This is a genomic window from Crenobacter sp. CS_VA4 (genome assembly GCF_055597485.1).
On the sequence record NZ_JBVMAE010000006.1, the window covers coordinates 1 to 55683 of the forward strand.

A 55683-nucleotide genomic window follows, 5' to 3' on the forward strand; every position below is an offset into this window, starting at 1 on the left:
TGGTTGCGGGGGCAGGATTTGAACCTACGACCTTCGGGTTATGAGCCCGACGAGCTACCAGACTGCTCCACCCCGCGACTGTTCTGGTTGGACAACTTTGCTGCTGAAACGTGCCGCTGTCGCAAGCAGCACGCTGTAAAACTTGGTTGCGGGGGCAGGATTTGAACCTACGACCTTCGGGTTATGAGCCCGACGAGCTACCAGACTGCTCCACCCCGCGTCTGAGGAAACGAACTATAACCGGGTGTGTATCATTCGTCAAGGCTTAATGAAAATTAGTGATAAATCGCCCGGCGGCTCGGATAGCGGTCAGGCCGCCCAGTCGACCCAGCCCATCTTCCACGTCAGCAGGATGAACAGGCCGAAGCCGATCCGGTACCAGGCAAACGGCACGTAGTTGTGGCCGGACACGAAGCGCAACAGGCTGCGTACCGCGACCAGGCCGCTGAAGAAGGCCGCGACGAAACCGATTGCGATCACCGGGATGTCGGCGGCGCTGAATAGCGCGTAGTGCTTGTAGATGTCGTAGAAGGTCGCGGCGAACATCACCGGCACCGCCAGGAAGAACGAGAACTCGGTCGCCACCTGGCGGCTCAGGCCGAAGGCCATGCCGCCCATGATCGTCGAGCCGGAACGCGAAGTGCCCGGCATCAGCGCCAACACCTGCGCCAGGCCGACCGCCAGCGCGTCGCGCCAGCTCATCGCGTCGACCGAGGTGACGCGTGGCGTCACCCGCTTCTGGTGACGCTCGATCAGCAGGATCACCAGCCCGCCGATCACCAACGCCGCCGCCACGCTGACCGCGTTGAAGAAGTGCGCCTTGATCGCCTTGATGAACAGCATGCCGACGATCGCCGCCGGCAGGAAGGCGATCGCCAGGTTGGCCACGAAGCGGTTGGCCGCAGCGTCGCGGCCCAGCCCACGCGCCACCCGCAGGAAGCGGACCCGGTACTCGAACAGCACCGCCAGCACCGCGCCGAGCTGGATCACCACCTCGAACACCTTGCCGTTGCTGTGGAAGTTGAGCAGGTCTCCGACCACGATCAGGTGACCGGTGCTGGAAATCGGCAGGAATTCGGTAATGCCTTCAACGATGCCGAGCAGCAGCGCCTTGGCGTACAACAATATGTCCACGGATAGACCCCCGGAAGTTCTAGTGACGGCAAAAAATAACGGCAGCATCGCATGCCGCCGTTATTTCATGACACCAATCTTACACGAGTCTTATTTCTTGAGCTCCGTGCGCGCCTTGGCGACCAGCTCGTTGATCACCTCGACCAAGCGCTGCGGCTCGGCCGGCAGCGTCGCGTACTTGCCGGCCACCACAATGGTCGGCGTGCCTTCGATCGCGTAGTCGCGGGTCATCTTGGCCTGACGTGCCACCTGCGAGTTCACCCCGAACGACTGGTAGGTCTGCAGGAACTTGGCCGCGTCGACACCCGGCTGCTTCTTCAGCCAGTCGGTCAGCACGTCCTGCTTGGACAGATCGATGCGCTGCTTCATCACCGCGTCGAAGATCGGGCGATGCAGCTTGGCGGCGGTGCCGGTGGCGGCTTCGGTCGCAACCAGCCGGGCGAAACCCTCCATCGGCTTGTTCCACACCACCTGGACGCGGCTGAACGCCACGTCGGCCGGCAGTTTGTCGAGGAACGGCGTCAGTACCGGTTCGAGGTTGTAGCAGTGGATACAGGTGTATGAGAAGAACTCGAGCACTTCGACCTTCTTCGCATCCGCCACCGGCTGTGACTTGGCCAGCAGCACGTAGTCCTTGCCCTGCACGATCGCCGCATTCGCCACGCCGGCGACCAGCATCAGTCCAATCAACAGCCACTTCTTCATTCTTGTCGTTCCTCGAGGGGGGTAAGTATCAGTTGTCGGACCTGACCGGTGCCGCGTCGATGCCGCTTTGCTTGAGTTGGCTGCGCATCCGGTCCGCCTCGGCGGCGCTGCCGAACGGGCCGACCCGCACGCGATGCACCAACCCCTTGTCGGGCACGTTGACCGACTGGATCTTGGCCTCGATGCCGAGCAGCGCGAGCTTGGCCTTCAGATTGTCCGCTTCGTTCTCGTGCTGGAACGCGCCCAGCTGGAGATAGGTCTTTTTGGCTGGTGCCGACGCGGAAGGTTCCGAGGACTTGTTCTGTTTGCCGTTGCCCGGCACCGCGTCGACCTGGCCCGGCAGGATCTTGTAGAAGTCGAAATCGGGGCTGCTGTCATCGGTCTTCGCCTGCGGCTGGGCGGGTTGGGCAGGCTTGGCGCGTTCGTGCTGCGGCTTCGCGGCAGGAGCCGGGGTCGGCGCAGGCGTGGCCGGCGGCGGGCTGAGCTCTTCGGCCGGCGGCAACGCCGCCGGGGCCGGGGTCTGCTCCTGCTTGGCCTGGACCGGCGGCTGGTCGGTGATGCGGGTGCCCGGTTCGAGCACTTCCGGCTTGACGACCGGCGTGCTGGCGTCGGCCTTGCGGTCGAACTTCTCCATATTGGCGAACGGCGTGGACGACTTGTTCAGGTACATCGCCAGCCCCACGGCGGCGCCGATCCCCACGATCAGGCCGATCAGCACACCGGCCATCATCCCGCCGCCACCGCCGCTTTTGCTGGAGGCCCCTCGGGAACGGCTGGAACGGGTGTTCTTGTAATCGCGATTGCTCATCAGAAATAACGCTTTAACGCCCTCGGCAGACCGGCTGGCCCGCCCTCAAGTCAACAGAATCTTATTATCAGGAAATACCGTCCTGCATGGCGCGCCGGAACGGCACCGCCTGCAGCACATGCTCGCGCTTTACGCACGGGCTGTCTTCCATATCGGCCACCGTGCGGGAAACCCGCAATAAACGATGGTAACTGCGCGCCGACAGGCCAAGCTTCTCGGCGATCTGCACCAGTACCTCGCGCGCCTGGGCTTCGATTGCCGCCACCTCGTCGAGTTCGCGGCCGGACAACAGATAATTGGCCTTGCCCTGCCGGGCCAGCTGCCGTTCGCGCGCCGCCAGCACCCGCGCCTTCACCGCCGCGCTGCTCTCGCCGGCGCTGCTGGTGTCCAACTCACCCGGGCTCAGGCTAGGGACCTCGATGGTCAGGTCGATACGGTCGAGCAAGGGGCCAGAGATTTTACCGCGATAGCGCTGAATCTGCTCATTGCTGCAGCGGCAGCGCTTGGCCGGATGGCCGAGGTAACCGCATGGGCAGGGGTTCATCGCCGCGACCAGCTGGAAACGGGCCGGGAACACCGCCTGGCGACTGGCGCGCGAGATGTGGATCTCGCCGCTCTCGAGCGGCTCGCGCAGCACCTCCAGCACCTTGCGGTCGAATTCGGGCAGTTCGTCGAGAAACAGCACGCCGTGGTGCGCCAAGCTGATCTCGCCGGGACGCGGGTCGGAGCCGCCGCCGACCAGCGCCACCGCCGACGCCGAATGATGCGGCGAGCGAAACGGCCGCACCGCCAGCGTGTCCGCGGCGACGCCGCCGTGCGACAGCGAACGGATCGCCGCGCTCTCCAGCGCCTCGTGTTCGGCCAACGGCGGCAGGATGCCGGGCAGCCGGGCCGCCAGCATCGATTTGCCGGTGCCGGGCGGACCGACCAGCAGCAGGCTGTGGCCGCCGGCCGCAGCCAGCTCCAGCGCGCGCCGCGCGGTGCCTTGGCCCTTCACGTCGGCGAGATCCGGGTAAAACAGTTCGGCGCTGCTCTCGCCACGCTGCTGCACCGGCAAGGCCGTTAAACCGTTCAGGTGTGCGCAGACCGCCGCCAGGCTGTCGGCCGGATGGACGGTGGCCTCGCTGACCCAGGCCGCCTCGGCGGCGCTGTCGGGCGGCAGGATAAACGCCCGGCCGGCCTGCTTCGCCTGCCAGACCATCGCCAGCGCACCGCGCACCGGGCGCAGTGCACCGGTCAGCCCCAGTTCACCGGCCAATTCAAACTTCTCCAGCCGGCTGGCGTCGATCTGGCCCGACGCGGCCAGCACGCCGATCGCGATCGGCAGGTCGAAGCGGCCCGACTCCTTCGGCAGGTCGGCCGGCGCCAGGTTGACCGTGACCTTCTTGGCCGGGAATTCGAAGCCGGAGGTCAGGATCGCCGCCCGCACCCGGTCGCGGCTCTCCTTCACCTCGGTATCAGGCAGGCCGACGATATTGAACGCCGGCAGGCCATTGGCGAGGTGGACTTCCACCAGCACCGGCGGGGCATCGAGGCCGGCGAGCGCGCGGCTGTAAACGACCGAGAGCGACATGCGCTCAGGAATGACCCTGGGCGGCCTGGACGGCCTCGAGTTCGGCGGCCTTGTCCGGGAACACCTGCGCTTCCAGCTCGGCCAGACGCGTTTCCAGCGCCTCGAGCTTTTCACGGGTACGCACCAGGACTTCCTGCTGCACGTCGAATTCCTCGCGGGTGACCAGATCCATCCGGTTGAAGGTGGAGGCCATCATCGCCTTGACGTTCTTTTCCAGGTCCTTGGCCGGGCTGGCCGCGAGCGTCTCGCTGATCTTGGCGCTGATTTCATCGAACAGTTTCTGGCTGAGCATCGGCTCTCTCCTTGCCTATGTCATTGAATGACTCATTGAGTGTAGCAAAAAAGCCGTCCGCATCGTGCGTTCGGCCGTGCTCTATTTTGACACGTGACGCCTACGTGCGGTTGCAACATAGCTTGCACCAGTCTGGTGCCATGACGAAGCCATCATGCCTGCATTCAGGGCACACCCCGGCCGAACGCTCCGCTTGCGCCCCGCTTGGGCGCATTTTTTGCACTGCACAGCGGCTGGCACAGTTATCGCTTAGAGATCATCGGGAACACCGAATTCTTCGCTCGAAAGGAGCCGTCATGAAACTGGTTACCTCCATTATCAAGCCGTTCAAACTGGACGAAGTGCGCGAGGCCCTGTCGGCCATCGGCATCCAGGGCATCACTGTCACCGAGGTCAAGGGCTTCGGCCGGCAGAAGGGCCACACCGAGCTGTACCGCGGCGCGGAGTACGTGGTCGACTTCCTGCCCAAGATCAAGCTCGACATCGCGATCGAGGACAGCCTGCTCGACCAGGTGCTGGAGACCATCGAGAACGCCGCCCGTACCGGCAAGATCGGCGACGGCAAGATCTTCGTGGTCGATCTGGAACAAGTGATCCGCATCCGCACCGGCGAGACCGGCGCTAGCGCTGTGTAACGACAAGAACAGACGGGGAACCCATCATGAAAAAATCTCTCGCCTTGCTCCCGCTGCTGCTCGCAGCCATCCCGGCCCTGGCCGACACCCCGACCATGCCTATGCTGGTCGACGCCAAGACCATCAGCGCCGGCGACACCGCCTGGATGCTGACCTCGACCGCGCTGGTGCTGTTCATGACCATCCCGGGCCTGGCGCTGTTCTACGGCGGCATGGTGCGCAAGAAGAACGTGCTCGCCACGCTGATGCAGAGCTTCGCGATCTGCGCGCTGGTCACCGTGCTGTGGACCGTGATCGGCTACAGCCTGGCGTTCACCGACGGCTCGCCGTATCTCGGCGGCGTCAGCCGGGCACTGATGAACGGCATGGCCTACCTGAAGGACGCCGGCAAGCTGACCGTGCACCCGCTGGCGACGACCATCCCCGAGTCGGTGTTCATGATGTTCCAGATGACCTTCGCGATCATCACCCCGGCGCTGATCGCCGGCGCGTTTGCCGAGCGGATGAAGTTCTCGGCGATGCTGGTGTTCATGGCGCTGTGGTCGCTGGCGGTGTACGTGCCGGTGGCGCACTGGGTGTGGGCGCCGAACGGCTGGATGGCCGGCAAGGGCGTGCTCGACTTCGCCGGCGGCACCGTGGTGCACATCAACGCCGGCGTCGCCGGCCTGGTCTGCGCGCTGATGCTCGGCAAGCGCACCGGCTACGGCCGTGAGGTGATGGCGCCGCACAACCTGGTGCTGACCATCATTGGCGCGTCGATGCTGTGGGTGGGCTGGTTCGGTTTCAACGCCGGCTCCGCCGCCGCCGCCGACGGCCGTGCCGGCATGGCGATGCTCGCCACCCAGGTCGCCACCGGCATCGCCGCGCTGGGCTGGATGTTTGCCGAATGGCTGAGCAAGGGCAAACCGTCGGTGCTGGGCATCGCCTCCGGCGCGGTCGCCGGTCTGGTCGCGATCACCCCGGCCGCCGGCTTCGTCGACATCAAGGGCGCACTCGCGATCGGCCTGATCGCCGGCGTGGTGTGCTTCTGGAGCGCCACCAGCCTGAAACACGCGCTGAAGTACGACGACTCGCTGGACGCGTTCGGCGTGCATGGCGTGGGCGGGATCATCGGCGCGCTGTTGACCGGCGTGTTCGCGGTGAAGGAGATCGGCGGCGCCGACGGCAGCCTGGCGATTCAGGCGCTGGGCGTGGTGGTCACCCTGGTGTACTGCGGCATCGTCACCGCGGTCCTGCTGAAACTGATCGACCTGGTGATCGGCCTGCGCGTCAACGAAGAACAAGAGCGCGAAGGGCTGGACGTGGTACTGCACGGCGAGCGGGTGGAATAAGCGCGCTGCGCACAAAGGAGTTGTGGGGCTGTCTTCTCGGGGCACTTCGGTGCCCCGCTTTTTCTTTGGCGGCTTCGGCCAATGCTTGCCACCTCGTTCGGTGTGCGACACCCCGCGGAGGCAGACCCGGACCACGGCGAGCAATAAGAACAAAAACGCGCCAAGACGGCGCGTTTTGTGAGTTTCGGCCAAGCGGCAAGGTTGGCCGAACAGGCGATCGGGCGGGTACGCCTCAGTGCCAGATCACCAGGCAATGGTTCTTCTTGCCGCGGCGCAGCAGCGTGTAGCGGCCGAAACGTCGATCGGCGTCGCCCATCGCGTAGGCAAGCTCGGTGACCTTGGCGCCGTTCACCACCGCCGCGCCGCTTTCGATGAAACCGCGCGCCTGGCTCTTCGAGGTCGCCAACTCGCCGGCCACCAACGCATCGATCAGGCTGCCGTGCTCGCGCGACAGCGTCACGGTCGGCAGACCGTCGAGCGCCAGCTGCTCGAAGTCGCCTTCGGTCAGCGAGCCCTGGTCTTCCGAGAACAGGCTCTGGCTGATGCGCTGTGCCGCCACCACCGCATCGCGGCCATGCACCAGCTCGGTGGCCTTCTCGGCGAGGATGCGCTGCGCTTCCGGCTTGGCTCCGCTGGCCTTATCGGCCGCCTCGATCGCGTTGATTTCGGTCAGCGGCATGAAGGTGAAGAACTTCATGAAGCGGTACACGTCGGCGTCGGAGGTGCCGAGCCAGAACTGGTAGAACTTGTACGGCGAGGTCTTCTTCGGGTCGAGCCACACCGCGCCACTCTCGGTCTTGCCGAATTTGGTGCCGTCCGACTTGGTCACCAGCGGCAGAGTCAAACCGAACACCTGTTGCTGGTTCTGGCGGCGGGTCAGGTCGATGCCGGCGGTGATATTGCCCCACTGGTCGGAACCGCCGATCTGCAACTGGCAACCGTAACGGCGGTTCAGCTCGGCGAAATCGTAGCCCTGCAGCAGGCTGTACGAGAACTCGGTAAACGAGATACCGGAATCGTCGCGGCTGATGCGCTGCTTGACCGCTTCCTTGTTGATCATCGCGTTGACCGAGAAATGCTTACCGACGTCGCGCAGGAAGTCGAGCACATTGATCTGGCCGAACCAAGCGTAGTTGTTATCGACGATCGCGGCATTGTCGCCCTCGAACGACAGGAACGGCTCGACCTGGCCGCGGATCTTGTCGACCCAGCCGGCGATCACGTCCGGGGTGTTGAGCTTGCGCTCGGCGGCCTTGAAGCTCGGGTCGCCGATCATGCCGGTGGCGCCGCCGACCAGCGCGATCGGGCGGTGCCCGGCCAGCTGGAAGCGCTTGAGCGTCAGCAACGGTACCAAATGGCCCAGGTGCAGGCTGTCGGCGGTCGGATCGAAGCCGCAATACAGCGTCACCGACTTTTCGGCCAACAGCGCGTCGAGCGCTTCGGCGTCGGTGGTCTGCGCGACCAGGCCGCGCTCCTGCAGCGACTGGATCAACTGGGTTTCGTTCATAACACTCTCCATCAAGATTGCCGTCCCGAGCGGCTCAGACGATCGGAACGTCGATAACTGTGTTCATGGCATCGATCCCGGACTGACGGGTTCGACGCGCCGGCCGGCCAGTATGAAAAACCCGCCGATGGCGGGTTAGCGGTTTGGCCGAATGGGCGATCTACTTGACGATGCGCAGCGACGGGCGGCCACTCGGACGCGGCGGCGGGTCGCCGTCCGGCGTAGGCGCATGCGGCACCGACACGACCGGTTTCAGCGCCACCGGCTCGTGCGCCGGCGCCGGCTCGGTCTTCTCGACCTCGAAGCCCATCCCCTCGCCGGTTTCGCGAGCGAACACCGACATCACGTTGCCGATCGGCACCCAGATCTCGCGTGCCACGCCGCCGAAGCGCGCCGAGAACGACAGCCACTGGTTGTCGATGTGCAGGTTCTTGGTGGCGCCCGGGCCGATATTCAGCACGATCTCGTTGTTCTTCACGAACTCGCGCGGCACGTCGGTGTGCTCGTCGACCCACACCACCGCGTACGGGGTGTGGCCGTTGTCGCAGCACCATTCGTACAGCGCGCGAACCAGATACGGTTTGGTACTGCTGGACATGACCGCTCCTTACTTGCGCATCGCCTTTTCGGCCGGGGTCAGCGAGTCGATGAACGCCTGGCGCTGGAAGATCCGTTCCGCGTACTTCAGGATCGGCGCCGACGCCTTGCCCAGGTCGATGCCGTAGTGCTCGAGGCGCCACATCAGCGGTGCGATCGCCACGTCGATCATCGAGAAGTCGTCGCCGAGCATGAACTTCTGCTTGGTGAAGATCGGCGCGATCATGGTCAGGCCTTCGCGGATCGCTTCGCGCGCCTTGTTGGCTTCCTTGCCGGTGGCGCCGCCTTCCAGCGTCTTGACGTGCACGAACAGCTCCTGCTCGAAGCGGAACAGGAACAGCCGGGCACGGGCGCGCATCACCGGGTCGGCCGGCATCAGCTGCGGGTGCGGGAAACGCTCGTCGATGTACTCGTTGATGATGTTGGATTCGTGCAGGATCAGATCGCGTTCGACCAGCACCGGTACCTCGTTGTACGGGTTCATCACCGCGAGATCTTCCGGCTTGTTGTGGATGTCGACGTCGATGATCTCGAAATCCATGCCCTTTTCAAACAGGACGATACGGCAGCGCTGGCTGAACGGGCAGGTAATCCCGGAGTACAAAGTCATCATGGCGGTATTTTATCCCTGGAAATGGCAATCGTTAAACCGTGCGATTGTAGCATCTGCGCACCCTGCATTGCCAGTTTTGGCGGGCAAACCCTTGACGAACAAGGAAAAACGGCGCTAGCGCGGTGCGACAAAAACCGGCGAACCCAGACGTACGGCAACCGGCTCCGCCTCAGTCCTCCCCACCGCACAGTGGCCAGGACCGCCGAGCGCCGCGCCAGAATGCAAAAAAGGCGGGAAAATTTCCCCGCCTTTCGGTGCGACCGCTTCGGCCAAGCTTAGTGAATGTCTTTCCAGTATTCCTTCTTCAGGAAGTAGGTCAGCGGCAACAGCAGCAGGCCGAGGAACATCAGCACCACGTAGCCGATCTGGTGACGGGTAACCTGGGCCGGCTCGCTCATGAACACCAGGTAGTTGGTCAGGTCGGCGACGCGACGATCGTAGTCGAGCGTGTTGGCCTTGCCGTCGACGATCTTGGTCAGCGTCCCCTGCTTCACCAGTTCCAGCTTCTTGATCTCGTGGCCGTCGGCGCCCTTCTCGGTCTTCAGCACCTGTTCGCCCTGCAGCTCCCACAGCACGTGCGGCATCGCGACCTTGTCGAACACCAGGTTGTTCCAGCCGGTCGGACGGCTCGGATCGCGGTAGAAGCCGCGCAGGTAGGTGTACAGCCAGTCGGCGCCACGCGAGCGCGCGGTCAGCGACAGATCCGGCGGGGTGTTATCCAGCCAGGTCTTGGCGTCCTTCTTGGTCATCGACACGGTCATCTGGTCGCCGATCTTGGCGCCGTCCGGCAGCAGGTTGTCCTTGACCTGCTGTTCGGTCAGGCCGATGTCCATCAGGCGGTTGTAGCGCATCATGCTGGCCGAGTGGCAGGACAGGCAGTAGTTGAGGAATGTCTGCGCGCCGCGCTGCAGGCTCTCGGTGTCCTGGATATTGATCGGGGCCTTCTCCAGTGCCGGGCCTTCCTCGGCGGCGTGCACCGCCACCGGCAGGATCAGCGCGGCGACCGCGAGCAGATGACGAATCTTGGTTTTCATATCGGTCATCCCTTCGTTTACACAAGCTTGGCGAACAGCGTCGCGCCAATCACGGCCACTGCCACCAGGATCACGAAGGTGAGCTGGCGACGGGCATTGGTGTCGGTGACACGGTCCGGCACCGGGGTGCTGCCGACGTCGTTCTTGGTGTAGAACGGCATGCCGAAGAAGAACGCGAAGTAGACGAACGAGAAGACCTGTGAGATCAGCGTCCGGCTGGCGGTCGGCGGCAGCGCGCCGAGGATGCCCAGGCCGATGAAGCTGATGATGAACAGCGTCAACATGATCTTGAACTTCGAACTGCGGTAGCGCACCGACTTGACCGGCGACTTGTCGAGCCACGGCAACAGTGCGATCACCACCACGGAGGCACCCATGCCGAGCACGCCCCATACCTGGGTACCGAGGAACGACGGGATCGCGCGCAGGATCGCGTAGAACGGCGTGAAGTACCAGACCGGCGCAATATGCGGCGGGGTCTTCAGCGGATCGGCCGGGTCGAAGTTGGGATGCTCGAGGAAGAAGCCGCCCATTTCCGGCGCGAAGAACACGATCGCAGAGAACACCACCAGGAATACCGCGACACCGACGATGTCCTTCACGGTGTAGTACGGGTGGAACGGGATGCCATCGAGCGGGATGCCGGTTGCCGGGTCCTTGTGCTTCTTGATCTCGACGCCGTCCGGGTTGTTCGAGCCGACTTCGTGCAGCGCCACTAGGTGGGCCACCACCAGCGCCAACAGCACCAGCGGCACCGCGATCACGTGCAGTGCGAAGAAGCGGTTCAGGGTGGCGTCGGATACGACGAAGTCGCCACGGATCCAGATCGACAGGTCCGGGCCGATCACAGGGATCGAGCCGAACAGGTTCACGATCACCTGCGCGCCCCAGAACGACATCTGGCCCCACGGCAGTAAATAGCCCATGAACGCTTCGGCCATCAGGCACAGGAAGATCAGCGAGCCGAACACCCAGATCAGCTCGCGCGGCTGCTTGTACGAGCCGTAGATCAGGCCGCGGAACATGTGCAGGTAGACCACGACAAAGAACATCGAGGCACCGGTCGAGTGCATGTAGCGGATGATCCAGCCACCGGCCACGTCGCGCATGATGTACTCGATCGACGCGAACGCCACCGGCAGGCCGGCGCCGTTGAGCGTGCCGTCCGGCTTGTAGTTCATCGTCAGGAAGATGCCGGTGACGATCTGGAGCACCAGCACCAGCATCGCCAACGAACCGAAGAAGTACCAGAAGTTGAAGTTCTTCGGTGCGTAGTACTCGGTCACGTGGGCCTTCAACGTGGACGTCAGCGGGAAGCGCTCGTCGATCCAGTTGAGAATGGTTTGTCCTTTGCTGCTCATTGAGTTCGCCCTCAGCCTTTATTTGTCTTCGCCGATCAGCAGACGCGAGTCCGACAGATACTTGTGCGGCGGGATTTCAAGGTTCTTCGGAGCCGGCACGCCCTGGAACACGCGGGCGGCCAGGTCGAACTTGGAGCCGTGGCACGGGCAGTAGAAGCCGCCGAGCCAGAGCGGGCCCAGATCCGCCGGCGCGAGGTCGGGACGGAAGGTCGGCGAACAGCCCAGGTGGGTACAGATGCCCACGGCGACCAGCAGCCCAGGCTTGATCGAACGGGTCTCGTTCTGGCAGTACTTCGGCTGTTGATCGACCTCGGACTTCGGGTCGACCAGACGATCGTCGTTCTTCGGCAGGTTCTTCACCTGTTCCGGGGTACGGTTGAGCAGCCACACCGGCTTGCCGCGCCATTCCACGTTGATCTTCTGGCCCGGCTCGATCTTGCTGATGTCCACTTCCACCGGGGCGCCGGCCGCTTTGGCCCGTTCCGACGGGAAGAAGCTCATCAGAAACGGCGTCGCCACCCCCGCGACGGCCACACCCCCGACCGCGCTGGTTGCCACCGTTAGAAACCGGCGGCGTCCCGTATCCACTTGCTTTTCACTCATTTTCAGCCATCCCCAAACTTGGAAACCGAGCATATAAACCTGCCAATTTTACCCGATTACCAGTATGGACTTGAAGATGTTGTCTAAATAAAGTGCCGAACCGGCCAAAAAACTACGCCATTACACCGGATTGGCCAATTCGGCATGCACCACCGCGAGCCCCGTCTCTGCCGCCAACCAGTCGCCGAGCGCCCGCACGCCGTAACGCTCGGTCGCGTGGTGGCCGGCGGCGAGGAAGGCGACACCGCACTCCTCCGCGACATGATAGTTCTGCTCCGAGACCTCGCCGGTAATGAAGGCATCGGCACCAGCGGCGATCGCCTCGTCAAAGAAGCCCTGCGCGCCACCGGTACACCAGAACACCCGCTCGACCCGCCGCGCCGGATTGCCGAGCAACAGCGGCTGGCGTGCCAGCACCTGACCGACCGTCTCGGCAAGTTGCTGCGCATCGGTCGGCACGGCGGTACGGCCGTACCAGAGCAAGCCTTGCTCGCCGGCCTGCCCTTCCACCTGCAGGCCCAGTCTTTCGGCCAGGGTGGCGTTGTTGCCGAGCGTCGGGTGGGCGTCGAGCGGCAGGTGATACGCGATCAGGCTGATGTCGTGCTCGAGCAACGCCTTGATCCGCTTCCGCTTGATGCCGGTAATCCGTGCGTCCTCGTTTTTCCAGAAATAGCCGTGATGGACCAGGATCGCGTCGGCCCCTTCGGCGATCGCCGCGTCGATCAGCGCCTGCGAGGCGGTGGTGCCGGTCAGCACCTTGCGCACCTCGGCGCGGCCTTCCACCTGCAGGCCGTTCGGCGCGTAATCCTTGAAACGCCAGGGCTCGAGCTTGGCGTCGAGCAGATGGGTCAGTTCGGTCAGTTGCATGATCGGCTCCTTATCGCAATGGCCGCATTGTCGCACGCGACGCACGGGCATGAAAAAACCCCGCGGCGTACCGCGGGGTTTTCGATCGGCGGGTTGGCCGAACGGCTGATTACATCATGCCGCCCATGCCACCCATGCCGCCCATGCCACCCATGTCCGGCATCGCCGACTTGTCTTCCGGCAGTTCGGCAACCATCGCGTCGGTGGTCAGCATCAGGCCGGCGATCGACGAGGCGTTCTGCAGCGCGGTGCGGGTCACCTTGGCCGGGTCCAGCACGCCCATTTCGATCATGTCGCCGTACTCGCCAGTACCGGCGTTGAAGCCGAAGTTGCCCTTGCCTTCCAGCACCTTGGCCACCACCACGCTCGGCTCGTCGCCGGCGTTCTGGACGATCTGGCGCAGCGGCGCTTCGATCGCTTTCAGTACGATCTTGATGCCAGCGTCCTGATCGGTGTTGGAGCCTTTCAGGGTTTCCAGCGTCGCACGGGCGCGCAGCAGCGCCACGCCACCGCCAGGCACCACGCCTTCTTCAACGGCGGCACGGGTCGCGTGCAGCGCGTCTTCGACACGGGCCTTCTTCTCTTTCATTTCGACTTCGGTCGCGGCACCGACCTTGATCACCGCCACGCCGCCTGCCAGCTTGGCCACGCGTTCCTGCAGCTTCTCACGGTCGTAGTCGCTGGTCGCTTCTTCGATCTGGCGACGGATCTCGCCAACACGAGCGGTAATCGCATCGGCCGCACCGGCGCCGTCGATGATGATGGTGTTTTCCTTGCCGATTTCGACGCGCTTGGCTTGGCCCAGGTCTTCCAGAGTGGCTTTTTCCAGGGTCAGGCCGACTTCCTCGGCGATCACCACACCACCGGTCAGGGTCGCGATGTCTTGCAGCATCGCCTTGCGACGGTCGCCGAAGCCCGGAGCCTTGACGGCCACGGTCTTCAGGATGCCGCGGATGTTGTTGACCACCAGGGTCGCCAGCGCTTCGCCTTCAACGTCTTCGGCGATGATCAACAGCGGACGGCCGGACTTGGCCACCTGCTCCAGTACCGGCAGCAGGTCGCGGATGTTCGAGATCTTCTTGTCGAACAGCAGCACGAACGGGTTGTCGAGCTGAGCGATCTGCTTTTCCTGATTGTTGATGAAGTACGGCGACAGATAACCGCGGTCGAACTGCATGCCTTCGACGACGTCCAGCTCGTTCTGCAGCGACTTGCCGTCTTCGACGGTGATCACGCCTTCCTTGCCGACTTTTTCCATCGCGTTGGCGATGATTTCGCCGATGTCTTCATCGGAGTTGGCCGAAATCGAGCCGACCTGGGCGATTTCTTTCGACGTCGCACATGGCTTGGCGATCTTCTTCAGCTCTTCGACCAGGGCGATCACCGACTTGTCGATGCCGCGCTTCAGGTCCATCGGGTTCATGCCGGCGGTCACGTACTTCATGCCTTCCTGCACGATGGCTTGCGCCAGCACGGTCGCGGTGGTGGTACCGTCACCGGCCACGTCGGAGGTCTTCGACGCGACTTCCTTGACCATCTGCGCGCCCATGTTCTCGAACTTGTCCTTCAGTTCGATTTCCTTGGCGACCGATACGCCGTCCTTGGTGATGGTCGGCGCGCCGAACGAGCGGTCCAGCACCACGTTGCGACCTTTCGGGCCCAGGGTCACCTTGACCGCATCGGCCAGGACATTGACGCCAGCGACCATGCGTTGACGGGCGGAATCACCAAACTTAACGTCTTTAGCTGCCATTGCTGCTCTCCAAATTCTGTATTCGGTTGATCGTGCTGCGCGGGGCGTGGCTTATTCCACGATGCCCATCACGTCTTCTTCGCGCATCACCAGTACTTCCTCGCCGTCGACCTTGACGGTCTGGCCGGAGTACTTGCCGAAGATCACCTTGTCGCCCACTTTCAGGTCGAGAGCGCGGCGTTCACCGTTGTCCAGGATCTTGCCGTTGCCGACGGCGAGCACTTGGCCCATGTCCGGCTTCTCGGCGGCGGCGCCAGGAAGAACGATGCCGGAAGCAGTTTTTTCTTCAGCTTCCAGACGCTTGATAACCACGCGGTCGTGCAAAGGACGAATTGCCATTGATCTCTCCAAATAAGCGTTGGCGTTGAGAATGAAAGCTCAATCAAATCAGCGGATTGACCGGGTGCTTTAGCACTCTCCGGTATCGAGTGCTAATAATAGGGACAGCTCGGGGGGTTTTCAAGAGCTGGCCGGACATCGGCAATGCAAAGTCAGATGGGGCGGCCAGGCGCCGATTTCAAGACGATGGGGTCAAGGCAAGGTTGGCCGAAATGCAAGCAGCCGGCACACGGCCGGCTGCGGTCAAGGGGAAACGGGCAATCAGTGCTTGCGCTGCTTGCGCAACACCAGCCAGCCCGGCGTCCGGAAGCGGATGATCATCCGGTACAGGCCGATGTAGGCCAGCACGAACAACACGACAAAACCAACCAGCGCGGTGGTGTTGTCCCAGAACAGGGTAGCTGGCACTACGGCGAGCGAGGTGAGCGCCCATAAGTAGGGGGACGTCAGACTGTTGCGGTGGGTCATATGGCGGGCTTCTCGAGAACCGACCATCCAACGCACCAAACGTTTATAGACCAACATATGCAGGTGCAAACCATCCGGCATACCTGGGGACATATTCCGCAGAAATTTCTTACGATAGATCGAGAACAGGGTCTCGAACACAGGGTAAATCACCAGCAACAGCGGGAACCAAGGGGATACTTGCGGGTGACGGGTCACCAGCAGCACAGAAATTTCGGCGATCAGGAAACCGACGACGTAGGCGCCACCATCGCCGAAAAAGATCATGCCACGAGGGAAATTGAGCAACAGGAATCCCAAGATGGCTCCGATGGCCGCCATGCTCATTCCCCACAGCACCGTGTCGCCCACCTTGAAGCTGACATACGCCAAGGCGAGGAAAATGAAGATTGCCACCACGCCAGCCAGACCGTTGTACCCATCGATGATGTTGACAGCATGTGCGACCCCCCCCACTGCAACAATCGTAAACAGCAGCGAGAGCAACCAGTACTGGCTGAGCATGTCGTCAAGACCTGGAATACCCAGCCGGTGCAGCCCTGCTCGTAGCAACCAGAAACCAAGCAAAGCCGCCACGAAGGTGGCCAATAAGCGAGGCAGCGGCCCCACTTTCTTGGTCATGTCCTCAACCAACCCCGCGCCAAATGCGGGAAGAGCAGAGATCAACAATAGCCAGGCTTCGGAATTAGGCCACTTAAGCGCCGCAAATCCGGCCCCAGCTAACAAGCCGACCATCACGGGCACTCCGCCAATGCGGGGAACAGGAGTGGCATGAAATTTCTGTACACCGCCCAGATCATTGTCAGCGGTAAACCTCGCATGCACATGCTGGAAGCGGACAATCAGTACCGCCATCAAAAAAGACGCCAGCAGAGCGCCAAATACAATCATCAACATAAAGACTATCTAAAGCTTCTCGTAGAAGTGACCGCCCATTATGCCAGCACCCACATCATGCTGGCATGAATGGCATGTAACGACCCGTACTGGGTCATGCAATACAGGCAAAACAAAGCCCACATCAGGTGGGCTTTGACATTACACGGTTCTCTTTACGCCAGTGTTTACCACACGCCCAGATAGGCGAGCATCCCCTCGGCCGCCTGGCGGCCTTCGAACACCGCGCGCACCACCAGATCGGCGCCGCGCACCTGGTCGCCACCGGCGAAGATCTTCGGATTGCTGGTCTGGAACGGGTGCTCGCCGCAGGACTTGGCGATGGTACGGCCGCGCGGGTCGGTTTCCACCTTGGCGTGATCGAACCAGCTCTGACGCTCGACCTGGAAGCCGAAGGCGACGATCACGTGATCGCACTCGAGCACCTGTTCCGAGCCCGGCACCACCTCGGCGTTGCGACGGCCTTTCGCGTCGGCGACGCCCAGGCGGGTTTCGGCCAACTTCAGGCGCAGCGAACCGTCAGCGGCCTGCTCGATGTCGAGCGGCTGGCGGTTCCACAGGAACTCGACGCCCTCTTCCTTGGCGTTGGCGACTTCGCGCTTCGAACCCGGCATATTCGCTTCGTCGCGGCGGTAGGCGCAGATCACGCTCTCAGCGCCCTGGCGGATCGAGGTGCGATTGCAGTCCATCGCGGTGTCGCCACCGCCGAGCACCACTACCCGCTTGCCTTCCATCGACAGCGGCGCTTCGCCCTCCGGCAACGTGCCCATGCTATTTCGCACGTTGTTGATCAAGAACGGCAACGCTTCGAGCACGCCCGGCAGTTCCTCGCCGTCGAAACCGCCCTTCATGTACTGGTAGGCGCCCATGCCCATGAACACCGCGTCATAGTCGGCCAGCAACTCGTCGATGCTGACGTGGATACCGATCTCGGTGTTGAGGCGGAACTCGACACCCATCTCTTCCATGATCTTGCGGCGCGTCTTGATCACGTCTTTTTCAAGCTTGAACTCGGGGATGCCGAAGGTGATCAGGCCGCCGATTTCCTCGTAGCGGTCGAACACCACCGGCTTCACGCCGTTGCGCACCAGGATGTCGGCGCAGCCGAGGCCTGCCGGGCCGGCGCCGATGATCGCGACCTTCTTGTCGCTCCACACCACCTTGGACATGTCCGGCCGCCAGCCGGCCTTGAACGCCTCGTCGGTGATGTACTTCTCGACCGAGCCGATCGTCACCGCGCCGAAGCCGCCCTGATTTAGCGTGCAGGCGCCTTCGCAGAGGCGATCCTGCGGGCAGACCCGGCCGCAGATTTCCGGCAGGCTATTGGTCTTGTGCGACATCTCGGCCGCTTCGAACAGCCGGCCTTCCTGCACCAGCTTCAGCCAGTTCGGGATGTAGTTGTGTACCGGGCATTCCCATTCGCAGTAGGGGTTGCCACAGGACAGGCAACGCCCAGCCTGTTCCGCCGCGTCGGCTTTCGCCAGCGGCGTGTAGATTTCCTTGAATTCGATCTTGCGTACTGCCACGTCAACCTTGTCGCCGGGGTTGCGCTGCAGATTCATGAACTTGAATACGTCACCCATGGTGGTCTTCCAGTGATCGGCGCGGACTTCCAGCCCGCGCCGAGGTCATTCCTATCCTTGCCTGTACTCCGAGTCGGCCGAACCCCAAGGGCTCGGCCGACCTGCGATCACGCGGCTTAGTCTTTGAGCAGGCTATCGAGCTTGGCGGCCTTCGGTTTCACCAGCCAGAAGTAGTCGACGTAGTCGTCGAAGTTCTCCAGCATGGCGCGCGCCGCTTCCGAACCGGTCAGCTCCACGTGCTTGGCGATCTTGTCGAGCAGGAAGGCGCGGTACATACCCATCGCCTCGCCGTTGATCAGCTGGATGTCGATCAGCTCGTTGTTGACGCGGTAGGCGAACTTCTCGCTCGGATCGTAGACGAAAGCGAAACCGCCGGTCATCCCCGCGCCGAAGTTGTAGCCGGTCTCGCCGAGCGAGATCACGCAGCCGCCGGTCATGTATTCGCAGCAGTGGTCACCGGCGCCCTCGATCACCGCGAGCGCCCCCGAGTTGCGCACGCCGAAGCGTTCGCCGGCCACGCCGGCCGCGTACAGCTGACCGCCGGTCGCCCCGTATAAGCAGGTGTTACCGATGATGATCGCCTCGTTTGACTTGTAGCTCGCGCCCTTCGGTGGATAAATCACCACCCGGCCACCGGCCATGCCCTTGCCGACGTAGTCGTTAGCGTCGCCTTCCAGCTCCAGCTGCAGGCCCTGCGCGTTCCAGACGCCGAAGCTCTGACCGGCCGAGCCCTTGAACTTCACCGTCAGGCAGCCGTCCGGCAGACCAGCGGCGCCGTGGCGCTTGGCGATCTCGCCGGACAGGCGCGCGCCGATCGAGCGGTGGATGTTCTCGATGTCGTATTCGAGCGTCAGCATCTGCTTGTTCTCGATCGCCGGCAGCGCGTCGACCAGAATCTGTTCGGCCAACTCACCCTTGTCGAACGAGGGGTTGCGCTCGGACACGCAGAAATGCGGCTCGGACGCCGGGATGTGGCCCTGCGAGATCAGCGGGGTCAGGTCGAGTTTCTGCTGGCGTGGCGTATCGCCGCCGACCAGCTCGATCAGGTCGAGGCGACCGATCAGCTCTTCCATGGTACGCACGCCCAGCTGCGCCATCAGCTCGCGCGTCTCTTCGGCGACGAACTTGAAGTAGTTCATCACCATTTCCGGCAGGCCGATGAAGTACTTCGAGCGCAGCTTCACTTCCTGGGTGGCCACACCGGTCGCACAGTTGTTCAGGTGGCAGATACGCAGGTATTTGCAACCGAGCGCGATCATCGGTGCGGTGCCGAAGCCGAAGCTCTCGGCGCCGAGAATGGCCGCCTTGATCACGTCCAGACCGGTCTTCAGGCCACCGTCGGTCTGCACCCGTACCCGGCCGCGCAGGCCGTTGGCGCGCAGCACCTGCTGCGCCTCGGTCAGGCCCAGTTCCCACGGCGTGCCGGCGTACTTCACCGAGGTCAGCGGCGAGGCGCCGGTACCACCGTCGTAGCCGGAGATGGTGATCAGGTCGGCGTAGGCCTTCGCCACGCCGGCGGCGATGGTGCCGACACCCGGCTCGGCCACCAGCTTCACCGATACCAGCGCTTCCGGGTTGACCTGTTTCAGGTCGAAGATCAGCTGCGCCAGGTCTTCGATCGAGTAGATGTCATGGTGCGGCGGCGGCGAAATCAGGCTGATGCCCGGCTTCGAGTGGCGCAGCTCGGCGATCAGCGGCGACACCTTGTCGCCCGGCAGCTGGCCGCCCTCGCCCGGCTTGGCGCCCTGTGCCACCTTGATCTGCAGCACTTCGGCGTTCACCAGGTAATGCGGGGTGACGCCGAAGCGGCCGGAGGCCACCTGCTTGATCTTGGACATGCGCTCGGTGCCATAGCGCGACTGGTCCTCGCCGCCTTCACCGGAGTTGGAGCGGCCGCCCAGACGGTTCATCGCGGTCGCGAGCGCCTCGTGCGCCTCCGGCGACAGCGCACCGAGCGACATGCCGGCCGAGTCGAAACGCTTCAGGATGCTCTCGACCGGCTCGACCTGCTCGATCGCGATCGGCGTGACGTCCTTCAGCTTCATCAGGTCGCGGAACATCGCCACCGGACGCTCGTTGACCAGATGCGCGTAGGTCTTGTACGCGTCGTAGTCGCCGTTCTGTACCGCCTTCTGCAGCACGGTCACCACGTCCGGGTTGTAGGCGTGGTATTCCTCGCCGTGCACGTACTTGAGCAGACCGCCCTGCGACAGCGGACGCATCGGGTTGAAGGCGAAGCGCGCCAGCTGTTTCTGGTCGGTCTCGAAATCATCGAAGTGGGCGCCGGCGATGCGGGTCACCGTGCCCTTCAGGCACAGCTCGACCACCTCCGGGTGCACGCCGACCGCTTCGAACAGCTGCGAGCCGCGGTACGAGGCGATGGTCGAGATGCCCATCTTCGACAGCACCTTCAACAGGCCCTTGTTGATGCCCTTGCGGTAGTGCTGCAGCGCTTCGTTGACCTTCAGCTGCACTTCGCCGCGGCTCACCAGGTCGACGATGGTCTGGTAGGCGAGGTACGGGTAGACCGCGGTCGCGCCGTAACCGATCAGCGCGGCGATCTGGTGCGGGTCGCGCGCGGAACCGGTTTCCACCACGATATTGGTCTTACAGCGCAAACCGCTGTCGATCAGCGCATGGTGCACCGCACCAGTGGCGAACAGCGCGTGGATCGGCAGGCGGTTCTGGCAGACGGTGCGGTCGGACAGCAGCACCACCACGGTGCCTTCGCGCACCGCGTCGGCGACATGCTGGGTCAGTTTCTCGATCGCGTTCTTGAGATCGGTTTCCAGCGGGTCGTAGCACAGGTCGAAGGTGGTCGCCTTCAGGTGGGCTTCCGGGCGGGTGGAAATGCGCACGAACTTCTCGTGCGACAGCACCGGGCTGCGCACTTCGAGGCGCTTGGCGTGTTCGGCCGACTCCTCGAACATATTGCGTTCCGGGCCGAACACGGTGTTCAGCGACATCACCACCGCTTCGCGGATCGGGTCGATCGGCGGGTTGGTCACCTGCGCGAACTGCTGGCGCAGGTAGTCGAACGGCGAGCGGATTTTCTGGCTCAACACCGCCATCGGCGTGTCGTCGCCCATCGAGCCGATCGCTTCCTGGCCATCTTCGGCCAGCACGCGCAGGATCTGGTCGCGCTCTTCGAAGGTCAGGTTGAACAGCTTCTGGCGCTGCAGCAGCTCGTCGGCGCTAAGAGCCTCGATGCCAGCATCGTCCTCGATCGACAGCTCCAGGTACTGGGCGCTGTCCTTGATCCACTGGCGGTATGGCTTGGCACTCTTCAGCTGCGCGTCTATGTCTTCCGGCATCAACAGGTCGCCGGTGGCGAGGTCGGCGGCGAACAGCTGGCCCGGCTTGACGCGGCCCTTCTTCACCACGTCTTCCGGCTTGTAGTCCCACACGCCCACTTCCGAGGCGATGGTCAGCACATTGTCGCGGGTCAGCACCCAGCGCGCCGGACGCAGGCCGTTGCGGTCCAGCAGACAGGCGGCGTAGCGGCCGTCGGTCAGCACGATGCCGGCCGGACCGTCCCACGGCTCCATGTGCATCGAGTTGAATTCATAGAAGGCGCGCAGGTCCTTGTCGGTCGAGTCGACGTTCTGCCAGGCCGGTGGCACCAACAGGCGCAGCGCACGGAACAGCGGAATGCCGCCCATCAACAGGCCTTCGAGCATATTGTCGAGCGACATCGAGTCCGAGCCGTCGGTCTGCACGATCGGGCGCACCGCGTCCATATCGATGTGGGCCGAATGCATGATCTGCTCGCGCGCCTTCGACCAGCTGCGGTTGCCCTGCACGGTGTTGATTTCACCGTTGTGCGCCAGGAAGCGGAACGGCTGCGCCAGCTTCCACTGCGGCCAGGTATTGGTCGAGAAGCGCTGGTGGAACACCGCCAGGCTGGACTCGAAGCGTTCGTCCTTCAGATCGAGGAAGAAGTGCGCCAGGTTGTCCGGCGTGACCAGGCCCTTATACGACAGCGTATGCGGCGACAGCGTCGGCAGGTAGAAGTAGGCGTCGTCGGCCTTGTTGGCCTTCTCGGCCAGACGGCGGCCCATGTACAGGCGGCGCTGGAAGGTCAGTTCGTCCATGCCGAACGGACAGTTGACGAACACCTGGGCGATCGCCGGCAGCGTGCGCAGCGCCGCGTCGCCACAGGCGGAGACGTCGGTCGGCACGGTACGGAAACCGGCCACTTCCAGCTCCTGCGCCTCGAGGTACTCCTTCAGGCGGCGCAGACTGCGCTTGCCGGCTTCCTCTTCAGGATGGTGGAATACCAGGCCGGCGGCGTACGATGCCTTCAGGCCGATGCCGGCCTCGAGCGCGACCGCGCGCAGGAAGCCGTCCGGCTTGCGGAACAACAGGCCACAGCCGTCGCCCGACTTGCCGTCGGCGGCGACCGCGCCGCGGTGGGTCAGCTTGGCGAGCGAGGAGATCGCGGTCTCCACCAGCCAATGGCTAGGTTTGTCGTCGAGCTGGGCGATCAAGCCAAAACCACAGCTATCCTGTTCGAAATCCGGGCTGTACAGGGTTCCCTGCAGCCAGCGCTGTCTGTCCATACCTTCTACCTGCTGATAATTGTGAAACGAATGATTCGATTCTAAAGGTAAGGCAAGTACAGCCGCAACCGCTTTTTGTGCGGCGCATTACCCTATTAAAAACAAGCATTTGCGCGCATTTTTTGCCGAATTTATGAGAATTTCTTAGACTTTTTTGACGGTTTTATTTCCAAATTTCGGACATTGAGATTCGAAAACACGACCCCTTGGAAAAGCTTTCCAAACTATCCAATCCGCGGCAAATCAGGGGCAATGCGATTATTGCCAGACAATATACATGCAGAAGACTGAACTCGCCTCGAGCAGGCTCGAACTGATCCGCCAACTGGCCGACCAGGCGTTCTCACGGTCGGCCGGCGCACCCCTGATCAACGGCAACCGGATCGAGCTGTTGTTCGACAGCACCGAGAACTTTCCGGCCTGGGAAGCGGCGGTCGCCGGGGCACAAGAATCGGTGCTGATCGAGATGTATATCTTCGCCAACAACGCCTTCGGCCGGCGGCTGCGCGACCTGTTGGCCGAACGGGCGGCCGCCGGGGTGAAGGTACGGCTGCTGTACGACTGGCTGGGCTCGTGGAAGGAACACCTCTTCGGCTTCTTCAAGCCGATCGTCGCCGCCGGCGGCGAGGTGCGTGCGTTCAACCCGCCGTCGCTGGCCGGCGGCTTAAGCCTGCTCGGCCGCGATCACCGCAAGCTGATCGTGGTCGACGGCCGCGAGGCGTTCGTCGCCGGGCTGTGCGCGTCGAGCGCCTGGGAAGGCAACGCGGCGCGGCAGCTGCCGCCGTGGCGCGACACCGGGGTACGCTTTGCCGGCCCGCTGGTCGCCGACGCGGTCGCGGCGTTCGCCGACAGCTGGGAGAGCGATGGCGCGCCGCTGCCGGACGACTGGCCGCGCCAGGCGCCGGCCGAGGCGGGCCCGGTGGCGGCGCGCCTGATCGCCACCACGCCGGCCACCGCCAACGTGATGCGGCTCGACCTGATGATCGCCAGCTTCGCGCGCCGCACCTTGTGGCTGACCGACGCCTACTTCATCGGTACCGGCACCTATCTGACCGCGCTGAAGAACGCCGCGCGCGACGGCGTCGACGTACGGCTGCTGGTGCCGCGCTCCAGCGACATCGGCTGGATCGCCACGGTGTCGCGTACGCTGTACCGGCCACTGCTGGAGGCCGGGGTTCGGGTGTTCGAATGGAACGGCTCGATGATCCACGCCAAGACCGCAGTGGCGGACGGGCGCTGGGCGCGGATAGGCTCGACCAACCTGAACGTGTCGAGCTGGCTCGCCAACCGCGAGATCGACGTGGCGATCGAGGACGAGGACCTGGCCGGCCAACTGGCCGACAAATTCTTGCAAGACCTGGAGAACGCCACCGAGGTGGTGCTGGCCGGGCCGCGCCAGCGGCCGACGCTGACCCGACGCCGGCCGCGCGACGTGCTGCTGCCGCAGTCGCCGCGCGGTTCGGCGGTGGCCGGCGCGTCGGCGGCGGCACGCCAGGCGGCGCGGATCGGCGACGCGGTCGGGGCAGTGGTGCGCGGCAGCCGCACCGTCGACGCCAGCGAGGCGTCGTCGTTCCTGACCATCGGCCTGTCGCTGCTGGGCCTGGCGCTGGCGATCGGTTTCTTCCCGTATCTGGTCGCCGCGCCGCTGACGCTGCTGTTGGCACTCACCGGCGGTGCGGTGACGGTGAAGGCGCTCGGTCTGTACCGGGCAAGGCGACGCAAAAAGCAACAGGCGGCACAGCTGGCCGCCAAGCCGGCCGCGTCGGTCGACGAGCCGCCCGCCGCGCCGTAAAATCAACGCCTTAGCGCCGCCTCCGGCCAGGCTTGCCGTCACTGCGCGGCGCGAGTCTGGCCGAAGCGTCGGCCCCCATATAACACCGTCCGGCGCCGCGACACACGCTGTAACGCAATCCGACTACATCGCGGCCGGCAAACGGGCTACACTACGCGCCGTTTTTTCCGGGTAGTTCCAGGCCGGCTGGCGGACGGTTGCCGAATCGGGCCAGGGAGAGCGGGCATCATTGCCACGCTCTCGCGGGTACCACGCATCCAGTACGCACCGCGGCGCAAAGCGCCCCCTCCCCAGCGCCCCAAGGCAGGTAAGTTGACCTAGCCCCTCGCGCACCGAGACAGTAAGGACTCAGGTATGCGTTTTCACTTTCCGCTCGTCATCATCGACGAAGACTTCCGTTCCGAAAACACCAGCGGCTCCGGCATCCGCGAACTCGCGGCCGCCATCGAGACGCAGGGTATGGACGTGATCGGCTATACCAGCTACGGCGACATCACCTCGTTCGCCCAGCAGCAGAGCCGCGCCGCCGGCTTCATCCTGTCGATCGACGACGAAGAATTCGGTTCGGGCTCCCCCGAGGAGACGCAACAGGCGCTCGCCAACCTGCGCGCCTTCGTCGCCGAGATCCGCCGCCGCAACCCGGACATTCCGCTCTATCTGTACGGTGAGACCCGCACCTCGCGCCACATCCCGAACGATGTGCTGCGCGAGCTGCACGGCTTCATCCACATGCACGAGGACACCCCGGAGTTCGTCGCCCGCCACATCATCCGCGAAGCGAAATCGTACCTGGACACGCTGGCGCCGCCGTTCTTCCGCGCGCTGGTCGACTACGCGTACGACGGCTCCTACTCCTGGCACTGCCCGGGCCACTCCGGCGGCGTGGCGTTCCTGAAGAGCCCGGTCGGCCAGATGTTTCACCAGTTCTTCGGCGAGAACATGCTGCGCGCCGACGTCTGCAACGCGGTCGACGAGCTCGGCCAGCTGCTCGACCATACCGGCCCGGTGGCCGCAAGCGAGCGCAACGCCGCGCGCATCTTCAACGCCGACCACTTGTTCTTCGTCACCAACGGCACCTCGACCAGCAACAAGATCGTCTGGCACAGCACCGTCGCCGCCGGCGACATCGTGCTGGTCGACCGCAACTGCCACAAGTCGAACCTGCACGCGATCATGATGACCGGCGCGGTGCCGGTGTTCCTGATGCCGACCCGCAACCACTACGGCATCATCGGTCCGATCCCGAAGTCGGAATTCGAGCCGGAAACGATCAAGAAGAAGATCCTCGCCAATCCGTTCGCACGCGAGATCCTCGAGAAGAACCCGAACGCCAAGCCGCGCATCCTGACGCTGACCCAGTCGACCTACGACGGCATCCTGTACAACGTCGAGGAGATCAAGGGCCTGCTCGACGGCGAGGTCGACACCTTGCACTTCGACGAAGCCTGGCTGCCGCACGCCACCTTCCACGACTTCTACGGCGACTTCCACGCGATCGGCGAGGGCCGGCCGCGCTGCCAGGACTCGATGATCTTCTCGACCCAGTCGACGCACAAGCTGCTGGCCGGTTTGAGCCAGGCGTCGCAGATCCTGGTGCAGGACCCGGTCAGCCGCAAGCTCGACACCGACAGTTTCAACGAGGCGTACCTGATGCACACCTCGACCAGCCCGCAGTACGCGATCATCGCCAGCTGCGACGTCGCCGCGGCGATGATGGAACAGCCGGGCGGCCAGGCGCTGGTCGAGGAATCGCTGGTCGAGGCGCTCGAGTTCCGCCGCGCGATGCGCAAGGTCGACGAGGAATACGGCGAGGACTGGTGGTTCAAGGTGTGGGGCCCGGACAAGCTGTCCGACGACGGCATCTGCGACCCGGCCGACTGGACGCTGGCCGCCAACGAGCGCTGGCACGGCTTCGGCCCGGTGGCCGAGGGCTTCAACCTGCTCGACCCGATCAAGGCGACGCTGATCACCCCGGGCCTGGACGTCGACGGCCAGTTCGCCGACAACGGCATCCCGGCGGCGATCGTCACCAAGTACCTGTCCGAGCACGGCGTGGTGGTGGAGAAGACCGGCCTCTACAGCTTCTTCATCATGTTCACCATCGGCATCACCAAGGGCCGCTGGAACACGCTGATCTCGCTCTTGCAGCAGTTCAAGGACGACTACGACAAGAACCAGCCGATGTGGCGGATCATGCCGGAATTCGTCGCCAAGCAGCCGCAGTACGAGCAGGTCGGCCTGCGCGACCTGTGCCAGAAGATCCACGACGTCTACCGTCGCCACGACATCGCCCGCCTGACCACCGAAGTCTACCTGTCGGACATGGTGCCGGCGATGAAGCCGTCCGACGCGTTCGCCAAGATGGCGCACCGCGAGATCGAGCGGGTGGCGATCGACCGGCTGGAGGGCCGCATCACCGCGGTGATGCTGACCCCGTACCCGCCGGGCATTCCGCTGTTGGTGCCAGGCGAGCAGTTCAACAAGACCATCGTCGACTACCTGCGCTTCGCCGAGGACTTCAACCGCGAACTGCCGGGCTTCGAGACCGACGTGCACGGCCTGATCGCCGAGGAGCGCGACGGACGCCGGGTGTACGGTGTCGACTGCGTGAAGCAGTAAACGACAACGGCGCGGCTAGGTCCGCGCCGTTTTGCTATCCGGACAAGCTTGGCCGAAGTGCCGTTTCGGCCAACCTTAACCCTATTCATGAAAACCCATCGCCATGTCCAAACGCGTCGTGTTCGTGCTCGACCTGATCGTCAACCTGGCGCTGCCCTGGCTCGCCTACCGGCTGACCGTCGGCCACTGGGGCGAGTTCGGCGGCCTGCTCGCGTCGGCGATCCCGCCCTTACTGTGGAGCCTGGTCGAGCTGGCACGGTTCCGCCGTCTCGACCCGATCAGCGCGCTGGCGCTCGGCGGCATCGTGCTGTCGCTGTTGGGACTCGCGCTCGGCGGCAGCCCGCGGCTGCTGCTATTGCGCGAGTCGCTGCTGTCCGGCGTGATCGGCCTGGTGTTCCTCGGCTCGCTGCTGTCGAAGCGACCGCTGATCTACCATCTGGCGCACGCCACGCTGCGGCGCGAGGGCGACGACCGCGCCGACGAATTCCATCGCCGCTGGCAGGAGAGCTCGGGCTTGCGGCAGGCGCTACGGACGATGACGCTGATGTGGGGAGTGGGGCTGACCGGCGAGACCGCGCTACGCAGCTGGATGGCGTGGAACTGGAGCAGCGAACGCTTCCTCGCGGTGTCGCCGCTGACCGGCTACGGCATCTACGGCGCACTGATGCTGGGGACGTTCTGGTACCGCCGCCGGCTGACCCGTCATCGCACGGCCCCGCTGCCGGCCTGACCGGATAACGACAAACGGCCGCCATTCGGCGGCCGTTTTCATCGGGAGGAGTGAGCTTATAGATACTGCCGGATGCCCTTGGCGCACTCAACCTGCCTGCTCTTGATCGCCTCGTGCAGCAGCGCTATCTGCTCGGCCTCGGCGTGCTTGCACGCCTCGCGATGATGGATGTGGAACACCAGCCCGCCGAACTTCAGCGCGCGTTTCTTCACCCCGGCGTTGCTCAGCCGCACCGAGATCTCCGAATCCTCCTTGCCCCAGCCGACGCAACCCTCGTTGTAGCCGTTGACGCGGACGATGTCGTCGCGCCAGTACGCCATATTGCAGCCGCGCAAGTGCACCGGCTGGTCCGCCTTGTAGCGGCCGGCCAGCGCATCGCGCAGCAGCGGCAGGCGCAGGCCGTTCTCCCGACTGCGCAGCCCCTTGTGCCACGCCCTCGGGCAGTGCGGCTGTGGCTGCGCCAACAGCTGCTGCGACAGCGCTGCACTCATCGACACCCGCGAGCCGCAGACGTAGCCGCCCGGCCGGCGCACCCACAGGTGGTCCTCGACGAAGCGCGGGTGCAGCAGCAGGTCGCCGTCGATCTGGATGATGTAGTCACTGGCGGCGGCGGCGATCGCGCGGTTGCGGATCTTGGCCAGCTGGAAGCCCTCGTCCGGTTGCCAGACATGGCGCAGCGGCACCGGGAACTGACGCTGGAAGCGCTGTACCAGCTCGGCGGTGGCCGGACCGGAACCGTCGTCGGCGACGATCACCTCGTCGGGCAGCACGGATTGCGCCTGGATGCTTTGCAGGCACAGCCGCAAGGCCTCGGGCCAGTTATAGGTGGTCAGGATCAGGGCGGTGGACGGCTGCCTCGCCATAATTGAATTCGGTCGAATTTAAGATATGTCGCTAGAATAGCGACATTCTTACCGCTAGCCTATTGTTTTCTAAGTAAAAATCACGGCAGGTACTGCTGCGGATCGACCGCCTTGCCCTGGTAGCGCAGCTCGAAGTGCAACTGGGTGCGGTCGGCGGCGGTGCTGCCCATCAGCGCGATCTTCTGGCCCTGGCTGACCCGTTGGCCTTCCTTCACCAGCAAGGCCTGGTTGTTGGCGTAGGCGGTCAGGTAATTCTGATCGTGCTGGACGATCACCAGATTGCCGTAACCGCGGATATTGGTGCCGGCGAACGCCACCTTGCCGGCGGCGGCGGCCAGGATCGGCGTGCCGGCGCTACCGCCGATGTCGATACCCTTGCTGGTGCCGCCGTCGAAGTGCTTGAGCAGCGGCCCCTTCACCGGCCACTGTAGCGAGAGCGTCTGCGCCGGCCTGGACGGAGTCGGGGTCGGGGTCGGGGTCGGCTTGGACGGGACGGGGGCCGGAGCCGGCTTGTTGGCCGAACCGTTCGACGCAGTCGGCTTGGCGGTCGAAGCCCCACCCGGCGGCACCACGCGCAGCACCTTGCCGGCATCGATCTGCGCGGCGTTGGCCAGGTTGTTCCAGCGGCTCAGCTCGGCTACGCTGCGACCGTTGTTCTTGGCGATGCGAAACAGCGTGTCGCCCGGTTGCACCCGATAGTAACCGGGCGGCACCGGCGCGTTGTAGTTGGGACTGGCGCAGGCGGCGACGAGGCCGGCGAAGAGCGCGGCGCTCAGGCCGGCGCGCAGGCGGGAGAAATGAGTCGGGAAAAATCGCATGGCGGCCATTCTAGCATCGGCGCACCGCCGCCGTGCCGGATGCACGCGGCAGCGTGTTTTGCTACCCGGCCGGCATCAAGTCCGCCAGGCCGCGACCGATAGACGCGCTGTCTTCGAAGAGATGCAGGTCCGCCCAGACGTCCCGGATCAATGAAACAGGCCGAAGCGTCCTGGCGCTTCGGCCAACATGTCACGTCAGGCAGGACGCCGGTGTCAGCCGAGCGCCTGCGCGAGGTCGGCGAGGATGTCGTCGATGTCCTCGATGCCGATCGACAAGCGCAGCAGCCCTTCGCGGATGCCAAGCGCGGCCTTGTGCTCGGCCGGCACCGAGCCGTGCGACATCGTCGCCGAGTGGTTGACCAGCGACTCGACCCCGCCGAGCGACTCGGCCAGCGCGAACAGCTTGAGCCGCTCGGCGACCCGGCTCGCCGCCTCGCGGCTGTCGTCCGCGAGGTAGATCGACACGATGCCGCCGAAGCGCCGCATCTGCCGCGCCGCCAGCGCGTGACCCGGAAACTCCGGCAGGCCCGGGTAGAACACCCGCTCGACAGCCGGGTGCGCCTCGAGGAAGGCGGCGACTTTTTCCGCGTTGTCGCAGTGGCGGTCCATCCTGAGCGGCAGTGTCTTGATGCCGCGCAAGGTCAGGAAGCAGTCCTGCGGCCCCGGCACCGCACCGGTGGAGTTCTGGATGAAGCGGATCGCCTTATAGCGCGCCTCGTCGTTGAGCGCCACCAGGCCCAGCAGCACGTCGGAGTGGCCGCCTAGGTACTTGGTCGCCGAGTGCACCACGATGTCGGCGCCCAGATCGAGCGGGTTCTGCAGGTACGGCGTCGCGAAGGTGTTGTCGACCGCCACCGCCACGCCGTGGCGGTGCGCCTCGGCCGAGAGCGCGGCGATGTCGACGATGCCGAGCAGCGGGTTGGTCGGCGACTCCAGCCACAGCAGTTTGACGTTGGCCGACAGCTGGCCGGCCAACGTCGAGGCATCGGACAGGTCGGCGAAACGCACCTCGATGCCCTGCTCGGCCAGCACCCGGGTCAGCAGCCGGTAGGCGCCGCCGTACAGGTCGGCGACCGCCAGCACCGCGTCGCCGGGCTTCAGGCTGGCGCGCAGCACCGCGTCGATCGCCGCCATGCCGCTGGCGAACGCCAGGCCATGGCTGGCGTTTTCCAGGCTGGCCAGGCAGTCCTCCAGCGCCGCGCGGGTCGGCGTGCCGCTGCGCGCGTACGAATACGGCAGCTCTTCGCCGACATGGTGCAGCGCGAACACCGAGGTCTGGTAGAGCGGCGGCATGACGGCGCGGTTGTGTTGATCGGCGTCATGCCCGGCATGGATCGCTCTTGTCGCAAATTTCATTCGATTTCTCCCGCTGGTTCGCTAGCGGGCGGCTAATGTCAAACAAACCGACCGGAAGTTGACCAAAAGCTGCCCATTCAAATTCCATGATCATTTCCATTGCGACGAACAGGCCATCATCTGCCGCGAACACGCTGCCAATGTACTTGATTTTTCGCCATTAAACGCCGCACTGGCTTTACAGCCCCTGCCCCGGTCGCTATGTTCGGCGGTTTCGCCCAACGGACCCCGACGCATGCAGCTTGACCGCGCCTTCGATTTCTTGCACAACCAGCTGGCCACCCGACCGCGCCCCGACTGCCTCGCCGCCCGCGACGGCAGCCGCTGGCAGACGCTGTCGACCGCCGAGATGGCAGAGAGCGTCGACAGGGTCAGCCTCGGCCTGATCAAACTCGTGGTGGAACGCGGCGACAAGGTAGCGATCGCCGCCGACAGCTCGATCGGCTGGACGGTGGTCGACCTGGCGCTGCAGCAGATCGGCGCGATCAGCGTGCCGATCTACCCCACCGTCACCCTCGACGATGCACGCTATATTCTGACCCATGCCGAGGTCAAGCTGGCGTTCGCCGGCAGCCCGGCGCTGGCCCGCAAGGTGACAGGGGCGCTCGGCAAGTTCAGCTGCCCGATCTACGGCCTCGCCGAGTTCGCCGACGCGCCAAGCTGGCGCGAGATCGAGGCGCTCGGCGCCGACGCCGGCCCGGCGACGTTGGCCGAACGGCGCGACAGCATCCAGAGCGACGACATCTTCACCATCATCTACACCTCCGGCACCACCGGCCGCGCCAAGGGCGTGCTGCTGTCTCACGGCAACGTGGTCAGCGACGTGATGGCGGTGGAGCGGCACTGTAAGACCCTAGACGGCTCGCAGCGCGCGCTGTCGTTCCTGCCACAGTCGCACATCTTCGAGCGCGCCGGCGTGCTCTATTACCTGTACACCAGCACCGGCGTGTACTTCTCATCGGTGGGCGGGCTGTCGGTGGCGATGCAGGAGGTGCACCCGCACACCTTCAGCGCGGTGCCACGCGTACTGGAGAAGGTCTACGACAAGCTGTACGCCAAGGAGAAGGAACTGTCCGGCCTGCAGCGGCTGATCTACCGCCGCGCGCTGACCCTGGCCGAACGCTACGAGCCGAACGCCACGCCGGGCCCGCTCGCCGCGCAACAGCTGATGCTCGCAAGAAGCTGCTGTTCAGCCAGTGGCGCGCCGCGATGGGCGGCGAATTGCAGGCGATCAACGTCGGCTCGGCCGCGCTGCAGCCGCGCCTCGCCCGGCTGTTCTGGGCCTGCGGCGTGATCGTCAGCGAAGGCTACCGCATGACCGAGACCTCGCCGGCACTGACCGCCAACCCGTTCAACGCCCGCGGCGTGCGGATCGGCACCGTCGGCACCCCGCTCGACAACGTCGAGATCCGCCTCGCCGACGACGGCGAAATCCTGGCGCGCGGCCCGGTGGTGATGCAGGGCTATTACAAGGAGCCGGAGCTGACCGCCGAGGCCTTGCGTGACGGCTGGCTGCACACCGGCGACATCGGCGTGCTCGAAGGCGGCTACCTGCGCATCACCGACCGCAAGAAGGAAATGTTCAAGACCAGCAACGGCAAGTATATCGCGCCGCAGGTGATCGAGAACAAGCTGAAGGAATCGGCGTTTATCGACCAGATCATGGTGGTCGGCGACGGCCAGAAGTTCGCCGCCGCGCTGATCGTGCCACTGTTCGACAAGCTGAAGGAATGGTACGCCGAACAAGGCATCGCCTACACCAGCGACCGCGAGATGGCGCACAACCCGAAGGTGATGGCGCTGATCGACCGCGAGGTGAAGCGCTTCAATCGCTACTTCAGCAACTGGGAACACATCAAGAAGTTCGCGCTGCTCGACAAGCCGTGGAGCGTCGATTCGGGCGAGCTCGCGCCGACGCTGAAGCTGCGCCGCAAGGTGATCACCGAGCGCTGCCGCGATGAGATCGCCGGGCTGTACGCGCCGCTCTGAGCCGCACGTCCCGGACACGACAACGCCCCGTTGCTACGGGGCGTTTTGCGTTCAGTATTACGGGATTCGGCCAACCTTCAAACCGGTTCTCAAAGTGTAGCGAGCGGGTGTCAGCGAGGGGCGGACGGAGCACAGGAACCGGAATGTACTGAAGTACATGAGGATTCCGAGCACCGCCCAACCCGAGATCACGCCCGCGCAGTAACTTTGAGGACTGGTTCGTAGCCTCAGCGCTGATGCGCCCGCTCCAGCCTTAGCTCGACCCGCTTCTGCAGCCGCTCGAAGCTCGCCGACAGCAGCCAGTACACCCCGGCGGCAGCCAGATACAGCGGCAGCGGCTGGAAGGTCTGCGCGATCACCTCCTTGGTCGCCAGCATCAGCTCGGTGACGGTAATCACCGACACCAGCGAGGTGTCCTTGATCAAGGAAATCAGGCTGTTCGACAGGCTCGGCACCGCCAGGCGCAGCGCCTGCGGCGCGACGACGAAGCGCATCGTCTGCCACCAGGAGAGGCCCAGCGACAGGCCGGCGTCCCACTGGCCGCGCGCCACCCCGGCGATCGCGCCGCGCATGCTCTCGGACAGGTAGGCCGCCACGTTCAGCGTCAGCGACAGGATGCCGGCGCTCAGCGGCGAGAACTCGATGCCGACGCTCGGCAGGCCGTAGTAGATCACGAAGATCTGCACCAACAGCGGCGTGCCGCGGATCAGGCTGACGTACAGCGCGGCGATCCGCGCCAGCACCGGCACCTTCGCCACGCGCAACAGCGCCACGACGAAGCCGAGCGCCAGGCCGAGCACCATCGACACCACCGCAAACGCCAGCGTGTAGCCGGTACCCTTCAGCAACACCGGCCACGCCAGCTCGGCCAGTTCCCACCACGGATGATCCATGCACTCCCCCAAAGACGACGCCCCCGCACTGGGCGGGGGCGTATGGCAATGGTGGCTATTTTAACGCGAAACGGCGCTTATTTCTTCGCGACCGGCGCTTTGGACACGTCGGTGCCGAACCACTTCACCGAGATCTTCTTGAAGGAGCCGTCGGCCTTCATGCCGTTGAGCGCGCCGTCGATCGCGGCCTTGAACTGCGGGTTGCCCTTGGCGAACGGGATCGCCATCGTCACCGTCTCGCCGACCGGCGCGCCGGCCTTCACCGGCAGCTTCGATTCCTTGATCGCGAACGGGATCAGCAGGCTGTCATTCAGCGCCGCGTCGAGCCGGCCGGTGGCCAGGTCCTGCAGGTATTCCGGCGCGCCCGGGTAGGTCTTCACCTCGATGCCGGCGACCTTCTTCGCCATGTCGGCGTAGTTGCTGCCCTGGCCGACGCCGAGCTTCTTGCCCTTCAGGTCGTCCAGGCTCTTGAAGCCGCGCGTCTCGTTCTTGCGCACGATCAGCTGCGGGCTGGAGATGGTGTACGGCACCGAGAAGTCAAACACCTGCTGGCGCTGCGGGGTGATCGACACCTGATTGACCACCACGTCGAACTTGCCCGCCTGCAGGCCGGCCAGCAGGCCGCTCCATTCGGCGGTGGTGAATTCCGGCTTCACCTTCAGGCGCTTGGCCACTTCGGTGATCACGTCGACGTCGAAGCCGGTCAGCTGCTGCTTGCTGTCCTTGAAGTTGAACGGCGGGTAGGTGCCTTCCAGGCCGATCTTCAGCGTGCCGCGCTGGTGCACGGTGTCGATCAGGTCGGCGGCGAACGCCGACGAGGCGGTGGCCAGCAGGGCCAGCGAAACAAGCAGCTTTTTCATTTATATATGGCCTTTAGTTATTAGTGTTGATAACAACATAACGATGCGGAATTTACCAACTCGCATACGATCTGACCAGTTGGTAATGCCTATCGATGACATTCTATGTCGCTATCGGCCACACTGCTGCATCACATAACTGACCCTTGTCGCGGACGGCCAAGCTTAGTCCGAGCTGCCGATCGGAGCGGCATCGGCCAAGGCGGCGGTCCGCGTCTGCGCCGACGGCTGCTGCCACACCACCTGGTCGTCGACCGCGTAGGGATGACAGTGGCTGGAGTGTTCCTGGCACGCCGCCAGCGCCCGGTTGAGCGGATCGTAGCCACCGCTGACGGATACCGCCGTCCCGTCCTGACCGATCACGAACACCCGCGGCCGGTTCTGGGCGAGAAACTCGCGGTAGCGCTGCCGGCCTTGCTCGTCCAGCCGCGGCACCGCGTCGACATCCTGGATCGCGGCAAAGTGGGTCGGAGGCGGAAACGCGGCGGGCAGGTAGCGGGTATGGACGATCTGGTTCGGCAAGCCGAGCTTCGCCAGGAAGGTGTCCATCTTGGGTGCCCACAGCGCCAGACCCTCCGCGCGTGCCAGCATATTGTGCGAATCGTTCATGAAGTTGCCGACCGCCACCAGTTCGGCCTGCCCACCGGCGGCCGTATAGCTCTCGTGCATGCTGCGCCAGGTGGAGGTCGCGAAGATGCTGTCGTTATCGCCGTAGAACCAGATCGACGGCACACGGGTGGCCGCGCCGTAATGGCCGGCGGCGCTGGCCAGATGCGAGGCCCACCACGCGCATTGCGGCTCGTTGAGCCCGCCCGAGAAGTTGACCAGAGCGCGCACCCCCGGATGGTTGAGCGTTCCGACCGCCAGGGTGTTCCAGCCGCCGAAGCTTTGCCCGGCCACGACGATACGACGGGCATCGATGCCCGGCTGCTTCGCCATATAGTCGATCACCGCACGGATGTCGGCGGCCTGCTGCTGGCCGTCCGCTTCGAGATCGCAATGATGCAGCTCGAAGCGCCCGCCCGACCCGGCAAAACCGCGCAGCATCGGCAGCACCACCGCGTAACCGCGCGCCAGGAAGTAGCGGGTCGCGTAGGCGGCACGGTAGCGCGGCTGCTGCTCGGGGTGGCCCGCATCCTTGCCGTGGTTCATCACCACCAGCGGAAACGGACCGGGGCCGTTCGGTTTGAACAGCGTGGCTTGCAGCGCGACCGGATGGGCAGCATCTCCCGGCACGCTGATCACCTGCTCGTTGAGCGACGCGTCGAGCGCCACCTCCCCGGCGTGACACCCTGCGCTGGCCAGCAGCAAAAGGAGCGAGGCCAGCAATAACGCCAAAGGCGTTTTTCTAAGAAAAACCACAGGCATATCAACGAGATCCGATGACAAGAGACGTTTTCCAGCCCGTGACTCTATCTCAAAATCTCGAACCGTGGCGACGAAATTACGGCTTGCCGACGAGTGGATGTTTTATGTCATCCGGCAAGCGAACAGGGTGGGATGCAAACAGGAAGCAGCGATGCTCCAGGCGTCTTGTCCGGCATTCCGCCAGCCCCAGTGCGGGTAGGGTTTCCAGGCGCCCAAGCCAATACGGCCCGAGACACAGCGTCAGAAGGGGGGCCCAATACCTTGGCCGAGTCGGCGCCACTCACTCTGAAACGTCATTTCCCAATCAACCCATCCGGCTTGTCACGACAGCAACGTCATGAATCCCGGCACCGAACCGCATCAGCCCGCCAAACCGAGCGCCCAGTTCCGGGCTTTGCCCGCATCGGCCGGCCCGCGCCATGCTCAACCCGCGCTGTCGGCTGGTTCTTGCCGGTATCGGCTGAACCATGAAAAAAGCCCGGTTTATACCGGGCTTTTCCAGTGACGCAGCAGCTGCCGCTCAGACATTGAACAGGAAGTTCATCACGTCGCCGTCCTTCACCACGTATTCCTTGCCTTCCGAGCGCATCTTGCCGGCTTCCTTCGCCTTCGCCTCGCCGCCGCAGGCGATGAAGTCGTCGAAGCCGATGGTCTGCGCGCGGATGAAGCCGCGCTCGAAGTCGGTGTGGATCACGCCGGCCGCCTGCGGCGCGGTGTCGCCGACATGGATGGTCCACGCGCGCACTTCCTTCACCCCAGCGGTGAAGTAGGTCTGCAGGCCCAAGAGCTTGTAGGCGGCGCGGATCAGGCGGTTCAGGCCCGGCTCCTCCAAGCCCATCTCGGACAGAAACTCGGCCTTGTCGGCCTCGTCCAGCTCGACGATTTCCGACTCGATCGCCGCGCACAGCGCGACCACCGGGGCGCCTTCTTTCGCCGCCAGTTCTTGCAAGCGGGTCAGGTGCGGGTTGTTTTCGAAGCCGTCTTCGGCGACGTTGGCCACATACATCGCCGGCTTGATCGTCAGCAGGCAGAACGGTTTCAGCAGTACCAGCTCTTCCGCATCGAGTTTCAGGGAACGTGCCGGGTGCCCCTGGTCGAGGTGCGCGCGCACCTTTTCCAGTACCGCCACCGATTTGATCGCTTCCTTGTCGCCCGAACGCGCCTTCTTGCCGTCGCGCAGGATCGCCTTTTCCACGGTCGTCAGATCGGCCAGCGCCAGTTCGGTAATGATGGTTTCGATGTCGGAAATCGGGTCGACCCGGCCGGCCACGTGCACCACATTGTCGTCGTCGAAGCAGCGCACCACGTTGACGATCGCGTCGGTCTCGCGGATGTTGGCCAGGAACTGGTTGCCGAGGCCCTCGCCCTTCGACGCGCCCGCCACCAGGCCCGCGATGTCGACGAACTCGACGATCGCCGGCTGGATCTTCTGCGGTTTTACGATCTCGCTCAGCTGCGCCATGCGGGCATCCGGCACCTCGACGATGCCGACGTTCGGCTCGATGGTGCAGAACGGGTAGTTGGCGGCTTCGATGCCGGCCTTGGTCAGGGCGTTGAACAGGGTCGACTTGCCGACGTTCGGCAGGCCGACGATGCCACACTGGAGACTCATGGGGTGTCCTTCTGAAACGGGTCTGTGCTGCCGGCTGCCGCGCTTCGGCCAAGCCTGGCCGGCCGCGCTCCCGCAGACGGAAATTCGCGTAAAAAAACAATTATATCAGCTTGCGCGCCAAAGCCCGCCGTCCACTGCCGGGCGGCACCGCTCGCTCGGGGTGGTGTCGCGGCTTGCCAATGACGAAGCTCCTGACAATGACGAATTGCTTAACGTCATTCTCGATCGCCAATGACAGGCCGCCCTTGACCCGGACCCACTGTCGAGACCAAAGCTCAGCGCGGCACCGTGTGCAGCGTCTTCATCGCCCCGGCGAAGTCGCCGCTCAGCACCGTCGGCAGCGTGTCCAGCGCGCGCAGGATCGCGTCGTCGATCAGCGTCTGCTCCTCGCTCCTCGGCTTCTTCAGCACGAAGTTGACCACCTCGTGGCGCTCGCCCGGGTGGCCGATGCCGAGCCGCAGCCGCCAGAAATTCGGCGAACCGAGCCGGGCGATGATGTCCTTCAGCCCGTTGTGGCCACCGTGGCCGCCGCCCTGCTTGTAGCGCGCCACGCCCGGTTCGAGGTCGAGTTCGTCGTGCACCACTAGCACCTCTTCCGGGGCGATCTTGTAGAAGCGCGCCAGCGCCACGACCGCCTGGCCGGACAGGTTCATATAGGTCATCGGCTTCACCAGCCACACTTCGCCGGCCGGCGTGTTGGCGCGCGCCACCTCGCCGAAGAACTTGCTCTCCGACTTGAAACTGGCCTTCAGCTGCCACGCCAATTCGTCGATCAGCCAGAAACCAGCGTTGTGACGGGTACGCGCATAGTCCGGCCCGGGGTTGCCCAGGCCGGCGATCAATCGAATCCCACTCATCTTGCTCGCTCAATGAAAAAGCCCGCTGTGGCCGAGGCACACAACGGGCTTGGGTCATGCCAGAGGCAGACTTATTCGGCGGCTTTCACTTTGCCCGAAACCGAAGCGATGGCCAGGTCTTCGCCGCGCAGCAGCGAAACGCTTTCCACGCCTTCCGGCAGTTTCACGTCGGACAGGTGAACGATCTGGCCGCCAACGACAGCGGACAGGTCCACTTCGATGAAGGTCGGCAGCTGGCCCGGCAGAGCGCGCACTTCCACTTCGTTCAGGATGTGCGAAACGCGGCCGCCGTGCAGCTTCACCGCCGGCGATGCGTCGGCGTTGATGTAGTGCAGACCGATTTTCACGTGAACTTTTTCGTTCAGGTTCACGCGCTGGAAGTCGATGTGCATCACTTGCTGCTTGTACGGGTGCATCTGGAAGTCGCGCACCAGCACCGGCTCTTTGGCGCCGTCAACCACCAGGTCGATCACGCTGGTGTGGAACGCTTCGTCTTTGAGCGCGTAGAACAGGGTGTTGTGGTCAACGGTGACTGCTTCCGGGGCTTTCTCGCCACCGTAAACAACCGCCGGGGTCTGGCCAGCGTGACGCAGGCGGCGGCTCGCACCAGTGCCCTGTTCAGCACGCTTGGCAGCAATCAGTTCGAATGCCATGGTAAAACTCCTTTACGGGCGGCTATCACCGCCCCGATTGAAAATCACCGCTCCGCCGCGACCAGCGCGAGCGATGTTACGGCAGGCAGGCGCCTGTCGAAACCAGTTCCTCGTTGAAGAGGTAGGACACCGACTCTTCGTTGTTGATCCGGCGCAGCGTCTCGGCCATCAGGCCGGCGATCGATACGGCGCGGATGCGCGAGCAGGCACGCGCCTGCGCGGACAACGGGATGGTATCGGTCACCACCACCTGGTCGATGTCGGAATTCTGAATGCGGTCGACCGCCTGGCCGGAGAACACCGCGTGGGTGGCGTAGGCGACCACCTTCACCGCGCCGCGCTCTTTCAGCGCCGAAGCGGCCTTACACAGGGTGTTGGCGGTGTCGATCATGTCGTCGATGATCAGGCAGGTACGGCCCGACACGTCACCGATGATGTTCATCACTTCGGCCACATTGGCCTTCGGGCGACGCTTGTCGATGATCGCGAGATCGGCGTTCAGCGCCTTGGCGGTGGCACGCGCACGCACCACGCCGCCGATGTCCGGGCTGACCACCAGCAGGTCTTCGAAGCGCTGCGCGACGATGTCTTTGAGCAGCACCGGGGTGGCGTAGACGTTGTCCACCGGGATGTCGAAGAAGCCCTGGATCTGGTCGGCGTGCAGGTCAACGGTCAGCACGCGGTCGATGCCGGCGGTGTCCAGCATGTTGGCCACCAGTTTGGCCGAAATCGGCACCCGGGCCGAACGCGGACGACGGTCCTGGCGCGCGTAGCCGAAGTACGGAATCGCGGCGGTGATCCGGCCGGCCGAGGCACGCTTGAGCGCGTCGGCCATGGTCAGGATTTCCATCAGGTTGTCGTTGGTCGGGTTACAGGTCGACTGCAGGATGAACACGTCGCGACCGCGGACGTTTTCCAGCAGCTCCACCGCTACCTCACCGTCGGAGAAGCGGCCGACGTCGGCGCGTCCGAGCGAAATGTCGAGGTGCTTGACCACATTCTGTGCGAGTTCCGGATTGGCCGTTCCGGTAAAGACCATCAAACTGTCGTATGCCGCCATGATTCTCGTGCCTGTCGGTGAACAAAGAAAAAGCGTGTAAGGGTTAACTTACACGCTTTTATTCACTTCATAATATATGTGAAGTTCTTGGCTGGGGAGGTAGGGATCGAACCTACGAATGCCGGAATCAAAATCCGGTGCCTTACCACTTGGCGACTCCCCAGTAAACCGATTGTCAGCCTTTGTCGAACAGCGGATGGTTAGTTAACCCTTTTGCGACAAATCCGCGCCACGTCGTCGACAACTGCTCAAAAACTTTGCTTGCCTGGTCTTTTGTCTCGCACTCCAGAAATACACAACTTCCGGAGCCGGTCATCAGTGCCGGACCGTATTCACCCAATTCGTTGAGCGCCTGGTCCACCACCGGGTAAATCTTTCGAACCGCGCCTTGCAAGTCGTTCTGACGTTGCTGCGTTGTTTCGAGGGTTCGCATTATGGAGGGGGGTGAATCCCTTGTCAACAACGGCGACGAAAAAATTTCCGCCGTTGGAATATGCACGTCCGGGCGCAGTACCACGTACCAGTTTTCCGGCAGATCGAGCGGGGTCAGCTCCTCACCGACCCCGGTGGCGAAGGCGTTCTGGCCGAACACGAACACCGGCACGTCGGCACCCAGCCGCAGGCCGAGCGCCATCAGTTGCTCGCGCGCGAGACCGGTGTTCCACAGTCGGTTGAGCGCGATCAGCACGGTGGCCGCGTCCGAGCTGCCGCCGCCGAGGCCGCCGCCCATCGGGATACGCTTAGTCAAACGGATGCTGGCGCCGAGTCCACTGCCGCTGGCCTGTTGCAGCGCCCGCGCGGCGCGCACCGTCAGGTCGGCCTCGGGGTCGACCCCCGGAATCGGCGTCTCAAGCTCGATCACGCCGTCGTCGCGGACCGCCAGTTCAACGGTGTCGGCGAGGTCGATGAAGCGGAACACCGTCTCGAGCAGGTGGTAGCCGTCGGGCCGCCGGCCGGTCACCTTCAGCATCAGGTTGAGCTTGGCCGGGGCGGGAAAGGCGTGAAAAACGGGGCTCATGGGCTAGATCGGAAGAATCGGTTTAACAGGTTGGCCGAATGGCCGCGTCAAGGCTGCTGCCAGGCGTGCGTGACCAACTTGATCGACAGCCCCTCGCGGGCCAGCTCGACCCGTTTGGGCACCAGGCTGGCGTGGTCGCCATCGTCGCGGAAGAAGCGGATGGTCCAGCCCTGCTGTTGCAGCGTGCCGTCCGGCTGGCGAATGCTGGCGATGCCCGGCGCCGCCTGGCCGCGGATCCACCAGATCAGGTTGTCGAGCGGCAGCGTCCAGCCTAGCGTCTCGCTGGTCAGCTCTTCGACGTTGGCCGAACGGGTTTCCTTGCCGTCGGCGACCAGCACCACGCCGTCGGCATCGCGGGTGAGCCGGGCGACGGTACTGCCGACCGGGGTGGTGATCGACACCACGTCGCGCGCCGGCGCGTGCTGCCACTCGAAATTGCCGTAACTGCCCTTGTCGTCGACCTTCACCGCCAGCCGGCCGGAGGCGCTGAACGGCGTATCGAGCACCTGGCCCGGCGCGGTGATAGGCTGGAACGGCTGCTGGGTGGCGCAGGCGGCCAGCAGCAGGGTCGCGGCCAGCAGCAGCGCGCGGCCAAAACGGCGGGCGATCATTCGCCCTCCAGGCGGTGCATGGTGTCATTCAGCACAGCGTGAGCCGGGTCGAGCGCCTTGCCCTTGGCCCAGACCGCGCGCGCCTCGGCGGCATGACCGCGCTTGAACAGCACCTCGCCGAGGTGGGCGGCCACTTCCGGGTCGGGCAGCAGCGCGAAGGCGCGCTGCAGGTATTTCTCCGCCGCGTCGAGGTGGCCGAGCTTGTACTGCACCCAGCCCATGCTGTCCAGGATCATCGGGTTGTCCGGCTCCTGCTTCAGCGCGCGCTGGATGTAGCCATGCGCCTCCTTGTAGCGGGTGGTACGGGTGACCAGCGTGTAGCCGAGCGCGTTCAGACCCTGCGGGTCGTTCGGCTTTTCGTGCAGGTAGGCCTTCAGGTCGCGTTCGGAGCCGCCGATGTTGCCGAGCTGGTCGGCGACCAGCGCGCGCTGGTACAACAATTCCGGCGTGCCCGGCGCGGCGGCGAGCGCGTCGCTGAGCACCCGGTAGGCGCGTTGCGGCTGCTTCACCTCGCGGGCGATCTGCGCGCCGATGATCGCCACCTGGGCCCGCTCCTGCGCGGTCTTGCCGAGGCCGGCGAGCCGGCCCAGCCCTTGATCGAGCTTGCCGTCCTTGGCCTCCAGCTCCGCCAGCCGCGCCTGCGCCGGCAGGAACTGCGGGCCCTGGCCGACCTGCTCGAACCAGCCCGTCGCCTCGGCCGGGCGGTCGCGGTCTTCGGCCAGCTGGCCGAGCGTGTAGCGCAGGAAGTCGGAATCCGGGTAATGCGCGTCGAGCGCGCCCTTCAGGTAGCGCTCGGCACTCGGGAAATCGTTGAGCTGGTAGGACAGCAGGCCGACGGCGAACAGCAGGTCGGGGTTCTTCGGATTGCTCTTCAACAGCGCGGAGAACGCCGCCAGCGCCTCGTCGAAGCGCTTGGCGCCGACCAGCAGGCGCGGGTACGCCATCTTCAGCTCGAGACTGGCGTCGGGACGACGGTCGAGCTCGCGCTTGAGAAAATCGATCGCGCCGTTCGGGTCGGTGCGGCGCAAGCGGTCGGTCTGCCAGGCCACTGGCAGGTCCCACTTCGGCGCCAACACCGCCAGCCTGTCGAACTCGGCGGCGATGGTGGCCTGGTCGTTGACCTCGCTGGCGATCGCGATCAGCGCGAAGCGCGCCTCGGGCAGGTCGGGGTAGCGCGCCGCCAGCTCCCTGACCAGCGCGAAACCGCCCTGCTTGTCAGCCTGGTGCGAGGTGAGCCGCGCCAGCTGGATGAAGATCGCCCCGGCGCGCTGCGGCTCGCGCTGCAGCAGGTCGTCGATCAGCGGCCGGCTTTCGGCCAACTTGCCGGAACGCAGCAGCGTGATGAACAGCTGCTCGCGCGCGGCGTCCGCGGTCGGGTCGAGTTCGACCCACAGCTTCAGGGCATCGGTCGCGATCTTCAGCTGGCCGGACACCATCGCAAACTCGGCGGCGCGCTGCGCCAGGCGCGGGTCGCGAGTCTGGCGCGCCAGCTCCAGATAGGTCAGCGCCGAGCTGGCTGGCACACCGCGTTGCGCGGCGATCTCGCTAGCGAGCACGCCGAACAGCAGCTGGTCGGTCAGTTCGACCTTGGGCAACCGGGCCTCGGCATCGGCCTTGGCCTTCGCTTCGGCCGCTTCGTGGGCGGCGGCGGTCTCTTCGCGGCTTGCGGCCGGTACGGCCTGTGCCGCCGGCCGGAAATGGGCGCAGCCCGCCAACAGGCAGACCAGCAAGAGCGGAAGCGTGCGAGAAAGTGTCATCCGGGAGAAAGTCATCGTGATCCAGTGCGGTTCAGCGGTTCGCGCCAGCGAGTAGAATAGCATGCCCGCTGCCGGCTACCCGAGTCAGGCCGGGCTTTTTCACGGGATTTAGAGGGATTTTCCATGCCGGAGTTGCCGGAAGTCGAAACCACCCGTCGCGGCGTTGCGCCGGGGCTGATCGGCACCACCATCGAACGGGTCACGGTGCGCACCCCGCGGCTGCGCTGGCCGCTGCCGCCGGATCTCGCCGAACGGCTCGCCGGCCAGCAGGTGCTGGCGGTGACGCGGCGCGCCAAGTACCTGCTGCTCCAGTTCGCCGACGGCACGCTGATCGTCCACCTGGGCATGTCCGGCAGCCTGCGCTTCGTGCCGATCGGCACGCCACCGGAAAAACACGACCATGTCGACTGGCAGCTGTCGACCGGCCAGTTGCTGCGCTACCGCGACCCGCGCCGCTTCGGCGCGGTGCTGTGGCATATCGGCCCGATCGAGCTGCATCCGCTGCTGGCGAGCCTGGGTCCCGAGCCGCTGTCCGACGCCTTCGACGGCGAGCACCTCTACCGGGCGCTGAAGGGCCGCAGCGTGGCGATCAAGCAGGCGATCATGGACAACCATCTGGTGGTCGGCGTCGGCAATATCTACGCCAACGAGGCGCTGTTCCACGCCGGGATCAACCCGACCCGCGCCGCCGGCCGGCTTAGCCGCCCGGACTGCCAGCGCCTCGCCGACGCCGTCAAGATGGTACTGGCGCGCGCGATCGAGGCCGGCGGCAGCACGCTGCGCGACTTCGTCGGCGCCGGCGGTGAGCCGGGCTACTTCCAGCAGACCTACTTTGTGTACGCCCGCCAGGAAGAACCGTGCCGCCGCTGCGGCACACCGATCCGCCAGTTACGCCAAGGTCAGCGCAGTAGCTACTATTGCCCGCTGTGCCAGCCGTGCTAGAGTGGCTGCCTGTTTTTTCACCGATTACTGACTGATTCGCGCATGGCCGGTCGTTCTTCCTCGTCGTTGCTCACCCGCGTCATCCGGCTTGGCCGGCTGACCGGCCATCTGTTCCGCGGACTCGGCTTGCTGGCGTTCCGCTACCACCGGCTCAGCCACGCCGCCCGCGCGGCGGTCAACCAACGCTGGTCGGCGCAGCTGATCCACATTCTCGGGATGAACATCCGGGTGCTCGGCAGGGCGCCAGACCTGTTGGCGCACAATACGCTGTTGGTCGCCAACCATGTGTCGTGGCTGGACATCTTCGCGCTCAACAGCGTCACCGTGTCGCGCTTCGTCGCCAAGCGCGAGCTGCGGCGCTGGCCAGTGATCGGCTGGATGATCAAGAACGCCGGCACGGTGTTCATCGACCGCGGCAACCGCCGCGACGCCACCCGCGTCAACGAGCAGCTGGCGCACTCGCTCAGCCAGGGCAGCTGCATGGCGGTATTCCCGGAGGGCACCACCACGGACGGCACCGGACTGTTGCCGTTCAAGGCCTCGCTGTTCGAGTCGGCACGGATGGCGTCGAGCCGGGTGCAACCGGTGGCGCTACGCTACCTCGACGAGCACGGCCGCTTGACCATCCTGCCGGCCTACATCGACCAGATCAGCTTCTTCCACTCGCTCGGCCGCATCCTGACGATGCCCTCCGGCACCATCGAGCTGGTGTTCGGCCAACCGTTGCAGGCGCATTCCGACGAGGACTGCAGCCGCTTCCGGCTGGCCGAAGCGGCGCGTGCCGAGGTGGCGAGCGGCCTCGGCCTTACACTGCCAGCTCCCGCTCAGCCACGCAGGCCAGCGAAAACGCCTGACGATCTTCCAGCCTGACCGCGGTAAGGCTGCCGCCCCACAGGCAGCCGGTGTCGATCGCCATCACCTCGTCGGTCAGATACAGGCCGAGCGCCGACCAATGGCCGCAGATGATCGGCAGCGTGGTGCTGCGCCGGTTCGCCGCGTCGAACCACGGGATCAGATGCGCCGGCGCATTGGCGAGCTCGCCCTTGAACGACAGATCGAGCTCGCCGTCGCGGTTGATGTAACGCAGCCGCGTCATCGCGTTCACCACCAGCCGCAGCCGGTCCATGCCGCGCAGCTCGTCGCTCCAGCGCACCGGCTTGTTGCCGTACAGCTGCGACATGAAACGGCGAAAGCCCGGCCCGGCCAGCTCGCTCTCCACCTCTTCGGCCAACCTGAGCGCCTTGCCTATCGTCCAGTCCGGCATCAAGCCGGCGTGCACCATCGCGAATTCCTGGTCGGCCACCATCAGCGGCTGGCAGCGCAGCCAGTCGAACAGGAGCTTGCCGTCGGACGCGCTGAGCACCGCCGACAGCGTGTCGTCGGCCTTGACGCGGCCGAAGCCCTCGGATATCGCTAGCAGGTGCAGGTCGTGGTTGCCGAGCACGGTCTGCACGCAATCGTCGTGGCGCATCACCCAGCGCAGCACCTCGAGCGAAGCGGGGCCGCGGTTGACTAGGTCGCCGGTCAGCCACAGCGTGTCGCGGCCCGGGTTGAACTCGATGGTACGCAACAGCTGCTGGAACGGCTCGAAGCAGCCCTGAATATCGCCAATCGCGTAACTTGCCATGGATGACTATCCTTAATCAGTGTCGGCGACCGGCATTATGCGTCGCCCTGAGTCAAATGATACCCCAAGCCCGCGTGCTACAATGCCCGGCCTCCGTGACAGTTGATCGCCCCCTCCTCCGATGAGCGCTCCCGACCTCAATCCGCCGCAACGCGCCGCCATCCATTATCTGGACGGCCCGCTGCTGGTATTGGCCGGCGCCGGCAGCGGCAAGACCCGGGTGATCACCTTCAAGATCGCCCACCTGGTGCGCCACGCCGGCATTTCGGCACGGAACATCGCCGCGATCACCTTCACCAACAAGGCGGCGCGCGAGATGATGGAGCGGGTCGGCAAGATCCTGTCGCCGGCCGAGGCCAAGGGCCTGACCGTGTCGACCTTCCACTCGCTGGGGATGCGCATCCTGCGCGAGGAAGCGCCGCACCTGGGCTACAAACCACAGTTCTCGATCCTCGACGCGCACGACGCCGGCAAGATCATCGCCGACCTGCTCAAGACCACCAGCAAGGACGAGATCCGCAAGGTCGCCTCGCAGATCTCGCTGTGGAAGAACGACTTCCAGTCGGCCGAGCAGCGGGTGACGTTGGCCGAAACCGAGTGGGACCGGGTCTGCGCACAGGTGTACCTGAGCTACCAGGCGACGCTGACCGCCTATCAGGCGGTCGACTTCGACGACCTGATCCGCCTGCCGATCGAACTGTTCCGCAACCATCCCGAGGTGCTGGAGAAGTGGCAGAACCGGCTGCGCTACCTGTTGCTCGACGAATACCAGGACACCAACACCTGCCAGTACCAGATGGTCAAACTGCTGACCGGGGTGCGCGGCATGTTCACCGCGGTCGGCGACGACGACCAGTCGATCTACGCCTGGCGCGGCGCCAATATGGAAAACCTGCGCTTGCTGCAGCAGGACTTCCCGAAGCTCAAGATCATCAAGCTGGAGCAGAACTACCGCTCCACCGCCCGCATCCTGCGCGCCGCCAACTCGGTGATCGCCAATAATCCCAAGCTGTTCGAGAAGCAGCTGTGGAGCGAGCTGGGCCTCGGCGAGCCGATCCACGTGGTGCAGTGCAAGGACGAAGAGCACGAGGCCGAGACGGTGATCAGCCGCTTGCTCGCGCACAAGTTCGAGAACCGCACCAGCTTCGCCGACTACGCGATCCTGTACCGCGGCAACTACCAGGCGCGCATCATCGAGCAGGCGCTGCGCAACCAGCGCATCCCCTACCAGATGGCCGGCGGCCAGAGCTTCTTCGACCGCACCGAGATCAAGGACGTGCTGTCCTACCTGCGCCTGGTCTCCAATCCGAATGACGACCCGGCGTTCATCCGCGCGCTGACCACGCCGAAGCGCGGCGTCGGCAACGTCACGCTGGAGAAGCTCGGCGCCTACGCCGGCGAGCGCCACAAGGCGCTGTTCGTCGCCGCGCAGGAGGAAGGCTTCCGCCAACAGGTGCAGACGGCGCAGCTGGCACCGCTCGAGGAGTTCTGCCGCTTCATCAACACGCTGACCTACCGCGCCAGCCGCGAACCGGCCGGCGAGCTGGTGCAGGAGATGCTCAAGGCGATCGGCTACGAAGCCTGGCTGTACGACAGCGAGGAGCCGCGTCCGGCCGAGACGAAATGGAAGAACGTCCAGGAGCTGGTCGCCTGGCTCGCCAAGAAGGGCGAGGCCGACGGCAAGAACGTGATCGAACTCACGCAGACCATCGCGCTGATCACGATGCTGGAGGGCCGCGACGAGGGCGAGGTCGACGCGGTGCACATGTCGACGCTGCACGCGAGCAAGGGCCTGGAATACCCGCACGTGTTCCTGGTCGGCTGCGAGGAAGGCATCCTGCCGCACAGCGAATCGGTCGACAACGGCATGGTCGAGGAGGAACGCCGGCTGATGTACGTCGGCATCACCCGCGCGCAGCGCAGCCTCACCCTCACCCACTGCGTCAAGCGCCGGCGCGCCGGCGACTGGCAGTTCGTCGAGCCGTCGCGCTTCATCGCCGAGATCGACGCGGCCGACCTGCGCTACTTCGGCAAACCGGGTGCCGAACCCTTGGTCAGCAAGAGCGAGGGCAAGGCGCGGCTCGCCAACCTGGCGGCGCTGCTGGCCGACAAGCACAAGCCGACGGAATAAGCCGCCAGACGGCTCGCCGGCCGGGATGAAATGCGCGAAAATGCATTTTTCATTAAACGCGCGACCCGCCTGATGACCACAGCTTTTCCCTTTGTCGAAGAAACCCGTTTCGGCAACTGGTTCCTCAACACCCCAACCTGGAAAATCCACGTGCTGCGTCGCGCGCTGAACGACCTCACGCGCCTGCTTCCGGAACCCGACCGCCGTTACCCACGCATCCTCGACGTCGGCTGCGGCTTCGGCCACGCCTTCGCCGAGTTGGCCGAACGGTTTGCGCCGGAGCGGATCATCGCGCTCGACGCCGACCCCGGCATCGAAGCGCGCGCCGGCAGCGCCGCGCGGCAGTGTCGCTGCCCGGTCGAGCTGCAGTTCGGCAACGCGTCGGCGATGAGCCTGCCCGATCAAAGCGTCGACCTGGTGTACTGCCACCAGACCTTCCACCACCTGGTCGAACGGAAGCGGCGATGGCCGAGTTCTTCCAGGTGCTGAAACCGGGTGGCGTGCTGCTGTTTGCCGAGTCGACCAAGCGTTACATCCACTCGCTGCCGATCCGGCTGCTGTTCCGCCACCCGATGGACGTGCAGAAGACCGCCGGCGAGTACCTAGCGATCATCCGCGGCGCCGGCTTCGAGCTGCCCGACGCGCGCGTCTCGATGCCGTATCTGTGGTGGAGCCGATCGGACATCGGCTTTCTCGAGTGGATCGGCCGCAAGGTGCCGGAGCGCCGCGAGGAGACGCTGGTCAACGCGGTCGCGATCAAGCCTCGTTAAGCCGCCCTCTTCGGGATCCCACCAATGAAAAACGCACTGCCTCGGCAGTGCGTTTTTTGTGTCATGCTGGTATCGAAGGCTTACTTCGACGCATTCACCATGTACTCGACCGCGGCGCGGAACTCGGCATCGCTGCCGGTGTAGCCACCCTTCGGCGGCATCGCGTTCAGGCCCTTGGTGGCGATCTTCACCACCTCGTCGAGGCCCGGCTTCAGGCGCGGCGCCCAGGTGGCCTTGTCGCCGAACTTCGGTGCCCCGGCGGCGCCGGTCGAGTGGCAGGCGGTGCAGACGCTGTCGAAGATCTTCTTGCCGACCACTTGCGGGTCGAGCGCCGCGCTACCGGCTGCACCGGCAGCACCACCGACCGACGGCTCGGTGAACTTGGCGCCACCGGCGTTGGCCATAAAGGCCACCGCGCGCTTCACTTCGTCGTCGGACAGGTCAGGCGAGCCCCCCTTGGCCGGCATCGCGCTGAAGCCGTGCAGCGCGTGGTCGATCAGGGTGTCGTAGCCCTTGGCGATGTGCGGCGCCCAGGCAGCCGCATCACCGAACTTCGGCGAACCGGCCAGGCCGGTGCCGTGACAGGAGATGCAAACCGCCTTGAACACCTGCTCCCCGGTACGCTGTCCCGGCGGCGCGTCGCTGGCCACCGAGTCGCCGACCGGTTTCAGACGAGCGGCCACCGCTTCCTTGGTCATCACCTGGGCGTCCACCTCGTAGCCGCTGGTTGCCAGCTTGGCGAGCAGCCAGATCGCCGCCACCACGAAGACGATGATACCCACGATCACCTTGATGACCGAGCCGGGCGCCATGTTGTTTTCATTACTCATCGCACTAAGCCTCGCCTGAAAAATATCTCATGACATTCAATAAATTATTGCACGCGATTATACGGTAAGCCCATGCGGCATGGCAAAAACCCTACGCTGGACAGGATGGGCCTGTTCGGCTATTCTCTGTGGCTCTGCGCACCCGTAGCTCAGTTGGATAGAGTGTCAGTTTCCGAAGCTGAAGGTCACAGGTTCGATCCCTGTCGGGTGCGCCAGCCCTGCATCACTATCTCGCCTCAAAACAAGCACAATCAAATCAATCGCTTGCATCGCGCCGGCATTCCGCATCACGGCTACGTTCCAGGCCATGAAGGCGCGCTTCGCTCGGATTAGCTCCCCCGCCATCACGGCTACGATTCTTTCCGCCGCCAAGTTCCAACTGACCTGCAACAAGTCCGAAACCCGTTTTCGCTAGCCTACCGCCAGCAAGCCTGAAGCCGAGCGCAAAGACGCCTCGAAACCGTCAGAATGGATGACGAGTGGGAAGCCGCACGGGCAAGACAAACGCCCTAGTCTTGAAAGCCCCCAAGCCAAACACGCAAGGACCGGACATTCGTCGGCCGGTTCACAGAATCCGTCGGCAATACCTCCTTGCCTTGAACTGCCTTCGCATTACAAAGATAAATTAGTGGCTTACGAGCCGCTAACAAAACGAGGCATTGCCGAGTTTCTGCGCAGCTAAAACCCTTCCGGCGTTATTGCCCTGCCTTGCCATACTCCTTGTACTGTCTGCGGCAGGACATCTAGCCGGAACCGCTTCGCGGGGTTTTGTTAACGGCTCGAATTGAAAGCACGACAACGATCCGGCCCCAGGCCCTCTGCGTTGGAGAACACCGTGGCAGCAGAAACCGTCCGCTTCTACTCGCTGGGGGAGCGTGCGGCCGTCATCGAGTCGCCGCCGCCGGCCGAAGCGGCCTGTCAATGCAAGATCTGGTGGATCGCCCGGCAACTGGCCGGCCACCCTGCAGTCTGCGAGGTCATGGCGGGCATGAACAACCTGACCGTGCTGCTCGATCCGGCCTGCCTGCGCCCCGACGACTTTCTCCCCGAACTCGAAACGTTCTGGCAGCGCGCCGCCGCGGCGCCAGCACCCGAGGCGCGCGAGGTCCGTATCCCGGTGGTCTACGGCGGCGAGGCCGGGCCGGACCTCGACGACGTCGCCCGCCATGCGCAGCTGAGTCCCGACGAGGTGATCGCGCTGCACGCCGGCGCGGAGTACCTGGTCTATTTCCTCGGTTTCCAGCCGGGTTTCGCCTATCTCGGCGGCCTGCCCGAGGCGCTGGCGACGCCGCGCCGCGCCGAACCACGCCTGGCGGTGCCGGCCGGTTCGGTCGGGATCGGCGGCAGCCAGACCGGCGTCTACCCGGCGACGACGCCCGGTGGCTGGAACCTGATCGGTCGCAGCAGCACGTCCCTGTTCAATGCGTCGGCCAACCCGCCGACGCTGCTGCAGCCGGGCGATCGCGTGCGCTTCGTCCCGGTGGAGGCCGGCGCATGCTCGAAGTGATCAACAGCGGCGCGCTCAGCACCGTTCAGGATCTCGGCCGCGCCGGCTTACGCCAGCTCGGCGTCGGGCAAGCCGGCGCGCTCGACCCGCTGGCACTGACGGTGGCGAACCGGCTGGTCGGCAACGCGGCCGGCTGCGCCGGCCTCGAGATCACCCTCGGCCCGGTCGAGCTGCGCTTCGCCCGCGCCGGCTGGCTGGCGCTGGCCGGCGCCGATTTCGACGCCACGCTCGACGGCGTGCCGATCTGGCCGGGCTGGCGCACGCCGGTAAACGCCGACCAATGTCTGCATCTGGCGACGGCCCGCGTCGGGATGCGCGCCTACCTGGCGGTGGACGGCGGGATCGCGACCGACGTCGTGCTCGGTTCGCGCAGCACCGACCTGAACGCCGGCTTCGGCGGCGTGGCGGGCCGGGCGCTCAGGGACGGCGACCGGCTGCCGCTGGGTCGGCCGAATGTGCTGACGCACCGACGCGGCGTGAAGCTGCCCGACTGGTCGCCGCTGATCCGCGCGCTGCCCGGGCCCGAGCACCGGGAGTTCACCGACGACGCGCGACAGCGCTTCTGGCGCGACCCCTGGCAGGTCACCCCGCAGAGCAACCGGATGGGCTACCGCCTGCACGGCGAACCGCTGCAACGCCCCGTCGAGCGCGAGCTGTTGTCGCACGGCGTGCTGCCCGGCGTGGTGCAGGTGCCTCCGAACGGCCAGCCCATCGTGCTGCTCGCCGACGCGCAGACCACCGGCGGTTACCCGCGCATCGCGGTGGTGATCGAGGCCGACCTATGGAAACTCGCGCAGGCGCGGCTCGGCTCGTGGCTATGGTTCCGACGGTGCGATGCCGCCGAAGCCGCGGCCGCCCGGGCCGAGCAGGCCCGCTATCTGCGGCAACTGGAATGGGGGCTATATGGTCGTTGATCTCAATGCCGATCTCGGCGAAGGCTTTGGCCACGACGAGGCCATTCTCGATCAGCTCAGTTCGGCCAACATCGCCTGCGGCTGGCACGCCGGCGACGCCGATACGATGCGCCAGTGCGTGCGCTGGGCGCTGGCGCGCGGCGTCGCGATCGGTGCGCACCCGAGCTACCCCGGCCGGGAACAGTTCGGCCGCACCGAGATGACCCTGGCGCCGGAAACCGTCTACGCCGGCGTGCTCTACCAGGTCGGCGCGCTGCAGGCGATCGCCCGTGGCGAAGGCGCCACACTCCGCCACGTCAAGCCGCACGGTGCGCTCTACAACCAGGCGGCGCGCGACCCCCGCCTGGCCGACGCCATCGTGGCGGCGGTGAAGGCGGCCGACCCGGCGCTGAAGGTGGTGGGCCTGGCCGGCGGCGAGCTGGTGCGCATCGCCCGAGCGGCGGGCCTCGGGGCGCTCGACGAGGTGTTCGCCGACCGCGGCTACCGGGCCGACGGCTCGCTGGCGCCGCGCGGCACGCCCGGCGCGCTGATCGAGGACGAGGCGCAGGCGCTGGCGCAGGTGCTGCAGATGGTGACCGAGGGGGTGGTGACCGCGCTCGACGGCCGCCGCGTGGCGATCCGCGCCGACACGATCTGCCTGCACGGCGACAACGTACACGCGGTGACCCTTGCCCGGCTGATTCGCGAACAACTGGAGCAGCGGGGCATCGCGGTCGGCGCCGGCTGAGCCGGTGGTTTGCGATAAAGGCATGCTACGGCAGGTCGGCGGCGGCAAAGTCCCCGGCGCACAAGGGTTACGCCCGGTGCGTTCGCGGTGCGGTTCGCCGCGGTGGCTCCCCGATGGACTTTGACTCGGCCGACTATCAGCCATCAAGCAGAGGTAAAACAAAAGCGCGGCCGAGGCCGCGCTTTTTTTGTCCTGTCACTGACCGGGTCAGAGGCTGTACACCGCCGCACCGACCGGCCGGCGGATCGCCGAGAGCAGCGCGTCGACGCGAGCACCGTCCGCGCCCCAGTAGCCGAGCCGCGCCAGGCAGTCGCTCGCGACCAGCGCGGCGTCGATCATGAAACGCTCGTCGACCAGCAGCTGTTCGACGTCGGCGAGACTCATCAAGGTGTGCTCGGCGACCTCGCCGTCCTGGTTACAGGGGATCTCGCCCGGGTTCAGCCACAGGTCGAACGCGTACAGCCACTCGCGATGCAGGCCGCGCTGCACCGGCCGTTCGGCCAACAGCAAGGCCGCCTGCGGCAACAGCTCGAGCTTGTCGGCCGGGATGCCCGCCTCTTCCCAGCCTTCGCGCTCGAGCGCGAGACTTATGCTCTCGCCGGCGGCGATGCCGCCGCCCATCAGGTTGTCCATCCGGTTCGGGTCGACCGCCTTGTCCGGGCTGCGCCGCGCCACCCACATCCGCACCGTGCCGTCGGCATCGCGGAGCAAGCCATTCAGGTGCACCGCGCGGCTGGTCAGGCCCAGCGGTCGGAACGCGGCGCGCTCGAGCTCGAACAGCTCGCCCCCGTCCGGACGGAAGGCGGTGAAGTTCTCGTTGCGCCAACCGGTCAACCAACCAGTGTCGTGCCAGCGCCGCGCCGCGGCGGCGAGCGTCGCGCTGAGCGTGGCGTAGTCGCCGGTGGCCTGGCAGACCAGGCCGTCGCGGGTCTCGACGAACAGCGCCGCGTCGCTGCCGAGCAGGCGCTCCTTCCATAGCGCGTTGACGCAACCGACCCGCTCGCCGGCGATCCACAGCGGCGTGAAAGCGGTGCGGTCGAACTGCGTGATGCGCGAAAGATAAACGAGTACCCGGTCCAGCTGCGGCATGGCGCCCTCCATGACATATGGCATTAGCAACAAGCGCGCCATCTTACGTGGTTTTAGCCGAAAACGCTTTCGTTTTCCGAGCACTAGCGCAGGCCGCTCGACCCTCTCTATCGAGCGGTCGTGTCCCACAAGCGCTCGGCGAGCCCGCTGCTGCGCTGCGGCGCGCGGCCGACCGCGTCGCTCAACGCCGCCGCGGCGCCGGACAGCCGGAACTCGCGCTTGGCGCGGGTGATCGCGGTGTAGAGCAGCGCGCGGTCGAGCACCTGGCTGTCGCCGTCGGGCAGCAGCATCCACACCTCGTCGAATTCCGAGCCCTGGCTCTTGTGCACCGTCATCGCGTACACGGTGTCGAGCGGCGGCAAGCGGCCCGGCGCCAGCGCACGGAAGCCGCCGTCGGCGGTCGGGAACCACACCCTGAGCCCGTCCGGGCTCGGCAAGGCGAGGCCGATGTCGCCGTTGAACAGGCCGACCGCGTAGTCGTTCTCGCTGATCATCACCGGCCGGCCCGGGTACCAGTCGGCGTCGAAACGCTTGCGCCCGGCCTTGACGAGCAACGCCTCGACCGCCTCGTTCAGCGCCGCCACGTCGCGGCGTTCGGCGGCAAGCAGCATGAAGCGGCCGAACGCGGCGAACGCCGCGGCCGGGCCCTGCTCGAGTGCGGCAAAGTACGCCTCGCGCCGCGCCAGCAGGCTGCTCGCGAGCTCCGCCCGTGCCGCCCCCCAGCTGATGTCGGGGCTGAACAGGTCGTCGAGGTGCTGCAAGGCGGTCGCCGCGTCGCCGCCGTTGACCGCGCGCGCCAGCGCGCCGATGCCGCTGTCGGCGCCGAAGCGGTGGCTCTCGGTCAACAGCGCGACGCAGTCGGCCAGCGCCGGCAGCGGTCCGAGGTCGGCCGAAAACGGCACGACGCCGCTCGCATCACGAAGCCAGGCGAGCGTGTCGGCGCTGTACACCTGCTCGCGGCACAGGTCGGCCAGCACCGCGCCGGCGTCGACCGACGCGAGCTGGTCGCGGTCGCCGAGCAGCACCAGCCGCGCCGATGGCGGCAGCGCCGCCAGCGTGCGGCTCATCAACGACAGGTCGACCATCGACGCCTCGTCGATCACCAGCAGGTCGAGCGGCAAGGGGTGGCCGGCGTGGTGGCGCGGCGCCGCCTGGCCGGGAACCAGGCCGATCAGCCGGTGCAGCGTCTGCGCGGAACTCGGCAGCTGGGCGCGGATAGACTCGGGCACCGGCAGCGCGGCGCGGGCGAGCCGCACCGACTCGGTCAGCCGCGCCGCCGCCTTGCCGGTCGGCGCCGCCATCGCGATCGCCAGCGGCCGCGGCGCGAGGCTCGCTACCGCCGCCATCAGCCGCACCACGGTGGTGGTCTTGCCGGTGCCGGGACCGCCGGAGATCACCGTGAAGCGCTTCTTCAGCGCCAGCGCGGCGGCGAGTTTCTGCCTATCGACCGCACCGTCGCCGCGCGGCGGGAACAGCGCGTCGAGCACCGTCCGCGCCGCATCGGCCGGCAGCGGCAGCCCGCCGGATGCCAAGCCGGCGAGCCGTTCGGCCAACGTCGCCTCGTCGCGCCAATGCCGGGCGAAATAGAGGCGCCGCGCGGGATCGAGGATCAGCGGCGCCGCCTCGCC

General features: G+C 65.2%; 52 protein-coding genes, 4 tRNA genes and 1 other RNA gene (1 of these 57 only partly in view). 19 read left to right on the forward strand and 38 right to left on the reverse strand.

Features of this window, described 5'->3' with window-relative positions; translation table 11 throughout:
- The 7 genes from ACZ2IA_RS07145 to ACZ2IA_RS07175 all read right to left on the reverse strand — a co-directional run bounded on the left by ACZ2IA_RS07145 (position 1) and on the right by ACZ2IA_RS07175 (position 4512).
- Positions 1–77, reverse strand: a tRNA-Met gene (locus ACZ2IA_RS07145).
- A gap of 66 nt (positions 78–143) precedes the next feature.
- Positions 144–220 (reverse strand) — tRNA-Met (locus ACZ2IA_RS07150).
- 89 nt (positions 221–309) lie between these two features.
- Positions 310–1134 carry an undecaprenyl-diphosphate phosphatase gene (locus ACZ2IA_RS07155; RefSeq protein WP_470291884.1) on the reverse strand — a complete coding sequence of 275 codons (825 nt, stop codon included), beginning with the start codon at positions 1132–1134 and terminating at the stop codon, positions 310–312.
- A 90-nt stretch (positions 1135–1224) separates the two neighbouring features.
- Complete coding sequence (locus tag ACZ2IA_RS07160; protein ID WP_470291885.1) at positions 1225–1839, reverse strand: thiol:disulfide interchange protein DsbA/DsbL; 615 nt, start codon at positions 1837–1839, stop codon at positions 1225–1227.
- Positions 1840–1867: 28 nt separating this feature from the next.
- Positions 1868–2647: an SPOR domain-containing protein gene (locus ACZ2IA_RS07165; RefSeq protein ID WP_470291886.1), complete on the reverse strand. Its 780-nt coding sequence runs from the start codon at positions 2645–2647 to the stop codon at positions 1868–1870.
- A 67-nt stretch (positions 2648–2714) separates the two neighbouring features.
- Positions 2715–4220: a YifB family Mg chelatase-like AAA ATPase gene (locus ACZ2IA_RS07170; protein ID WP_470291887.1), complete on the reverse strand. Its 1506-nt coding sequence runs from the start codon at positions 4218–4220 to the stop codon at positions 2715–2717.
- A gap of 4 nt (positions 4221–4224) precedes the next feature.
- The gene (locus tag ACZ2IA_RS07175; RefSeq protein WP_470291888.1) at positions 4225–4512 is read right to left on the reverse strand and encodes an accessory factor UbiK family protein; all 288 of its coding nucleotides are present in this window, start codon (positions 4510–4512) and stop codon (positions 4225–4227) included.
- Between the two features lie 296 nt (positions 4513–4808).
- Between ACZ2IA_RS07175 and glnK the strand changes: the two genes are divergently transcribed.
- Positions 4809–5147 (forward strand): P-II family nitrogen regulator, encoded by a 339-nt coding sequence (gene glnK, locus ACZ2IA_RS07180; RefSeq protein WP_470291889.1) that lies wholly within the window; start codon positions 4809–4811, stop codon positions 5145–5147.
- Between the two features lie 26 nt (positions 5148–5173).
- Entirely contained in the window at positions 5174–6478 is a 1305-nt protein-coding gene (locus tag ACZ2IA_RS07185; protein ID WP_470291890.1) for an ammonium transporter, read from the forward strand.
- A gap of 232 nt (positions 6479–6710) precedes the next feature.
- Here the strand turns inward: ACZ2IA_RS07185 and tyrS are convergent, their stop codons facing one another.
- From tyrS to ACZ2IA_RS07235, 10 genes are all read right to left on the reverse strand, one after another.
- Positions 6711–7985 carry a tyrosine--tRNA ligase gene (tyrS, locus tag ACZ2IA_RS07190; protein WP_470291891.1) on the reverse strand — a complete coding sequence of 425 codons (1275 nt, stop codon included), beginning with the start codon at positions 7983–7985 and terminating at the stop codon, positions 6711–6713.
- A gap of 160 nt (positions 7986–8145) precedes the next feature.
- A complete protein-coding gene (locus ACZ2IA_RS07195; RefSeq protein WP_470291892.1) occupies positions 8146–8583 on the reverse strand; it encodes a ClpXP protease specificity-enhancing factor in 438 nt (145 codons plus the stop codon).
- A gap of 9 nt (positions 8584–8592) precedes the next feature.
- Positions 8593–9195, reverse strand: coding sequence for a glutathione S-transferase N-terminal domain-containing protein (locus tag ACZ2IA_RS07200; RefSeq protein ID WP_470291893.1), 603 nt, complete (start codon positions 9193–9195; stop codon positions 8593–8595).
- A gap of 275 nt (positions 9196–9470) precedes the next feature.
- A complete protein-coding gene (locus ACZ2IA_RS07205) occupies positions 9471–10229 on the reverse strand; it encodes a cytochrome c1 (protein ID WP_470291894.1) in 759 nt (252 codons plus the stop codon).
- 17 nt (positions 10230–10246) lie between these two features.
- Entirely contained in the window at positions 10247–11590 is a 1344-nt protein-coding gene (locus ACZ2IA_RS07210) for a cytochrome b (RefSeq protein WP_470291895.1), read from the reverse strand.
- Positions 11591–11608: 18 nt separating this feature from the next.
- Positions 11609–12193 carry a ubiquinol-cytochrome c reductase iron-sulfur subunit gene (petA, locus tag ACZ2IA_RS07215; RefSeq protein ID WP_470291896.1) on the reverse strand — a complete coding sequence of 195 codons (585 nt, stop codon included), beginning with the start codon at positions 12191–12193 and terminating at the stop codon, positions 11609–11611.
- A 120-nt stretch (positions 12194–12313) separates the two neighbouring features.
- On the reverse strand, positions 12314–13060 hold the full coding sequence (locus ACZ2IA_RS07220; RefSeq protein WP_470291897.1) for a Nif3-like dinuclear metal center hexameric protein: 747 nt from the start codon (positions 13058–13060) through the stop codon (positions 12314–12316).
- Between the two features lie 109 nt (positions 13061–13169).
- Complete coding sequence (gene groL / locus ACZ2IA_RS07225; protein WP_470291898.1) at positions 13170–14813, reverse strand: chaperonin GroEL; 1644 nt, start codon at positions 14811–14813, stop codon at positions 13170–13172.
- Positions 14814–14864: 51 nt separating this feature from the next.
- Positions 14865–15152, reverse strand: a complete 288-nt coding sequence (groES, locus tag ACZ2IA_RS07230; RefSeq protein ID WP_470291899.1) for a co-chaperone GroES — start codon at positions 15150–15152, stop codon at positions 14865–14867.
- A gap of 261 nt (positions 15153–15413) precedes the next feature.
- Positions 15414–16355: an MraY family glycosyltransferase gene (locus ACZ2IA_RS07235; RefSeq protein ID WP_470291900.1), complete on the reverse strand. Its 942-nt coding sequence runs from the start codon at positions 16353–16355 to the stop codon at positions 15414–15416.
- Positions 16356–16391: 36 nt separating this feature from the next.
- Here ACZ2IA_RS07235 and ACZ2IA_RS07240 point away from each other — a divergent pair, with 36 nt between their 5' ends.
- The gene (locus ACZ2IA_RS07240) at positions 16392–16586 is read left to right on the forward strand and encodes a hypothetical protein (RefSeq protein ID WP_470291901.1); all 195 of its coding nucleotides are present in this window, start codon (positions 16392–16394) and stop codon (positions 16584–16586) included.
- Between the two features lie 98 nt (positions 16587–16684).
- Here the strand turns inward: ACZ2IA_RS07240 and ACZ2IA_RS07245 are convergent, their stop codons facing one another.
- Together ACZ2IA_RS07245 and gltB are read right to left on the reverse strand one after the other, a co-directional pair.
- Entirely contained in the window at positions 16685–18100 is a 1416-nt protein-coding gene (locus tag ACZ2IA_RS07245; protein WP_470291902.1) for an FAD-dependent oxidoreductase, read from the reverse strand.
- A gap of 116 nt (positions 18101–18216) precedes the next feature.
- Positions 18217–22662, reverse strand: coding sequence for a glutamate synthase large subunit (gltB, locus tag ACZ2IA_RS07250; RefSeq protein WP_470291903.1), 4446 nt, complete (start codon positions 22660–22662; stop codon positions 18217–18219).
- Positions 22663–22939: 277 nt separating this feature from the next.
- Between gltB and ACZ2IA_RS07255 the strand changes: the two genes are divergently transcribed.
- From ACZ2IA_RS07255 to ACZ2IA_RS07265, 3 genes are all read left to right on the forward strand, one after another.
- Positions 22940–24454: a phospholipase D-like domain-containing protein gene (locus ACZ2IA_RS07255; RefSeq protein ID WP_470291904.1), complete on the forward strand. Its 1515-nt coding sequence runs from the start codon at positions 22940–22942 to the stop codon at positions 24452–24454.
- 354 nt (positions 24455–24808) lie between these two features.
- The gene (locus ACZ2IA_RS07260; protein WP_470291905.1) at positions 24809–27073 is read left to right on the forward strand and encodes an Orn/Lys/Arg family decarboxylase; all 2265 of its coding nucleotides are present in this window, start codon (positions 24809–24811) and stop codon (positions 27071–27073) included.
- Positions 27074–27176: 103 nt separating this feature from the next.
- The gene (locus ACZ2IA_RS07265; protein WP_470291906.1) at positions 27177–27803 is read left to right on the forward strand and encodes a VC0807 family protein; all 627 of its coding nucleotides are present in this window, start codon (positions 27177–27179) and stop codon (positions 27801–27803) included.
- A 56-nt stretch (positions 27804–27859) separates the two neighbouring features.
- Here ACZ2IA_RS07265 and ACZ2IA_RS07270 read toward each other — a convergent pair whose 3' ends face one another.
- From ACZ2IA_RS07270 to ACZ2IA_RS07280, 3 genes are all read right to left on the reverse strand, one after another.
- Positions 27860–28666, reverse strand: coding sequence for a glycosyltransferase family 2 protein (locus ACZ2IA_RS07270; RefSeq protein ID WP_470291907.1), 807 nt, complete (start codon positions 28664–28666; stop codon positions 27860–27862).
- A gap of 80 nt (positions 28667–28746) precedes the next feature.
- Complete coding sequence (locus tag ACZ2IA_RS07275; protein ID WP_470291908.1) at positions 28747–29484, reverse strand: peptidoglycan DD-metalloendopeptidase family protein; 738 nt, start codon at positions 29482–29484, stop codon at positions 28747–28749.
- Between the two features lie 213 nt (positions 29485–29697).
- Entirely contained in the window at positions 29698–30840 is a 1143-nt protein-coding gene (locus ACZ2IA_RS07280) for a trans-sulfuration enzyme family protein (protein ID WP_470291909.1), read from the reverse strand.
- 235 nt (positions 30841–31075) lie between these two features.
- On the opposite strand from ACZ2IA_RS07280, the gene ACZ2IA_RS07285 reads away from it, so the two are divergent.
- Together ACZ2IA_RS07285 and ACZ2IA_RS07290 are read left to right on the forward strand one after the other, a co-directional pair.
- On the forward strand, positions 31076–32134 hold the full coding sequence (locus tag ACZ2IA_RS07285) for an AMP-binding protein (protein ID WP_470291910.1): 1059 nt from the start codon (positions 31076–31078) through the stop codon (positions 32132–32134).
- On the forward strand, positions 32050–32829 hold the full coding sequence (locus tag ACZ2IA_RS07290) for an AMP-dependent synthetase/ligase (protein WP_470291911.1): 780 nt from the start codon (positions 32050–32052) through the stop codon (positions 32827–32829). The genes ACZ2IA_RS07285 and ACZ2IA_RS07290 overlap by 85 nt, the downstream gene beginning before the upstream one ends.
- An 84-nt stretch (positions 32830–32913) precedes the next feature.
- On the opposite strand, the gene ACZ2IA_RS07295 is transcribed toward ACZ2IA_RS07290, so the two are convergent.
- From ACZ2IA_RS07295 to ACZ2IA_RS07310, 4 genes are all read right to left on the reverse strand, one after another.
- Positions 32914–32988, reverse strand: a non-coding RNA gene (locus ACZ2IA_RS07295) — sX9 sRNA.
- 68 nt (positions 32989–33056) lie between these two features.
- Positions 33057–33722, reverse strand: a complete 666-nt coding sequence (locus tag ACZ2IA_RS07300; RefSeq protein WP_470291912.1) for an amino acid ABC transporter permease — start codon at positions 33720–33722, stop codon at positions 33057–33059.
- Between the two features lie 77 nt (positions 33723–33799).
- Complete coding sequence (locus ACZ2IA_RS07305) at positions 33800–34582, reverse strand: transporter substrate-binding domain-containing protein (protein WP_470291913.1); 783 nt, start codon at positions 34580–34582, stop codon at positions 33800–33802.
- 165 nt (positions 34583–34747) lie between these two features.
- Positions 34748–35920, reverse strand: coding sequence for a dienelactone hydrolase family protein (locus tag ACZ2IA_RS07310; protein WP_470291914.1), 1173 nt, complete (start codon positions 35918–35920; stop codon positions 34748–34750).
- Positions 35921–36287: 367 nt separating this feature from the next.
- Between ACZ2IA_RS07310 and ACZ2IA_RS07315 the strand changes: the two genes are divergently transcribed.
- On the forward strand, positions 36288–36455 hold the full coding sequence (locus ACZ2IA_RS07315; protein WP_470291915.1) for a hypothetical protein: 168 nt from the start codon (positions 36288–36290) through the stop codon (positions 36453–36455).
- Positions 36456–36470: 15 nt separating this feature from the next.
- On the opposite strand, the gene ychF is transcribed toward ACZ2IA_RS07315, so the two are convergent.
- Positions 36471–37562 (reverse strand): redox-regulated ATPase YchF, encoded by a 1092-nt coding sequence (gene ychF / locus ACZ2IA_RS07320; RefSeq protein ID WP_470291916.1) that lies wholly within the window; start codon positions 37560–37562, stop codon positions 36471–36473.
- On the opposite strand from ychF, the gene ACZ2IA_RS07325 reads away from it, so the two are divergent.
- Complete coding sequence (locus tag ACZ2IA_RS07325; RefSeq protein WP_470291917.1) at positions 37561–37797, forward strand: hypothetical protein; 237 nt, start codon at positions 37561–37563, stop codon at positions 37795–37797. The genes ychF and ACZ2IA_RS07325 overlap by 2 nt on opposite strands.
- 40 nt (positions 37798–37837) lie before the next feature.
- Here the strand turns inward: ACZ2IA_RS07325 and pth are convergent, their stop codons facing one another.
- From pth to ACZ2IA_RS07360, 7 genes are all read right to left on the reverse strand, one after another.
- Positions 37838–38419 carry an aminoacyl-tRNA hydrolase gene (gene pth, locus ACZ2IA_RS07330; protein ID WP_470291918.1) on the reverse strand — a complete coding sequence of 194 codons (582 nt, stop codon included), beginning with the start codon at positions 38417–38419 and terminating at the stop codon, positions 37838–37840.
- A gap of 71 nt (positions 38420–38490) precedes the next feature.
- Positions 38491–39072 carry a 50S ribosomal protein L25/general stress protein Ctc gene (locus ACZ2IA_RS07335; RefSeq protein WP_470291919.1) on the reverse strand — a complete coding sequence of 194 codons (582 nt, stop codon included), beginning with the start codon at positions 39070–39072 and terminating at the stop codon, positions 38491–38493.
- Positions 39073–39148: 76 nt separating this feature from the next.
- A complete protein-coding gene (locus ACZ2IA_RS07340) occupies positions 39149–40132 on the reverse strand; it encodes a ribose-phosphate pyrophosphokinase (RefSeq protein ID WP_470291920.1) in 984 nt (327 codons plus the stop codon).
- A gap of 88 nt (positions 40133–40220) precedes the next feature.
- Positions 40221–40295, reverse strand: a tRNA-Gln gene (locus ACZ2IA_RS07345).
- Positions 40296–40307: 12 nt separating this feature from the next.
- Entirely contained in the window at positions 40308–41150 is an 843-nt protein-coding gene (gene ispE, locus ACZ2IA_RS07350) for a 4-(cytidine 5'-diphospho)-2-C-methyl-D-erythritol kinase (RefSeq protein WP_470291921.1), read from the reverse strand.
- Between the two features lie 47 nt (positions 41151–41197).
- Positions 41198–41761 carry a lipoprotein insertase outer membrane protein LolB gene (lolB, locus tag ACZ2IA_RS07355; protein ID WP_470291922.1) on the reverse strand — a complete coding sequence of 188 codons (564 nt, stop codon included), beginning with the start codon at positions 41759–41761 and terminating at the stop codon, positions 41198–41200.
- Positions 41758–43518: a tetratricopeptide repeat protein gene (locus ACZ2IA_RS07360; RefSeq protein ID WP_470291923.1), complete on the reverse strand. Its 1761-nt coding sequence runs from the start codon at positions 43516–43518 to the stop codon at positions 41758–41760. Before ACZ2IA_RS07360 ends, lolB begins: the two co-directional genes overlap by 4 nt.
- A gap of 123 nt (positions 43519–43641) precedes the next feature.
- Between ACZ2IA_RS07360 and mutM the strand changes: the two genes are divergently transcribed.
- A complete protein-coding gene (gene mutM / locus ACZ2IA_RS07365; protein ID WP_470291924.1) occupies positions 43642–44460 on the forward strand; it encodes a bifunctional DNA-formamidopyrimidine glycosylase/DNA-(apurinic or apyrimidinic site) lyase in 819 nt (272 codons plus the stop codon).
- Positions 44461–44502: 42 nt separating this feature from the next.
- Positions 44503–45330 carry a lysophospholipid acyltransferase family protein gene (locus tag ACZ2IA_RS07370; RefSeq protein ID WP_470291925.1) on the forward strand — a complete coding sequence of 276 codons (828 nt, stop codon included), beginning with the start codon at positions 44503–44505 and terminating at the stop codon, positions 45328–45330.
- Here ACZ2IA_RS07370 and ACZ2IA_RS07375 read toward each other — a convergent pair.
- On the reverse strand, positions 45266–46087 hold the full coding sequence (locus ACZ2IA_RS07375; RefSeq protein ID WP_470291926.1) for a symmetrical bis(5'-nucleosyl)-tetraphosphatase: 822 nt from the start codon (positions 46085–46087) through the stop codon (positions 45266–45268). The genes ACZ2IA_RS07370 and ACZ2IA_RS07375 overlap by 65 nt on opposite strands.
- A gap of 121 nt (positions 46088–46208) precedes the next feature.
- Between ACZ2IA_RS07375 and ACZ2IA_RS07380 the strand changes: the two genes are divergently transcribed.
- From ACZ2IA_RS07380 to ACZ2IA_RS07390, 3 genes are all read left to right on the forward strand, one after another.
- Positions 46209–48218: a UvrD-helicase domain-containing protein gene (locus tag ACZ2IA_RS07380; RefSeq protein WP_470291927.1), complete on the forward strand. Its 2010-nt coding sequence runs from the start codon at positions 46209–46211 to the stop codon at positions 48216–48218.
- A 72-nt stretch (positions 48219–48290) separates the two neighbouring features.
- Positions 48291–48707 (forward strand): class I SAM-dependent methyltransferase, encoded by a 417-nt coding sequence (locus ACZ2IA_RS07385; protein WP_470291928.1) that lies wholly within the window; start codon positions 48291–48293, stop codon positions 48705–48707.
- A complete protein-coding gene (locus tag ACZ2IA_RS07390) occupies positions 48683–48988 on the forward strand; it encodes a hypothetical protein (protein WP_470291929.1) in 306 nt (101 codons plus the stop codon). Before ACZ2IA_RS07385 ends, ACZ2IA_RS07390 begins: the two co-directional genes overlap by 25 nt.
- A gap of 80 nt (positions 48989–49068) precedes the next feature.
- Here ACZ2IA_RS07390 and ACZ2IA_RS07395 read toward each other — a convergent pair whose 3' ends face one another.
- A complete protein-coding gene (locus ACZ2IA_RS07395) occupies positions 49069–49818 on the reverse strand; it encodes a c-type cytochrome (protein WP_470291930.1) in 750 nt (249 codons plus the stop codon).
- A gap of 138 nt (positions 49819–49956) precedes the next feature.
- Here ACZ2IA_RS07395 and ACZ2IA_RS07400 point away from each other — a divergent pair.
- The 4 genes from ACZ2IA_RS07400 to pxpA all read left to right on the forward strand — a co-directional run bounded on the left by ACZ2IA_RS07400 (position 49957) and on the right by pxpA (position 52966).
- Positions 49957–50033 (forward strand) — tRNA-Arg (locus tag ACZ2IA_RS07400).
- A 620-nt stretch (positions 50034–50653) separates the two neighbouring features.
- The gene (gene pxpB, locus ACZ2IA_RS07405) at positions 50654–51325 is read left to right on the forward strand and encodes a 5-oxoprolinase subunit PxpB (RefSeq protein WP_470291931.1); all 672 of its coding nucleotides are present in this window, start codon (positions 50654–50656) and stop codon (positions 51323–51325) included.
- Positions 51313–52239 (forward strand): 5-oxoprolinase subunit C family protein, encoded by a 927-nt coding sequence (locus ACZ2IA_RS07410; protein WP_470291932.1) that lies wholly within the window; start codon positions 51313–51315, stop codon positions 52237–52239. The genes pxpB and ACZ2IA_RS07410 overlap by 13 nt, the downstream gene beginning before the upstream one ends.
- On the forward strand, positions 52229–52966 hold the full coding sequence (gene pxpA / locus ACZ2IA_RS07415) for a 5-oxoprolinase subunit PxpA (RefSeq protein WP_470291933.1): 738 nt from the start codon (positions 52229–52231) through the stop codon (positions 52964–52966). Before ACZ2IA_RS07410 ends, pxpA begins: the two co-directional genes overlap by 11 nt.
- A gap of 207 nt (positions 52967–53173) precedes the next feature.
- On the opposite strand, the gene ACZ2IA_RS07420 is transcribed toward pxpA, so the two are convergent.
- Both ACZ2IA_RS07420 and recD read right to left on the reverse strand, forming a co-directional pair.
- Entirely contained in the window at positions 53174–54055 is an 882-nt protein-coding gene (locus ACZ2IA_RS07420; protein WP_470291934.1) for an NUDIX hydrolase, read from the reverse strand.
- 107 nt (positions 54056–54162) lie between these two features.
- Positions 54163–55683 carry the 3' portion of an exodeoxyribonuclease V subunit alpha gene (gene recD, locus ACZ2IA_RS07425; protein WP_470291935.1) on the reverse strand. The gene runs 192 nt beyond the window's last position, so the window shows 1521 of its 1713 coding nt (coding positions 193–1713); its start codon lies off the right edge, out of view — the gene reads right to left on this strand; its stop codon occupies positions 54163–54165.

Coding starts and splice junctions, on each gene's coding strand:
- ACZ2IA_RS07160 (WP_470291885.1), bottom strand. CDS start 1,839: ATGAAGAAGTGGCTGTTGATTGGACTGATGCTGGTCGCCGGCGTGGCG.
- ACZ2IA_RS07165 (WP_470291886.1), bottom strand. CDS start 2,647: ATGAGCAATCGCGATTACAAGAACACCCGTTCCAGCCGTTCCCGAGGG.
- ACZ2IA_RS07170 (WP_470291887.1), bottom strand. CDS start 4,220: ATGTCGCTCTCGGTCGTTTACAGCCGCGCGCTCGCCGGCCTCGATGCC.
- ACZ2IA_RS07175 (WP_470291888.1), bottom strand. CDS start 4,512: ATGCTCAGCCAGAAACTGTTCGATGAAATCAGCGCCAAGATCAGCGAG.
- glnK (WP_470291889.1), top strand. CDS start 4,809: ATGAAACTGGTTACCTCCATTATCAAGCCGTTCAAACTGGACGAAGTG.
- ACZ2IA_RS07185 (WP_470291890.1), top strand. CDS start 5,174: ATGAAAAAATCTCTCGCCTTGCTCCCGCTGCTGCTCGCAGCCATCCCG.
- tyrS (WP_470291891.1), bottom strand. CDS start 7,985: ATGAACGAAACCCAGTTGATCCAGTCGCTGCAGGAGCGCGGCCTGGTC.
- ACZ2IA_RS07195 (WP_470291892.1), bottom strand. CDS start 8,583: ATGTCCAGCAGTACCAAACCGTATCTGGTTCGCGCGCTGTACGAATGG.
- ACZ2IA_RS07200 (WP_470291893.1), bottom strand. CDS start 9,195: ATGATGACTTTGTACTCCGGGATTACCTGCCCGTTCAGCCAGCGCTGC.
- ACZ2IA_RS07205 (WP_470291894.1), bottom strand. CDS start 10,229: ATGAAAACCAAGATTCGTCATCTGCTCGCGGTCGCCGCGCTGATCCTG.
- ACZ2IA_RS07210 (WP_470291895.1), bottom strand. CDS start 11,590: ATGAGCAGCAAAGGACAAACCATTCTCAACTGGATCGACGAGCGCTTC.
- petA (WP_470291896.1), bottom strand. CDS start 12,193: ATGAGTGAAAAGCAAGTGGATACGGGACGCCGCCGGTTTCTAACGGTG.
- ACZ2IA_RS07220 (WP_470291897.1), bottom strand. CDS start 13,060: ATGCAACTGACCGAACTGACCCATCTGCTCGACGCCAAGCTCGAGCCC.
- groL (WP_470291898.1), bottom strand. CDS start 14,813: ATGGCAGCTAAAGACGTTAAGTTTGGTGATTCCGCCCGTCAACGCATG.
- groES (WP_470291899.1), bottom strand. CDS start 15,152: ATGGCAATTCGTCCTTTGCACGACCGCGTGGTTATCAAGCGTCTGGAA.
- ACZ2IA_RS07235 (WP_470291900.1), bottom strand. CDS start 16,355: ATGGTCGGCTTGTTAGCTGGGGCCGGATTTGCGGCGCTTAAGTGGCCT.
- ACZ2IA_RS07240 (WP_470291901.1), top strand. CDS start 16,392: ATGAAATTTCTGTACACCGCCCAGATCATTGTCAGCGGTAAACCTCGC.
- ACZ2IA_RS07245 (WP_470291902.1), bottom strand. CDS start 18,100: ATGGGTGACGTATTCAAGTTCATGAATCTGCAGCGCAACCCCGGCGAC.
- gltB (WP_470291903.1), bottom strand. CDS start 22,662: ATGGACAGACAGCGCTGGCTGCAGGGAACCCTGTACAGCCCGGATTTC.
- ACZ2IA_RS07255 (WP_470291904.1), top strand. CDS start 22,940: ATGCAGAAGACTGAACTCGCCTCGAGCAGGCTCGAACTGATCCGCCAA.
- ACZ2IA_RS07260 (WP_470291905.1), top strand. CDS start 24,809: ATGCGTTTTCACTTTCCGCTCGTCATCATCGACGAAGACTTCCGTTCC.
- ACZ2IA_RS07265 (WP_470291906.1), top strand. CDS start 27,177: ATGTCCAAACGCGTCGTGTTCGTGCTCGACCTGATCGTCAACCTGGCG.
- ACZ2IA_RS07270 (WP_470291907.1), bottom strand. CDS start 28,666: ATGGCGAGGCAGCCGTCCACCGCCCTGATCCTGACCACCTATAACTGG.
- ACZ2IA_RS07275 (WP_470291908.1), bottom strand. CDS start 29,484: ATGCGATTTTTCCCGACTCATTTCTCCCGCCTGCGCGCCGGCCTGAGC.
- ACZ2IA_RS07280 (WP_470291909.1), bottom strand. CDS start 30,840: ATGAAATTTGCGACAAGAGCGATCCATGCCGGGCATGACGCCGATCAA.
- ACZ2IA_RS07285 (WP_470291910.1), top strand. CDS start 31,076: ATGCAGCTTGACCGCGCCTTCGATTTCTTGCACAACCAGCTGGCCACC.
- ACZ2IA_RS07290 (WP_470291911.1), top strand. CDS start 32,050: ATGGGCGGCGAATTGCAGGCGATCAACGTCGGCTCGGCCGCGCTGCAG.
- ACZ2IA_RS07300 (WP_470291912.1), bottom strand. CDS start 33,722: ATGGATCATCCGTGGTGGGAACTGGCCGAGCTGGCGTGGCCGGTGTTG.
- ACZ2IA_RS07305 (WP_470291913.1), bottom strand. CDS start 34,582: ATGAAAAAGCTGCTTGTTTCGCTGGCCCTGCTGGCCACCGCCTCGTCG.
- ACZ2IA_RS07315 (WP_470291915.1), top strand. CDS start 36,288: ATGAATCCCGGCACCGAACCGCATCAGCCCGCCAAACCGAGCGCCCAG.
- ACZ2IA_RS07325 (WP_470291917.1), top strand. CDS start 37,561: ATGGGGTGTCCTTCTGAAACGGGTCTGTGCTGCCGGCTGCCGCGCTTC.
- ychF (WP_470291916.1), bottom strand. CDS start 37,562: ATGAGTCTCCAGTGTGGCATCGTCGGCCTGCCGAACGTCGGCAAGTCG.
- pth (WP_470291918.1), bottom strand. CDS start 38,419: ATGAGTGGGATTCGATTGATCGCCGGCCTGGGCAACCCCGGGCCGGAC.
- ACZ2IA_RS07335 (WP_470291919.1), bottom strand. CDS start 39,072: ATGGCATTCGAACTGATTGCTGCCAAGCGTGCTGAACAGGGCACTGGT.
- ACZ2IA_RS07340 (WP_470291920.1), bottom strand. CDS start 40,132: ATGGCGGCATACGACAGTTTGATGGTCTTTACCGGAACGGCCAATCCG.
- ispE (WP_470291921.1), bottom strand. CDS start 41,150: ATGAGCCCCGTTTTTCACGCCTTTCCCGCCCCGGCCAAGCTCAACCTG.
- lolB (WP_470291922.1), bottom strand. CDS start 41,761: ATGATCGCCCGCCGTTTTGGCCGCGCGCTGCTGCTGGCCGCGACCCTG.
- ACZ2IA_RS07360 (WP_470291923.1), bottom strand. CDS start 43,518: ATGACACTTTCTCGCACGCTTCCGCTCTTGCTGGTCTGCCTGTTGGCG.
- mutM (WP_470291924.1), top strand. CDS start 43,642: ATGCCGGAGTTGCCGGAAGTCGAAACCACCCGTCGCGGCGTTGCGCCG.
- ACZ2IA_RS07370 (WP_470291925.1), top strand. CDS start 44,503: ATGGCCGGTCGTTCTTCCTCGTCGTTGCTCACCCGCGTCATCCGGCTT.
- ACZ2IA_RS07375 (WP_470291926.1), bottom strand. CDS start 46,087: ATGGCAAGTTACGCGATTGGCGATATTCAGGGCTGCTTCGAGCCGTTC.
- ACZ2IA_RS07380 (WP_470291927.1), top strand. CDS start 46,209: ATGAGCGCTCCCGACCTCAATCCGCCGCAACGCGCCGCCATCCATTAT.
- ACZ2IA_RS07385 (WP_470291928.1), top strand. CDS start 48,291: ATGACCACAGCTTTTCCCTTTGTCGAAGAAACCCGTTTCGGCAACTGG.
- ACZ2IA_RS07390 (WP_470291929.1), top strand. CDS start 48,683: ATGGCCGAGTTCTTCCAGGTGCTGAAACCGGGTGGCGTGCTGCTGTTT.
- ACZ2IA_RS07395 (WP_470291930.1), bottom strand. CDS start 49,818: ATGAGTAATGAAAACAACATGGCGCCCGGCTCGGTCATCAAGGTGATC.
- ACZ2IA_RS07410 (WP_470291932.1), top strand. CDS start 51,313: ATGCTCGAAGTGATCAACAGCGGCGCGCTCAGCACCGTTCAGGATCTC.
- pxpA (WP_470291933.1), top strand. CDS start 52,229: ATGGTCGTTGATCTCAATGCCGATCTCGGCGAAGGCTTTGGCCACGAC.
- ACZ2IA_RS07420 (WP_470291934.1), bottom strand. CDS start 54,055: ATGCCGCAGCTGGACCGGGTACTCGTTTATCTTTCGCGCATCACGCAG.